Below are 55560 nucleotides of genomic sequence, written 5' to 3' on the forward strand. Positions count from 1 at the left end.
ACACGGCGTCGGAGGTGTACTGCTTGGAGTTGCGCATCTCGGTCGTGGACAGGTACTTGGCCTGGTCCTGCTGGAACACGGCGATGCCCATGCGGCTGCTCTGGGCGTTGTCGGCCGATCCGACGCGCATGTCGAAGGCCAGTCCGGTGGGGGCCGAGCCCTGCTGCGGCTGGGCGAACGGCTGGAACACCCGGCTGTTGCGCGCGTTGAACTGGAAGGCATCCCCCTCGCGCAGGCCGAGCGGCAGCAGCCTGAAGCCGGGCTGCAGTGTCTTCTGCTCGGCCATGGACAGCACCAGTGTGCCGTTGTCGATGTCCTGGTTGATGCGCCCGGCCGAATCGGCGCCGGCACTCACGCTGTTGGCCCAGTCCCAGCCGCGGGTCAGGTAGTGCTGGTAGACGCGGGTGATGATGTCCTGGCCCCGGTTCCCGAAGTGCGTGGCGTCGTGGTAGAGCGTGTCCACTGCCGAGCGGGAGGGGTTGGCCGTCGAGACGTTGGTGAAGCCAAACTTGGCTGGCTCGTTGAAGATGCGCTGGAACACGGTGTACATATCCACCGCGATCACATTGGGTGTGGCGTTGGCCACCGAGGCGATGTAGTTGTTCCAGCCGATCACCTGTTGGGATGCCAGCGACGACACGCCTGGGCCACGGCCCCAGTCGTGCAGTTGGGTGACAAACAGCCGGCGGTTGTCGGCTGCGGCACCGGCCGCGATCAGGCGGGCCACGCCGTCGGAGTAGCCCTTCTTGGCATTGGTCAGGTTGTTGTCCGGAGAGCCGTTGCGGCCCATGTCGTTGTGGCCCAGGTAGACCACGGTCAGGTCCCCGTCGCCAATGGCGCTGCCCCGGCTTTGCCAGTTGTCGATCTGTTTGTCGAAGGCGCGTGCCTCGCCGTAGCTGGCTCGGGCACCGCCCAGCGCGTAGATGTCGGATTTCGTGACCGTGCCGCGGCCCTGCATCTGCGTGGCCCAGTTGATGGTGCCGATGGAGTTCGTGAATCGCGGGTCGGAGTAGCTGTCGCCGAACACCCGCATGGTGTTCACGTGCACCTCGCCCAGCGAGCTGCCGCCGCTGCTGCTGTAGGGGTTGGCGACCGACGGTGTGGAGCCGCCGGAGCTGGCGCAGCCGGTGATGAGTGCGGTGACCGCCAGGGTCATGGCCGACAGGGCGTGATGGGACTTCATGAAGGTTCTCCCCGAAATGTGTCTGGTGGGTCAGTCGCTGCCGAACAGGTCGCGTGTGTAGACCTTGTCCTGCACATCGGCCAGTACTGGCGTGAGGCGGTTGGTGATGATCACGTCCGATTCCCTCTTGAAGGTTTCGAGGTCGTTGACCACCGGCGAGTGGAAGAACTCGTCTTCCTGCAGGGCGGGTTCGTAGATGATGACGCGGATGCCTTTGGCCTTGATCCGCTTCATGATGCCCTGGATGCTGGAGGACCTGAAGTTGTCTGAGCCCGCCTTCATGATCAGGCGGAACACGCCGACCGTCTTGGGCTTCTGCTTGAGGATGCTCTCGGCAATGAAGTCCTTGCGCGTCGTGTTGGACTGCACGATCGCCTGGATCAGGTTCTGCGGCACATGCTGGTAGTTGGCCAGCATCTGCTTGGTGTCTTTGGGCAAGCAGTAGCCACCGTAGCCGAAGGACGGGTTGTTGTAGTGGTTGCCGATGCGTGGATCGAGGCCGACGCCCTCAATGATCTGGCGCGAATCCAGGTTGTGCGCCGCAGCGTAAGTGTCCAGTTCGTTGAAATAGGCCACCCGCATGGCCAGGTAGGTGTTGGAAAACAGCTTGACCGCCTCGGCCTCGGTCGAATCGACAAACAGCACCGGAATGTCCTGCTTGCGAGCGCCTTCCTTGAGCAGCCCGGCGAAGGTTTCCGCCCGCTCCGAGCGCTCGCCCACGATGATGCGAGACGGGTACAGGTTGTCGTGCAGGGCCTTGCCTTCGCGCAGGAACTCCGGGGAAAAAAGCAGGTTCTGGCAACCGGTCTGCTCGCGCCCCTTGGCGGTGTAGCCCACAGGCACCGTGGACTTGATCACCATCACGGCCTGCGGGTTGATCTGCATCACATCGTGGATGACCGCCTCAACCGACCGGGTATTGAAGTAGTTGGTTTCGGGGTCGTAGTCGGTGGGCGTCGCAATGATGACGAAGCTGGCGCCTTCGTAGGCTTCGTGCTTGTCCAGCGTGGCGCGCAGGTTCAGCGGCTGGTGGGCCAGGAAGTCCTCGATGTCCGCGTCGACAATCGGACTCTTGCGCGCGTTGATCAGCGCCACCTTCTCGGGAACGATGTCCAGAGCGACGACTTCGTGGTGCTGGGACAGCAGCACGGCGTTGGACAGCCCGACATAGCCGGTGCCAGCAACCGCAATCTTCATGGGAAACCTTGTGTAAGAGCTAGGCCGAAAACCTTGGAATTTTGCCATAGGGGCCTCTGAGCCCCTTATGGATTCCTTAGGCCAGGATTCCTAGCGCGAACGGCAGGCTGGCCATGCCCAGCAGCGTGGACAGGGTCACCAGACCGGCCACGTAGGGCCCGTCGTAGCCCATCCGGGCTGCCAGCACGTAGCAGCTGGAGGCGGTTGGCACTGCGGAGAACATCAGCAAGATGGTGGTCTGCGCCGTGTCGAGGCGGAAGGCCATGGCCAGCCCGAGGGCGAGCAGCGGCATGCCCAGGTGCTTGACACACAGCACCATGACGCCGAGCTGCTTGGCCTTGGTCAGGCTGCCCAGCTGCATGCCCGCGCCAGCGGCCATCAGCCCCAGGGCGAGGGATGCCTGCCCGATGCGGTTGACGGTCGGTTCCAGCCAGGGCGGGACCGTGAAGCCGAGGAGGTTGGCGACGAGCCCGCTTGCGGTGGCGATGATCAGCGGGTTGCGCATCAGCTCGCGGGCGAAGCCCTTGTTGGCGTGGCGGGCCATCGGCCAGACCGCGCCCACGTTGAACAGCGGCACGCAGACCCCGATCAGCACCGCGATCATCAGCAGCCCCTGCGGACCGGCGATCTTGTCGGCCAGCGCCAGGGCGATGAAGGAGTTGAACCGGAACCCCACCTGCGCGCTGGCAGCGTGCAGCCGCGGGTCCAGCCGACGCCCCAGCCAGGGCCAGTGGGGCAGTGAGTAGGACAGTGCGATGCCACAGACGCCCAGTGCCAGGCCGGCGGCCATCAGGCTGGAAGCGGCGCCCAGGTCCAGCGGGCTCTTGACGATCGAGTGGAAGAGCAGGACCGGGAACAGGAAGAAATACACCAGGCTTTCCAGTGGCTCCCACACCGTGCGGTTCAGGGCGGTGAAGCGGCAGACCAGGTAGCCGCAGAGAATCAGAGAAAAGTCCGGAAAGAGCAGTTGGGCGAAGTTCACCGGGCGAGCATAGCGCCCGGGCGTGTCCGCCTCCCGGGGTTTGTACTTATGTAGTCTCCCGCATGGTCAACCGTGTGCAGGCTGACTACAGTCACGGGGAGCTAGCAGGGTTCGTGTGCCCGTTGCTATTGTTTTTGTACACAACTAAGGAGAGATCGCATGTTTGCTCGCCGTTCCCTGATGGGGCTGGGTTTGGTTGCCATGTCGCTGGGCGCGACCGGTGTGGTCTGGGCGCAGGCCTACCCAAACAAGATCATCCGCTTGCAGGTGCCGTTTGCCCCGGGTGGCACGACCGACATCGTCGCGCGCGTGATGTCCGAACCGCTGGGCAAATCGCTGGGCCAGAGTGTGGTGGTCGAGAACAAGGCCGGTGGCGGCGGTGTGATCGGGGCCACCGAGCTGGCACGTGCCCCCGCGGACGGGTACATCCTCGGCATGGCCACGGTGTCCACCACGGCTGCGAACCCGGCGATCAACCCCAAGATCCCGTACAACACGCTCACCGACTTCACCCCCATCACCAACATCGCCGCCACGCCCAACGTGATCGCGGTGCACCCCAGCTTCCCGGCCAAGGACTACAAGTCCTTCATCGCCGAGCTCAAGAAGAGCCCTGGCAAGTACAGCTACGCCAGCTCCGGCACCGGTGGCATCGGCCACCTGCAGACCGAGCTGTTCAAGAGCCTTGCGGGCGTGTTCATGACCCACATTCCCTACCGCGGGGCCGGACCGGCTCTGAACGACACCGTGGGCGGCCAGGTGCCCATCATTTTTGACAACCTGCCGTCGGCCCTGCCGCACATCAAGGCCGGTCGCCTGGTGCCCATCGTGGTGGCCGCGCCGCAGCGACTGCCCGTGCTGCCCGACGTCCCGACCTTCAAGGAGGTGGGCCTGGAGCCTGTGAACCGCATGGCCTTCTACGGCCTCATCGGCCCCAAGGGCATGCCCAAGGACGTGGTGGACAAGCTCTACAACGCCACCAAGACGGCCCTGGCAGACCCGGCGGTCCGCAAGCGCATCGAGGACACCGGTTCGCTGATCGTCGCCAACACGCCCGAGCAGTTCACGGCCCAGATCAAGGCCGAGTACGAGGTGTACAAGGAAGTGGTGGTCAAGCAGAAGCTCTCGCTGGACTGATGGACCTCACGGCGCTCGCGCGCAGCGAGGAGAGCGCGGGCGCCTTTGTCGACGCCCTCTGGCTGGAGGAGGGCCTCTCGCGCAACACGCTCGATGCCTACCGGCGCGACCTCGTGCTGTTCGGCCAGTGGCTGGCGGCCCATGGCGCGCGTTCCCTGCCGCAGGCGGGGGAAGCCGACATCCATGCCTACTTCGCCAGCCGACACGCCGAGACCCGGGCGACCACCGCCAACCGGCGTCTCACGGTGTTCAAGCGCTACTTCCGGTGGGCGTTGCGCGAACGCCTCATCGAGGCCGATCCCACCCTGCGGCTGATGGCGGCGCGGCAGCCGCTGCGCGTGCCCAAGACGCTGTCCGAAGCCCAGGTCGAGGCGCTGCTGAATGCGCCCGACACCGCCACACCGCTGGGCCTGCGCGACCGCGCCATGCTGGAGCTGATGTACGCCAGCGGCCTGCGGGTGAGCGAGCTGGTGACGCTGCGCACCTTTCAGGTGGGCCACCAGGACCATGTGCTGCGGGTCACGGGCAAAGGCAACAAGGAGCGGCTGGTGCCGTTCGGGCAGATCGCGGGCGAGTGGCTGCAGCGCTATCTGAAGGAGGGCCGCCCCGACATCCTCGGTGGGCAGGCCAGCGAAGACCTGTTCGTCACCGCGCGTGGCAGCAAGGCCGGCGAGGCGATGAGCCGTGTGATGTTCTGGAACCTGGTCAAGCGCTACGCACTCGCGGCCGGCATCACCTCGCCGCTGTCGCCGCACACCCTGCGCCACGCCTTCGCCACCCACCTGCTCAACCACGGCGCCGACCTGCGGGCGGTGCAGATGCTGCTGGGCCACGCCGACATTTCGACCACCACCATCTACACCCACGTCGCACGCGAACGGCTCAAATCGGTCGTGGCACAGCACCATCCGCGCGGCTGATTGGATGGTCCTGGGGGTATAACCCAGGGTATGGATGGCTTCATGCAAACCCCTGTGGCTCAGGCTGCGATGCTGGCGCTGGCCGGCGCGCTGGCGTTCTGGCTGAAAGACGTGCCCGGGCTGGTGGTGTCCTGGGGCAAACGCTTCTTCATCTCCACACTCACCATCGACTCGCGCGACGAGTTCCTGTTCTCGGCGCTGGTCGAGTACATGGACGCCCACCCCTCGCTGCGGCAGGTCAACCAGTTCACCGCCCGCAGCGTGCGCCAGGGCACGGAGTACCAGAGTCTGGCCGAAGACCTGCGGGCCGGCCAGGCGCCGCGGGCCTACCTGTCGCCTGGCGAAGGCCTGCACATTCTCTGGATCGACGGCCGGCTGGTCTGGATCCGCCGCGAACTCCAGGTGACGCAGAGTGTGTTCGAGCGCATCAGTCTGTCGCACTTTGGCCGCTCGGGCGACTGGCTGGCAGCTTTCCTGCAACGCGCCATCGACGCGCGCGCCAGCCGCGAGAGCGACACCCTCTCGGTCTACATCCCCAACCCGTTCCACGGCGGCGACTGGATGCGGGCGCGACTGGGCTCGCGCCGCCCGCTGTCGTCGGTGGTGCTCAAGGCGGGGCAGGTCGAGGCGCTGCTGGCCGACCTGCAATCGTTCTACGCCGCCCACGAGCGCTACGCCGAGCTGGGCATTCCCTGGCGGCGCGGCTACCTGCTCTATGGCCCCCCCGGCACCGGCAAGACCTCGCTGGTCACGGCGCTGGCGTCCGAGCTGCACCTGAACGTCTGCACGCTGAGTCTGGCCTCGCCCATCGTGACGGACGAGAAGATCCACACCCTGCTGGCGGCCGTGCCGCAGCGCTCGCTTCTGCTGATCGAGGACGTCGATGCCTTCTTCCACCAGCGCGACGCGGCGCACGCCCAGGTGCGGCTGTCGTTCTCCGGCTTCCTCGATGCGCTGGACGGTGTGGCGACGCAGGAGGGCAATGTGCTGTTCATGACTACCAACCACGCCGAGCGGCTGGACGAGGCGCTGATCCGCGCCGGGCGCATCGACGAGCGTGTGGAGCTTGGCGCGTGTGATGAGGAGCAGCTGCGGCGGCTCTACCTCAAGTTCGATCCGGACGAGGTGGCGGCGCTGGCGTTTGCTTCGGAGCACGCCCCACAGGGTCTGTCGCCAGCCCACGTGCAAGGGATGCTCATGCGGCGCTTCGGGACCTCTCGGCGACAGACCTGATGTCGCTCACTGCGGCGGTCGCTGCACCAGCTCCACCATCAGCCCCTGCTCGGTGACCGTGATCTGGCCAGGCCGCAGGCCCAGCAGGTCGGCCATCGCGGCTTCCTTCTGCGGCAGCTGGTAGAGCACCACTTCGCGCAGCGACTGCTCCGCCAGCGCGGGCGCATAGGTGTTCAGCAGGTCCACCGCCTCGGGCTGCAGGCCGGGAAAACGGAAGCGGTAGACCTTGAGCTGGTGCGCCCGCAGCGAGCGGTCGCTGTGTTCGTAGCGCAGCGCGAAGTCGACCGTGAAGCTGCCCTGCTGGGTGCGGGCCAGCGCCGCGCCGGCGGCGGTCACCGGCATCTCGGCGCGCAGCCGGTTCTGTGCGGGCAGCAGGCCCAGGCGCGGTGCGCCGAGGTCCAGGTTCACCAGGCCGGCGACCGGGTAGCGCACCGGGAAGCGTTTGGCCACCTCGGTCTGCAGCAGGTCCTGCGGCACCGTGATGCGGGGCAGGGCGGGGGGCGGTTCAGCTGCAGCAGCGCCGGCCGTCTGCGCCAGGCTGTGCCCGCACAGGCCCACCGTCACCAATAAAAGAAGCAGGCGGCGGCGCACGCGGGCTCCATTCAGCGGTAGAACACCTCGACCGGGCCCTTGAGCTGGATCAGCACGGGCTGGCCACGGCGGTCCACCGTCTTGCTCGACTGCACCTTGACCCAGCCTTCGCTGATGCAGTACTCGGCCACATCAAAGCGTTCCTTGCCGTTGAAGCGGATGCCGATGTCGTGCTTGAACACGGCGGCCACATGGTGGGGGCTGCGCGGGTCGATGCTCAGGTGGTCGGGGAGTTCGGGGCGGGCGGTGTCGGACATGGTGGCGGGGTGCGGAAATCAATAAAGCACGATTGTCCCGCATGACGGCCGTCGTTCAGTCCTCCAGCACGCGCACCTTCACGGCTTTGCCCTTGACCTTGGTGGTGGCCAGCCGGCTGGCCACCTGCTGCGCGATGGCGCGGTCCACCGCCACGTAGGTGGACCATTCGTTGACGTTGATCTTGCCCACCTGTTCGCGGGTGTAGCCCAGGTCGGCGGTGAGCGCGCCCAGCACGTCGCCGGGGCGGATCTTTTCCTTGCGCCCGCCCTGGATGTGCAGCGTGACCATGGGCGGTTGCAGCGGTTCTTTGCTTGTGGGCGTCAACTCGCTGACCGGGTGCCATTCGGACTCGCGTTTCTGCAGCTGTTCGATGCGGCCCACATAGCCCATTTCGTCCATGCTCGCCAGGTTCAGTGCCAGACCGCTTTCGCCTGCGCGGCCGGTGCGGCCGATGCGGTGGATGTGCACCTCGGGATCGGGTGTCACATCCACGTTGATGACAGCGGCCAGGCTGGCGATGTCCAGCCCGCGCGCGGCCACGTCGGTGGCCACCAGCACGCTGCAGCTGCGATTGGCAAAGCGCACCAGCACCTGGTCGCGCTCGCGCTGTTCGAGCTCACCGAACAGGGCCAGCGCGGAAAAGCCCTGGGCCTGCAGCACGGCCACCAGGTCGCGGCACTGGGCCTTGGTGTTGCAGAAGGCGATGGTGCTGGACGGCCGGAAATGCAACAGCAGCTGGCCGACCACGTGCAGGCGTTCCTTGTCGCTCACCTCGTACCAGCGCTGTTCGATCTGTGCGCTGCTGTGCTGCGCCTGCACGGCAATCGTCTGCGGATCGCGCATGAACTGCGCGGCCAGCTTGGCGATGCCCTCTGGGTAGGTCGCCGAGAACAGCAGGGTCTGGCGCTCCTTGGGGCACTGCTTGGCGACCTTGACGATATCGTCGAAGAAGCCCATGTCCAGCATGCGGTCGGCCTCGTCCAGCACCAGGGTGTTGAGGGCGTCCAGCTGCAGGCTGTCGCGCTCCAGGTGGTCCATCACGCGGCCGGGCGTGCCGACCACGATGTGGGCGCCGTGCTCCAGCGTGGCCAGTTGCCCGCGCAGCGGCACGCCTCCGCAGAGCGTGACGACCTTGATGTTGTCGTCCGCGCGCGCCAGGCGCCGGATTTCGGTGGTGACCTGGTCGGCCAGCTCGCGCGTGGGGCACAGCACCAGGGTTTGCACCGCGAAACGGCGCGGGTTGAGGTTGGCCAGCAGAGTCAGGGCGAAGGCGGCGGTCTTGCCGCTGCCGGTCTGTGCCTGGGCAATGAGGTCCTTGCCCAGCAGGGCGGGCGGCAGGCAGGCCGCCTGGATCGGCGTCATGCGCAGGTAGCCCAGCTGTTCCAGGTTGGCCAGGGTGGCCGGGGAGAGGGGGAGCTGGCTGAAGCCGGCGTCGGAGGATGCGGGGGAGGCGGAGGTCATCCGCGATTATCCGCACATGCCGGCTGCGGTGGAGTCAGGCGCTCAGGGTGAAGTGGAAGGCCGCCCCCGCCCCGGGCTCGGACAACGCCCACACGCGACCGCCGTGGCGCATGACGATGCGCTGCACGATGGTCAGCCCGATGCCGGTACCGGTGTATTCATCCTCCCGGTGCAGGCGCTGGAAGGGGCCGAACAGGCGGTCGGCGGAGGCCATGTCGAAGCCACAGCCGTTGTCGCGCACGAAATACACGGTCTCTCCGTCGACTGTCTTGGCGCCCACCTCGATGCGCGTGATCTTGCTGTGGGCGCAGAACTTCCAGGCGTTGCGCATCAGGTTGTCGAGCAGGCTGCGCACCAGCGTCGGGTCGGCCAGGGCTTCGAGCTTGGGCGAAATCCGGATCTCGGCCACACGTTGTGGCTCGGACTCCATCAGCTGGCTGGCGATCTCGCCCGCGATGCCGCTGATGTCCACCACCCGCAGCTGCATGGGCACCTGGTTCAGGCGGGCCATGTGCAGCAGGGCATCGATCAGCGCCCTCATGCGCTGGCCGGTGGCGGCAATCCGCTGGACCAGGTCGATCCCGTCCTGGTCGAAGCGGGTCGGCTGTGTCTGCAGCAGCATGTCGCTCAGGCCAATGATGGCGCGCACCGGCGCGCGCAGATCGTGCGCCACCGAGTAGCTGAACGCCTCAAGCTCCTTGAGGCTCTGGTTGAGCTGATCGGTGCGCGCAGTGACCAGATGCTCCAGGCTCTCGTTCAGGGTCTTGAGCCGCAGCTCGCTCTGCTTGCGCTCCGACACGTCCTGCACCACCCCGGTCACGCGTTGGTCGGAGACGTGACCGGCGTCGATCTTGATCCAACGCGGCGTGGGGTCCTCAGCGAGCACACGGAACTCCTCGCTGAAGTGCATGAGGTCGTTCAGGCATTGGTGGAGCTTGGCTGCGATGGCGTCCCGCTCGGTGGCGTCGACGCGCGAGAGCAGGTCGGGCAGTGTCAGCGGCTGGTCGTGTGGCCAGCCGATCAGGTCGGCGGTGCGGTGCGACGGGGTGATGGTGGTGGTGGTCTTGTCCAGCTCCATGACTCCCAGGCTGGCGGCATCGAGTGCCTGCTGCAGCAGGCGTCGGCTGTCGTTCAGCTCGTTCTCCAGCCGCTGGCGCTCGAACGCCATCTGGATGGTGGCGTGCAGCTCGCGCTCCGAAAAGGGCTTGAGCAGGTAGCCATAGGGCCGCGTCTTGCGGGCCCGCTCCAGGGTCGAGTCCTCGGAGTAGGCGGTCAGGTAGATGACTGGGACGGCGTGTGTTTCGCGCAGCTTGGCGGCCACTTCGATGCCGTCCATGTCGCCCTGGATGTGGATGTCCATCAGCACCAGATCGGGCTGCATCTGCGACACGAGATCGATGCTCTCCTGGCCCGAGACCGCGATGGCGGGCACGTCGTACCCCAGCATCGACAGGCGCTGCTGCAGGTTGAAAGCCACGATGCTCTCGTCCTCCACCACGAGGATGCGGGCGGGCTGGTTCATGGCTGGCCTCCGGGAGGGATGCGGACGGTGAACCGCGTGGGGTTGGCGCGCTGCACCTCCAGCGTGCCCTGCAACTGGCGCGTCAGCAGCCGCACAAGTTGCAGGCCCAGCGAACCGGTTCGCTCCAGATTCTGATCCTCCGGGATGGCGACACCGTCGTTGCTGATGGCAAGGTTGACACTGCCATCGTCTCCCTGCTCAAGCATCACCTGGATGGTGCCGCGCTGCTGGTCGGGAAATCCGTGCTTGAGCGCGTTGCTCACCAGCTCGTTGACGATCAGGCCACAGGGGATCGCCTCGTTGATCGGCAGCTTGACCTGGGTGGACTCGATGTTGATCGAGACATGGCCGCTCACCATGCCGTAGGAGTCCATCAGGCTGGGCAGCAGCTCGTCCAGAAACCGCTGGAAGTCGACCCGCGCAAAGTCGTGCGACTGGTACAGCGTCTGGTGGATCATCGACATTGATCGAATGCGGTTCTGGCTGTCGCGCAGCATGGCGACCAGATCCGGGTCGCCGATCTTGAGCATCTGCAGATCGAGCAGGCTGTGGATCACCTGCAGGTTGTTCTTGACCCGGTGGTGCACCTCTTCGAGCAGCAGTTCCTTCTCTCGAAGTGCGTCGCTGATGCGGCGCTCGTTCTGTTTGCGCTCGCTCAGGTCCAGGATCACCGACAGGATCATCGGGCCCTCACCGGTGTCCACCGGGTTGATGCCGATCTCCACCGGGAATTCGCTGCCGTCCTTGCGCAGCCCGCTGAGATCTCGGCCTGCACCCATCGGTCTTGCGGTGGCCTCGGTCTGGAAGCCACGTCGGTAGCCGGGATGCGCATGCCGGTAGCGTTCGGGCACCAGCATCTCCACCGGCTTCCCAAGCAACTCTTCGCCCGTGTAGCCGAAGGTGGCTTCGGCGAGCCGGTTCACGCGGGTGATCACGCCTTGCTGAGTGACCACGACCATGGCCACCGGTATGCGGTCAAATGCCTGCCCGAGGTATTCGTCCAGCTGGATGTTTGGTGCGCTCATGGCCAACGTGTGGGAGGGGTGCCGAGTGTTGGTCCAGCATATAGGGGAATGGACCACGCTGCGCGTGAAAAACACCGCGAGGGCGCGCGTCGCGCTTCCTGCTTGATACGAACGAATTCGTTTTTGGCTCAGGCGCTGAGCAGATAGTCGAGTTCGGCCTGGCTGAAGCCCGCCGCCCGGCGCGCCTCGTCGTTGAAGGGCGGGCGCAGTCGGGGTGCCGTGTGCACGCGCGCCAGGTGCCGGTAGTGCGACAGCGGCTCCAGGCCCTGGCGTTCGCACAGCCAGCCATACCAGCGGTTGCCAATCGCCACATGCCCGACCTCGTCGCGCAGGATGATGTCCAGGATGTCCACCGCGCGCAGCGCAGCCGGTGTGCCCACCTTGCGCAACCGGGCCTGTATCAGCGGCGTGGCGTCCAGTCCGCGCGCTTCCAGCGTGCGCGGCACCAGGGCCATGCGCGCGGTGATGTCGTGCTGCGTCTTCACGCACATCTCCCACAGGCCGTTGTGCGCCGGGAAGTCGCCGTAGTCGTGGCCCAGGCTCTGCAGGTGTTCGCGCAGCAGGCCAAAGTGGGTGGCCTCTTCATCGGCCACGCGAAGCCAGTCGCGGTAGAAGCTGGCGGGCATGCCCGCGAAGCGCCAGACCGCGTCGAGCGCCAGATTGATGGCGTTGAACTCGATGTGGCAGACCGCGTGCAGCAGGGCGGCCAGGCCCTCGGATGTGAACGGCGAGCGCTGCGCCACCGCCATGGGCGGCACCAGCACCGGCTGGGCCGGACGGCCGGGCAAGACCTTGTCCTCGGGCACCGGGATGGACTGTGCTGGCGCCAGCGCCTGCTCGCGCGCGGCCTCGTCGGGCAGTGCCAGCAGCCGCTGCCACAGCGCATGGGCGGCGTGCACCTTGGCCTGCGGGTCCGGCAGGCACAGGGCGTCGAGCGCGGCCTCGCGCAGGCTGGGTTCGGGGCTGGGGACGGTGGGCATCCCTACAATTCTAGGTTTGCCCCGCAGCCCACAGGAGACTCCCCGCATGGCGATCTATGAACTCGATGGCACCCGCCCGCAGGTGGCCGATTCGGCCTGGGTGGCCGAGAACGCGCAGGTGATCGGCGATGTCCAGCTCGCGCCCGGCAGCAGCGTGTGGTTCGGCGCCACGCTGCGGGGCGACACCGAGCCCATCGTGGTCGGCGAAGGCAGCAACATCCAGGATGGCTCGGTGCTGCACACCGACAAGAACCTGCCGCTGACCATCGGTCGCCACGTCACCGTGGGCCACCAGGTCATGCTGCACGGCTGCACCATCGGCGACGAGTCGCTGATCGGCATCGGTGCCATCGTGCTCAACGGCGCGAAGATCGGCAGGAACTGTCTGGTCGGTGCGGGTGCACTGGTCACCGAAGGCAAAGAGTTCCCCGACGGCTCCATGATCATCGGCAGCCCGGCCAAGGCCATGCGCCAGCTCACGCCCGAGCAGATCGAGGGCCTGCGCCGCAGCGCCTTGCACTACATGGAGAACGCCGAGCGCTACCGCCGGGGCTTGAAAAAAGTCGGCTGACCCCGATCTGCCAACGTTCTTTTTCTGAAAGCACAGAGTGTCCGAGCTCCACAAATTCCTGTTTGAAGGCCTGCCGGTGCGCGGCATGCTGGTGCGCCTGACCGACAGCTGGCAGGAAATCCTGCGCCGTCGCCAGCAGGCTGGTGGCTATCCGGCGGCGGTGACCGAGCTGCTGGGCGAAATGACGGCCGCGGCCACGCTGATGCAGGCCAACATCAAGTTCAACGGTGCGCTGATCCTGCAGGTGCAGGGCGATGGTCCGGTCAAGCTGGCCGTGGCCGAAGTGCAGCCCGACCTGGCGCTGCGCGCCACCGCTACCGTGACCGGCGAGGTGGCGGCCGATGCGCCGCTCTCGCACATGGTCAACGTCAACAACCAGGGGCGCTGCGCCATCACGCTCGACCCCAAGGACCGCCTGCCGGGCCAGCAGCCCTACCAGGGTGTGGTGCCGCTGTTCGGTGACCGTCGCGAGAAGCTGGAGAAGCTCAGCGAGGTGATCGAGCACTACATGCTGCAGAGCGAGCAGCTCGATACGCGCCTGGTGCTGGCCGCCAACGACCAGGCCGCGGCCGGGCTGCTGATCCAGCGCCTGCCGCTGCAGGGCGAGTCCAACCTGGCTGGTGCAGGGGCGATGGCGCGCGACGAAGACCAGATCGGCCGCAACGAGGACTACAACCGCATCGCCATCCTGGCCGCGAGCCTCAAGCGCGAAGAGCTGCTGACGCTGGATGCCGACACCATCTTGCACCGTCTGTTCTGGGAAGAGGATGTGCGCCGCTTCGAGCCGCAGACCGGCGCCGACGGCCCGCGTTTTGCCTGCACCTGCTCGCGCGAGCGTGTGAGCGGCATGCTCAAGTCGCTGGGTCGCGAGGAGGTCGAGTCCATCATCGCCGAGCAGGGGCAGGTGGAAGTGGGTTGCGACTTCTGCGGCGCGCAGTACCACTTCGATCCGGTCGATGCCGCGCAGGTGTTCCTGCAGGCGGCTTCACAGCCGCCCATAGCGGGCGGCACGCACTGAGCCCTTACTTCAAGACATCGAGCACATCGTGGGTGGCGCCCATGGTGTGGTAGTCGACTTTTCCGGCCGGGCTCTTCTCGTCTGAGTACTTTCGGTTGTCGGCGGTCAGGATGCGCCACCATGCACCGTATTCGTGGTCCACAAAGTGGCGCCATGAATAGGCCCAGAGGTGGTCGTAGGCCGCCCAGTAGCGCGGCTCGCCTGTGACGGTGGCCAGCCGCGCCGCGGCGGCCAGTGACTCGGCCTGGACCCAGAAGTACTTGTCGCTGTCGCAGATGCTGCCGTCGGGCGCGAAGCCGTAGTACAGGCCGCCGTGCTCGCCGTCCCAGGCCTTGTGCATCGCGGTGTCGAAGAAATGGCGCGCGCGGTCGATCAGGGCCGCATCTGGGCGGCGCTCGTGCAGTTGCAGCAGCAGCTTGGTCCACTCGGTCAGGTGGCCGGGCTGGAAGCCCCAGGGGCGGAAGATGTTGGTCTTGTCGTCCTTGTTGTAGTCCCAGTCCACCGACCAGTCGGCCTTGTAGTGCTCCCACACCAGCCCGTCGGCCAAGCCCGCCTGCCGGACGGTGATGTGTTCGGCCAGCAGCGCGGCGCGGTTCAGGTAGCGTGTTTCGCCGGTGGCGTCGTAGGCCGCCAGCAGCGCCTCGCACAGGTGCATGTTGGCGTTCTGCCCGCGGTAGGGCAGCAACTGCCAGTCGGCCGTGGCTTCGTCGGCGTACAGGCCGTGGGCCGGCTCCCAGAAGCGCTGCTCCAGCAGGTCGAAGGTCTGCGCGATGCCCGCGTGTGCGCCGGTCACGCCGGCCATGTGCGCGTGGGCGTGGGCCAGCAGCACGAAGGCCAGGCCATAGGCGTGGTTGGTGGCGTCCAGCACGCGGGCCTGGCCGTCCCGCCAGTCGAGCAGCCAGGCGTAGCCGCCGGTGTTGGGGTTGCGGTGCATCGGCAGGAAGTCGAAGGCCTGTTGCAGCGCGAGGCGCACCTTTTCTCCACCCAGTCCGCGGCGCGTGGCCATGGCCAGTGTGACCACGTAGCGCGTGCTGCTCACCAGGTGCCGGGTGTGGGCGTCGTAGACGCTGCCGTCGTCGCGCAGGAAGTGGAACAGACCACCGTGGGGATCGATCGCGCGCGGCAGGTAGAACGACAGCGTGTCTTCGATGTGGGCGCGCAGGAAGGCCGGCGAGCGGAAGTCGGGCAGGGGTGTTGCGGGAATCATGGGCGTGCGTCTCCAGTGTTGTTGCGTGCGAGCAGGCCACTGAACAGACGGTGTTCGCAGGCCGGGTCGCTGCATTTGTCGCAGCTCCAGGCGCGGCGGCCGTTGGTCAGGGACTGTTCGGTGGTGGTGAGGTCCAGCCGCAGGCATCGGCCGATGGCGCGCAGGGCTTGTTCGGTTCGGGCCTGTCCGTGGCCGTGGATGGTCTGGAAGGCCAGTCCCGCGGCCTGCAGTTCGCGCCGGATCGATGTGTCCACCGCATCGCGCACGGCGGGGCTGTCGCGGAAGAAACCATCGGCGACCCAGGGCAGGCCCAGACCCATGAGCAGGGTCAGGTCCGTGCGGCGCTGCCAGGCCAGGGCCTCGGGCCAGAGCGAGTGGTCATTGAAATAGAGCTCGCTGTAGGCCGCGATCACGAGGGGCGAGGTGTCGGCAACGACGATGTCCACGTTATGCCGGGACGCCGCCTCATCGGTGAGGCGTGCCTGCTCGCGGGCCAGCTCAGCCTGTTCGTGCACATGGGGCGCACGGCCCTGCTGTTCGCACCAGTTGCGCAGGTGCTCGGGCACCATCTCGGCGTTCTGACCCGTTTCCGCGAGGTGCCCGCACAAGGCACGGGCCAGGGAGGTCTTGCCGGTGGATTCGCCGCCGAGCAGCGTGACCACAAGTGCCACGATGCAGCTCAGGGCTTTTTGTGGGCGATCTGCACGAAGATCTCGTTGGGCCGGACCATGCCCAGATCGTTGCGGGCCAGTTCTTCGACCATGCCCAGGCCTTCTTCGAGGTCGCGCACCTCGTTGGCCAGACGCTCGTTGCGCTGCCGCGCTTCTTGGTTGACCGCTTCCAGCGCGGCCAGTTCGGTCTTCATGCGCGAAACCTGGGGCACGCTGCCCCGGCCGAACCACAGCTGCGCGTGCAGCACGAGCAGCAGCGTGATCAGCAGGCCGGGGACGATGCGATGTGCCATTGGGCTGGATGGGTTGGTCTGGCGACCCTGGAGCCGCCAGTCCTGATCACTTCAGGTTGTAGAAGGCCGCACGGCCGGGGTACACGGCCACATCGCCCAGGTCTTCTTCGATGCGCAGCAGCTGGTTGTACTTGGCCATGCGGTCCGAGCGAGACAGCGAGCCGGTCTTGATCTGGCCGGCGTTGGTGCCCACGGCGATGTCGGAGATGGTGCTGTCCTCGGTCTCGCCCGAGCGGTGGCTGATCACGGCGGTGTAGCCGGCGCGTTTGGCCATCTCGATGGCGGCGAAGGTCTCGGTCAGGGTGCCGATCTGGTTGATCTTGATCAGGATCGAGTTGGCGATGCCCTTGTCGATGCCTTCTTTCAGGATCTTGGTGTTGGTGACGTACAGGTCGTCGCCCACCAGCTGCACCTTCTTGCCCAGGCGCTCGGTCAGCACCTTCCAGCCGTCCCAGTCGCCTTCGGCCATGCCGTCTTCGATGGAGATGATGGGGTACTTGTCGGCCCAGGTGGCCAGCATGTCGGTCCACTGTTCGGCGGTAAGTTGGATGCCGCCTTCGCCTTCGAGCACGTACTTGCCGTCCTTGTAGAACTCGCTGGCGGCGCAGTCCAGGCCCAGGGCGATCTGCTCACCGGCGGTGTAGCCGGCCTTGTCGATGGCCTGCAGGATCAGCTGCAGCGCGGCTTCGTGGTTCTCGACCGACGGGGCAAAACCGCCTTCGTCACCCACGGCGGTGCTGATGTGCTTGTCGTGCAGGATGGCCTTGAGGGCGTGGAACACCTCGGCACCCCAGCGCAGGGCTTCGCGGAACGACGGCGCGCCCACGGGGATGATCATCAGCTCTTGCAGATCCAGCGAGTTGTTGGCGTGTGCGCCGCCGTTGATGATGTTCATCATCGGCACGGGCATCTGCACGGCGCTCATGCCACCGAAGTAGCGGTACAGCGGCAGGCCGGCTTCTTCGGCGGCGGCGCGGGCCACGGCCATCGACACAGCCAGCATGGCGTTGGCGCCCAGGCGGCCCTTGTTCTCGGTGCCGTCCAGGTCGATCAGGGTCTTGTCCAGGAAGGCCTGCTCGGAGGCGTCCAGGCCCAGCACGGCTTCGCTGATCTCGGTGTTGATGTTCTCGACGGCCTTGAGCACGCCCTTGCCGAGGTAGCGCTTCTTGTCGCCATCGCGCAGCTCGATGGCCTCGCGCGAACCGGTGGACGCGCCGGACGGCACGGCCGCACGGCCCATCACGCCCGACTCCAGCAGCACGTCGCATTCGACGGTGGGGTTGCCACGGCTGTCCAGGACTTCGCGGCCGACGATATCAACGATTGCACTCATGGTTTCTACCTTTGGAACAAGTCAAAAAAGAAATCGGAACGGGGCGCTCAGACGCCCTCTACGGCAAACATGCGGATCGAGCCCGCACCCTCGCGCAGCGTGCGCGCATGGGTGTAGGTCTCGGAGTGGTAGTAGGCCTGCGCGGTGGCGATGTCCTTGAACTTCAGCACCACGACCCGCTACGGATGCCAGCCACCTTCGAGCGGCTCGATACGGCCACCGCGCACCAGAACCTCGGCGCCAAACTCCTGCATGGCGCGGGTGCTCCACTCGCGGTAGACCTTCATCTGCGCTTCGTCGGTGACGGTCACATCCGCAATGATGTACGCGCTCATTGGAAATCGTTCTCCAGCAGCGGATTTGTTTTGGTTACGGAATCGAGCGCGACCAGGGTTTCCAGCAGCGCCTTCATGCGGCCCAGCGGAACCGCGTTCGGTCCGTCGGACCAGGCCTCGGCCGGTTTCGGATGCGTTTCCATGAACAGGCCGGCCACACCCACGGCGACACCCGCGCGGGCCAGCACCGGCACCATCTCGCGCGCACCGCCGCTGACGGCGCCCAGGCCACCCGGCTTCTGCACCGAGTGGGTCACGTCGAACACCACCGGCGCGCCGGATTTGCGCATCTCGGCCAGGCTGGTCATGTCGGCCACCAAGTTGTTATAGCCGAAGCACACGCCGCGCTCGCAGGCCAGGAAACGGTCTTCCGACAGGCTGGCGTCCTTCGCGGCAGCGCGGGCCTTGTCGATCACGTTCTTCATGTCCCAGGGCGCGAGGAACTGGCCCTTCTTGATGTTCACCGGCTTGCCCGACTGAGCCACGGCGCGGATGAAATCGGTCTGGCGACACAGGAAGGCCGGCGTCTGCAGCACGTCCACCACGGCGGCGACCTCGGCCACTTGCGACTCGTCGTGCACGTCGGTCAGCACGGGCAGGTGCAGCTGGCGGCGCACCTCGTCGAGGATCTTCAGGCCGGCATCCAGGCCCACGCCGCGCTGGCTGCTGCCAGACGAGCGGTTGGCCTTGTCGAACGAGCCCTTGTAGATCAGCGGAATGCCCAGCGCGCCGCAAATTTCCTTGAGCTGGCCAGCGACATCGAGCGACATCTGCAGACCTTCGATGGAACAGGTGCCTGCGATCAGGAAGAAGCGCTGGTCCAGGCCGACGTCGAATCCGCAGAGTTTCATGGGGGCTCCGGTCAGGCCTTGGCGGCCTTCTGGTGCTCGACCGCCGCCTTGACGAAGGCGTTGAACAGCGGGTGGCCGGCCCAGGGGGTGGACTTGAATTCGGGGTGGAACTGCACGCCGATGAACCAGGGGTGCACCGTCTGCGGCAGCTCGACGATCTCGGTCAGCTGCTCGCGCTGCGTCAGCGCAGAGATCACCAGACCGGACTGGCGCAGCCGATCGAGGTAGTTCACGTTGGCTTCGTAGCGGTGGCGGTGGCGCTCGGTCACCACGTCGCCGTAGATGCTGTGCGCCAGGGTGCCCTTGGCCACGTCGGAGCTCTGGGCGCCCAGCCGCATGGTGCCACCCAGGTCAGAGCTGGCGTCGCGCTTCTGGATGCTGCCATCGGCGTCTTTCCACTCTTCGATCAGTGCGATCACCGGGTGCGGCGTGGCGGCATCGAATTCGGTGCTGTTGGCGTTCTCGAGGCCAGCCACGTGGCGCGCGTACTCGATGGTCGCGACCTGCATACCGAGGCAGATGCCCAGATAGGGGACCTTGTGTTCGCGGGCGAAGCGGGCTGTGGCGATCTTGCCTTCCACGCCGCGCTGGCCGAAGCCTCCGGGCACCAGGATGGCGTCGTATTGCGCGAGCTTCTGGGCGGCGTCGGCGCCTTCCATGGTCTCGGAATCGACGTGGTCGATCTTCACTCGCACATGGTTGCGCATGCCGGCGTGGCGCAGGGCCTCGTTGACCGACTTGTAGCTGTCCGACAGGTCGACGTACTTGCCGACCATGGCGATCTTCACCTCGCCCTGCGGGTGCTCGGTTTCGTAAACCAGATCGTCCCAGCGCTTGAGGCTGGTGGGCGGCGTGTTCAGGCGCAGCTTGTCGCAGATCAGGCCGTCCAGGCCCTGCTCGTGCAGCATGCGCGGCACCTTGTAGATGGTGTCCACGTCCCACATGCTGATCACGCCCCATTCGGGCACGTTGGTGAACAGCGAAATCTTGGCGCGCTCGTCTTCCGGGATGCGGCGGTCGGCGCGGCAGAGCAGGGCGTCGGCCGAGATGCCGATCTCGCGCAGCTTCTGCACCGTGTGCTGGGTCGGCTTGGTCTTGAGCTCACCGGCCGCGGCGATCCACGGCAGGTAGGTCAGGTGCACGAAGGCCGAGTTGTTCGGGCCCATGCGCAGGCTCATCTGGCGCACGGCTTCGAGGAAGGGCAGGGACTCGATGTCACCCACCGTGCCGCCGATCTCGACAATGGCCACGTCCACGGCGTCAGGCGTGCCGATGCCCGCACCGCGCTTGATGAATTCCTGGATCTCGTTGGTGACGTGCGGGATGACCTGCACCGTCTTGCCGAGGTAGTCGCCCCGGCGTTCCTTCTCCAGCACAGACTGGTAGATCTTGCCGGTGGTGAAGTTGTTGGTCTTCTTCATGCGCGTTTCGATGAAACGCTCATAGTGACCAAGGTCCAGGTCTGTTTCGGCGCCGTCGTCGGTGACGAAGACTTCGCCGTGCTGGAAGGGCGACATGGTGCCCGGGTCCACGTTGATGTACGGGTCGAGCTTGATGAGGGTGACTTTGAGGCCGCGCGATTCAAGGATCGCAGCCAGGGAAGCAGAAGCAATGCCCTTGCCAAGGGAGGACACCACACCGCCGGTGACGAACACGAATTTGGTCATGACTCGGGCGAGCCGGGCGCTCGCAGGAGGTGGAAATGGCGATTATAGGCGCCACCCCCTTGCCCGCCGGACGCGCGGACCGGCCACGAGACGGTCGGTCCGCGGGCCGTGGTGATCAGCGGTTGCCGCGCACCCGCAGCAGGAAATTCCGCTCCAGCTTGCCGCCGCCGCTGGCTTGGGCCGTCACAGTGACCAGGAAATCCTCGTCCTGACCGGAGGTGTTGTCGTAGCACTCGGGGAAGCCCTTGCAGGTCTGGGTGATGAGGCCGGTGCTGCTGTTGATGCGCAGATTGGCCAGCAGTGCCGCCACAGCGCTGCCCGAGGCGCTGACGCCGTCGACCTTGAACGTGTAGCTCAGGGTTTCGCCCGCGGGCGGGGTGGCCGAGGTGTCGATGGCCCAGCGCGACTGGGTGGCGGTGCTGCCGGCATACGCGGGATTGACCGGGCCGAAGTCGGCTTCGTTGCCCGAGTAGAAGCTTCCATCGGGCCTGATCTTGTCCAGCGGGTGGTAGCTGTCGCTGTCGGCAAACCAGGCGTTGGCCAGGGCACCTCCCGTGGGTGCTTCGCCTTCCGGGCCATCGGAGCCTCCTCCACAGGCAGCAAGGGAGGCCAGGACAAGGCTGGCGCTGAGGAGGATGGGAAGGCGGGTCATGTGCATGGCCAAGGGTGTCCTGCTGTGGAAGATTGGTCAAAGCGCAGATTATGGATTCGCGCGGCTCAGGCCTGTTGGCAGGCGTTTCAAACTGCTACATTGCGGCCATGAGCGAACTCGCCGGCAAACACATTGTCCTGGGACTATCGGGCGGGATCGCCTGCTACAAGGCGGCCGAACTCTGCAGAGCGCTGGTCAAGGCCGGTGCCACTGTCCAGGTGGTCATGACCGAAGCAGCCACCCAGTTCATCACGCCGGTCACGATGCAGGCCCTGTCAGGTCGCACGGTGTTCAGCTCCCAGTGGGACGACCGCAACGCCGCGGGGGTGGACAACAACATGCCCCACATCAACCTGAGCCGGGAAGCCGACGCGATCATGGTGGCCCCCGCCAGCGCCGACTTCATGGCCAAGCTGCTGCACGGCCGGGCCGACGATCTGCTCAGCCTGATGTGCCTGGCGCGTCCCATCGACAAGGTGCCGCTCATCCTGGCGCCCGCCATGAACCGCGAGATGTGGGCCCACCCGGCCACGCAGCGCAACGTGGCCCAGCTCAAAGCCGATGGCGCCACGGTGCTGGACGTGGGCGTGGGCGACCAGGCTTGCGGCGAGATCGGCGACGGGCGCATGCTCGAACCGGATGAGCTGCTGTACGAGCTCGTCCGTTTCTTCACGCCCAAGCTGCTGGCCGGCCAGCAGGTGCTGGTCAGCGCTGGTCCGACCTTCGAGGCGATCGACCCGGTGAGGGGGCTGACCAACCTGTCCAGCGGCAAGATGGGCTTTGCGATTGCGAGGGCGGCGCACGAGGCCGGCGCCCATGTGACGCTGGTGGCCGGCCCGGTCAGTCTGCCGACGCCACGGGGCGTGGGGCGCATCAATGTCAAGTCTGCGCTGAACATGCAGAAGACCCTCAGCGTGCTGAGCCAGAACGCCACGGTGTTCATCTCTGCCGCCGCGGTGGCCGACTGGCGGCCGGCCGATATCGCCGTGCAGAAGATCAAGAAAGACGGTTCCGGGCAGGTGCCGACCTTGGGCTTCGTCGAGAACCCCGACATCCTGGCCGGCATTGCCAAAACCGCCCGTGCCCAGAGCCTGGCGCTGTACTGCGTCGGGTTCGCCGCCGAAAGCGAGGACCTGCTGGCCCACGCGCAGGCCAAGCGCGTGCGCAAGGGCGTGCCGCTGCTGGTGGGCAACATCGGTCCCGACACCTTCGGCCAGGACGACAACGCCCTGCTGCTGGTGGATGAGCAGGGCAGCTCGGAGCTCCCCCGGGCGTCCAAGCTGCAGCTGGCGCGGCAGCTCGTGGTGGAGATCGCGCGGCGTCTGCCCAACCCCTCGCCGCTGCCAGCCACGACCTGACCTGGTACCGCCGGTTGCCCGGTGAGGGCAAGCTCGCTATCATAGAATAAGCAATTGCTTATTCTATGATTTAGAGGAGACGCCCATGCCATCCCGAATTCCGACCCACCGGCCCCCGGTGCCAGGGGCCCCTTCCGTCGCTGTCAACGAATCCCGGCGCCACTGGGTGCGGACCGCCGCCGGCCTGGGGGCCGCCGGGCTGGGCCTGGCCCTGGTGCCCGAGGTCCGGGTGTTCGCCCAGCAGGTGCAGGAATTCATCGAAGGCCCGCCGGTGCCGGACGTGAAGCCCGAGCAGCTCTCGCCGCACGTCTGGATGGTCTATGCCAAGGAGGGCTTTCCGACGCAGGAAAACCAGGGGCTGATGGCGAGCGTCATCTTCGTGGTGACGCAGAAGGGCGTGGTGGTGCTGGACAGCGGCGCCTCGCTGCAGATCGGCCAGATGGCCATCCGCATGATCAGGACCGTGACCCCCAAGCCAGTGATCGCAGTGTTCAACAGCCACTACCACGGCGACCACTGGCTGGGCAACCACGCCTTCGCCGACGTCTACGGCAAGGACCTGCCGATCCATGCGCTGGCCTACACGCGCGAGCAGATCGCCGGCCACGAGGGCAACCTCTGGCGCAGCCTGATGGAGCGCTGGACCAACCAGGCCACCCTGGGCACCAAGGTGGTCGCGCCCAACCAGACCGTGGAGCACGGGCAGGTGTTCGACTACGGTGACGTGCAGATCCGGCTGCACCACTACGGCCGGGCCCACACGCCATCGGACCTGTGTTTCGAGATCGTGCAGGACAGGCTGACCTACGTCGGCGACATCGCGATGGAGAACCGCATCGCCAACATCGACGACGGCTCCTACCCCGGCACCTTCAGGTACTACGAGGCACTGAAGAAGGCCGCGGGAGACCAGCTCTGGCTGCCCGGTCACGGCCGTGGCAGCAAGAACCTCCTGGACACCTACGGCACGTTCATGCGCGGCATCTGGGAGCCCTGCGTGCAGGCGGTCAAGGACGGCATCCCGCTCGATGGCGCCAAGGCGCTCGTGATGAAAGACCCCCGTGTCGCCAGCCGCGCGAAGACCATGGCCGGCTTCGACAGCAACATCGGCAAATACACCAGCCTGGCCTATCTGGAGGCGGAGAAAGAGGCGTTCTGACGGGGGGCACTCCCGAGGTCAATCAAAAAAGCAAGGTCGGAATCGCTTTTTTTTTGACCCGATCGTCAAAGCCTGCACAAGCCGACTGAGATCAGTCAATGCCCTATAGCAATGTTTGTTCCATGCAAAGTGGTGAGTCGTATCTCGGAAAAATCGGTCGATGACCCGAGAGTCGATGAGAGATTGCGACAGTTTGTCGTTGTTGTCGCGACGTGTTGTCGTGCTGGCGTGCGGGTCTGGCGCGCGCCGAGCTCTGCTATCGATTTCATAAGGATTTGTGCTCGGATGAAACCTCGCGGTTCATGAGGACAATTTCCTTGCTCTGCCGTGTAGCAGGCGCCCACGAGGTCGGACCGCCATGGTCCGCAGGAGAAAGAAAGCATGGACATGAACCGGAGGCAGTTCTTCCGGGTCAGCGGTGCAGGACTGGCGGCTTCCAGCCTGGTGGCGTTGGGCTTCTCGCCCACCGCGGCCCTGGCCGAGACGCGCAGCTTCAAGCTCGCTCGAACCACGGAAACCCGCAGCACCTGCCCGTATTGCTCGGTCAGTTGCGGCCTGGTGATCTACACCCTGGGCGACAAGGCCAAGAACGTCAAGTCGTCGATCGTGCATATCGAGGGTGATCCGGACCACCCGGTCAACCGAGGCACGCTCTGCCCCAAGGGCGCGGGCGTAATGGACATGATCCAGTCGCCCAACCGGGTGACCTTCCCCCAGGTGCGTGAACCCGGCACCAACGAGTGGAAGCGCCTCTCCTGGGATGAGGCGCTGACCCGTGTGGCCAAGCACATGAAGGCCGACCGCGACGCCAATCTCGTCAAGACGGTCGAGAAAGACGGCCAGCAGATCACGGTCAACCGCTGGAACACCACCGGCTTCCTCATCAGTTCTGCTTCTTCCAACGAATCCGGTTATCTGAGCGTCAAGGTTGCTCGTGGCCTGGGGATTGTCGGTCTCGACACCCAAGCTCGCATCTGACACGCGCCGACGGTGTCCAGTCTGGGCCCGACTTTCGGTCGCGGAGCGATGACCAACTCGTGGACGGATATCAAGAACACGGATCTTGTCCTTGTCATGGGCGGCAATGCCGCCGAGGCCCACCCCTGCGGTTTCAAATGGGTGACCGAGGCGATGCAGCACCGCAAGGCCAAGCTGATCGTGGTCGATCCCCGTTTCACGCGCAGCGCGGCGGTGGCGGACTTCTACGCGCCTATCCGCGTGGGGACCGACATCGCCTTCCTGGCGGGCGTCATCAACTACTTGCTGAGCAACAACAAGATCCACCTGGAGTACGCCAAGCTCAACACCGACATCACCTTCCTGACCAAGCCGGACTTCAAGTTCGAGAACGGCATGTTCAGCGGGTATGACGAGGCCAAGCGCAGCTACAACAAAGCCAGCTGGGGCTATCAGCTGGGCGATGACGGCTTCGTCAAGGTCGACGAGACCTTGCAGGACCCGCTGTGTGTGTACCAGCAGATGAAGAAGCACTTCAGCCGCTACACGCCCGAGCAGGTCAGCAAGATCACGGGCACGCCCAAGGACAAGTTCCTCAAGATCTGCGAGATGCTGGGCGAGACCTCGGCGCCGGACAAGGTGGCGACGATCTGCTACGCACTGGGCTGGACACAGCACAGCGTGGGTTCGCAGAACATCCGCACCATGGCCATGATCCAGCTGTTGCTGGGCAACATGGGTCGTCCGGGCGGTGGCATCAACGCGCTGCGGGGCCATGCCAACGTGCAGGGCATCACCGACATGTGCGCCTACTCGGAAGTGCTCTCGGGCTACATGTCCTCGCCCACCGAGGCCGATGTCGACCGTGAGACCTACCTGAAGACGCGCACCGGCAAGCCGCTGCGTCCGAACCAGATGGCCTTCACGCAGAACTTCCCCAAGTGGCACACCAGCCTGATGAAGGCCTACTTCGGGAACGCCGCCACGGCGGACAACCAGTTCGCGTATGACTGGATTCCCAAGCGCGACGGCGCCTACGACATCCTGGCGATGTTCGAGCGCATGCACCAGGGCAAGATGAACGGCTTCATCTGCCGGGGCTTCAACCCCCTGGCGGCGGTGCCGAACAAGAAGAAGCTCTCGCAGGGCCTGGCCAAGCTGAAGTACCTGGTGGTGATGGATCCGCTGGAAACGGAGACGAGCGAGTTCTGGAAGAACTTCGGCCCGCTCAACGATGTGAAGCCGGAAGAGATCCAGACCGAGGTGTTCCGCTTCCCCACCAGTTGTTTCGCCGAGGAGACCGGCTCCTTCACCAACTCCAGCCGCGTCATCAGCTGGAAGGAGAAGGCTGTCGATCCGCCGGGCGAGGCCAAGGTGGACTCGGAAATCATGGCGCGCCTGTTCATGAAGCTGCGTGGCATGTACGCCAAGGATGGCGGCACGCTGCCCGAGCCGGTAGCCGCGCTGGCCTGGCCCTACATCAACAGCAACGTGCCCAGCTCGGCCGAGCTGCTGCGCGAGATCAGCGGCAAGGCGCTGGCGGACCTCATGCCGCCACCGCCCGCGCCCAAGCTCGACGCCGCCGGCAAGCCGATTCCGGTGCCTGCACCGGCTCCTGGCACGCCGGCCCCGGCGCCGCTGGTGAAAGCCGGCGAGCAGATTCCGGGGTTTGCCGTGCTGCGCGACGACGGCACCACCGCCTGCGGCAACTGGATCTACGCCGGTTGCTGGAGCCAGGCGGGCAACCTGACCGCGCGGCGCGACAACAGCGACCCGAGTGGCCTGGGCGTGTTCCAGAACTGGGGTTTCTCGTGGCCGGCCAACCGCCGCATCCTTTACAACCGCGCCAGCGCGGACAAGGATGGCAAACCCTGGGACTCGAGCCGCAAATACCTGGCCTGGAACGGCAGCAGCTGGGCCGGCGGTCCGGACATCCCGGACATGCGGCCCGACGCGGCGCCGGAGCAGGGCGTCGGTGCCTTCATCATGAACCCCGAGGGTGTGGCGCGCCTGCATGCCACGGGCATGAACGAAGGACCGTTTCCCGAGCACTACGAACCGTTCGAGACGCCGGTGGGCTTCAACCCCATGCACCCCGACAACCCCAAGGCCACGAGCAATCCGGCCGCACGGGTCTACAAGGGCGACCTGGAAGCCTTCGGCAAGAAGGACGAGTTCCCGTATGCCGCCACGACCTACCGCCTGACCGAGCACTTCCACTACTGGACCAAACACTCCACCAGCAATGCCGTGACCCAGCCCCAGGCCTTCGTCGAAATCGGCGAAGAACTGGCCAAGGAGAAAGGCATCAGCCACGGGGACAAGGTCCGGGTTCGCAGCAACCGCGGCGAGGTGGTTGCGGCCTGCGTGGTGACCAAGCGCATCAAGGCGCTCGATGTCAATGGCCAGAAGGTGCACCACGTGGGCATACCGATCCACTGGGGCTTCAAGGGCGTTACGCAGAACGGCTACCTGGCCAATGCGCTGACCCCGTTCGTGGGCGACGCGAACTCCCAGACACCGGAGTTCAAGGCGTTCCTGGTCAACATCGAGAAGGCCTGAGGAGATCACCATGGCAAGTCTGCAAAGCCTTGACGTGGTGGCCCGCTCGGCCACCACGACCCCCACACCCCAGATCCGCACCGCGGTCCCGGAGGTCGCCAAGCTCATCGACGAGTCCAAGTGCATTGGCTGCAAGGCCTGCCAGGTCGCGTGCATGAACTGGAACGACCTGCGCGACGACATCGGACACAACGTCGGTGTCTACGACAACCCCGCCGACCTCACACCCAACAGCTGGACGGTGATGAAGTTCTTCGAGGTCGAGCCCGAGCAGGGCAGCCTCGAATGGCTGATCCGCAAGGACGGCTGCATGCATTGCGAGGACCCGGGCTGCCTCAAGGCCTGCCCGTCACCCGGCGCGATCGTGAAGTACGCCAACGGCATCGTCGACTTCATCTCGGAAAACTGCATCGGCTGCGGCTACTGCGTCAAGGGCTGCCCGTTCGACGTGCCGCGCATCTCCCAGAAGGACAACAAGGCGTACAAGTGCACCCTGTGTTCCGACCGGGTGGGCGTGGGCCTGGAGCCTGCCTGCGTGAAGACCTGCCCGACGGGCGCCATCTCGTTCGGGACCAAGGACGACATGGTGGCCTACGGCGAGAAGCGCGCCGGCGAGCTGAAGGAACGCGGCTTCCAGCAGGCCGGCCTCTACAACCCGCAAGGGGTGGGCGGCACGCACGTCATGTACGTGATGAAGCACGCCGACAAGCCCGAGCTGGTGGACCTGCCCAGCAACCCCACGATCAGTCCGCTGGTCTCGGTGTGGAAGGGCATCGCCAAGCCGCTCGCAGTCGCCGGGATGATCGGCGCCGTGGTGGCCGGGTTCTTCCACTACATGAAGGTGGGTCCTATCGAGGACAAGTCCGAGAAGGAGGAGGCGTGATGGCTCAGAAACTGCTCCTGCGCTACAAGGACAACGAGCGCATGAACCACTGGTTCCTGGCGCTGATGTTCTTCCTCGCCGGCCTGTCCGGGCTGGCCTTCTTCCACCCCAGCTTCTACTTCTTCACCCACCTCTTTGGTGGGGGGGCGTGGGCGCGCATCCTGCATCCTTTCATGGGGGTGCTGATGGTGATCAGCTTCCTGGGCCTGTTCTTCAGGCTCTGGAAGCAGAACACCTTCACCGATGCTGACCGCGAGTGGAAGAAGCACATGGGCGACATGCTCAAGGGCAACAAGGCATCGCTGCCGCCTGTGGGCAAATACAACTACGGCCAGAAGATGGTGTTCTGGGCCATGACCTTGAGTCTGGTCGTGCTGCTGGTCACCGGGGTGATGTTCTGGAGGCCCTGGTTCGACGGGGTCTTCCCGATCCCGGTCCAGCGGGTAGCCGTGTTGCTGCACGCCGTATCGGCTGTGGTCCTGGTCATCAGCACCGTGGTGCACGTGTACGCGGCGATCTGGGTCAAGGGCACTGTGCGGGCCATGACGCGGGGTACTGTCACTGAGAGCTGGGCCAAGCTCAACCACCCGCTGTGGCACCAGGAGATGACGAAGAAGTGAAGCCGGCCCCGCCTGCTGCGCGGGCGGGGCACATTTGTTGAACAAAGGATTTCGATGACGACCAGCGCCACTGTGCGTGTGATGAGCGCGGAAGAGATTGCGGCCCGCGCGGGTGGGGAGACGCCGTTTCTGCACTGGCCTGAAAGAACCTCGGTGTTCGCCGAACGCGAGATGCGCCTGCGCCAGCTCGCGCGTGGTCACGCGATGGAGGACTACCTGGGTTTTCTCGCGCTGATCGCGCACGAGCAGCAGGCCGCGCTCAAGAGTTTCCCGTCGGTGCCACTGCCCGATGCGCAGGCCATCGACCGCGCGGCACGCGCCGGCCTGCCGCCGCTACCGGCAGCGGACTGGCCGCGCGACCCCGCCTGGCGAGATGCCGCGCGCGCCATGGCCCGTGCGCTGTCCGCCCAGGCGCCAACCGGTGCGCGTGCGGTGCTGGAGCGCCTGGCCGCCGAGGATGACGTGTATTTCGAACGCCAGGCCGACGCCCTGCTGCACGGCCTGGGCACCGGCCTGGACCTGGCCACCGCACCGGTGGTCGGTGCGGCCCTGCAGGTCTACTGGACGCACCTGCTGCTGGCCACGCGCGCCCTGCACCAGGAACAGGGCCAGCCCTTCGGCCGCATCGACGAAGAAACCGGCTGCCCCTGCTGCGGCAGCCGGCCTACCGCCAGCATCACACGCAGCGCGGGCGAATCGCTGGGTCAGCGCTACCTGCACTGCTCGCTGTGCAACCTGCAGTGGCACATGGTGCGCATCAAGTGCCCGCACTGCCTGTCCATCAAGTCGCTGGCTTACCAGTCGCTCACGGCGGCGGGGGGCGATGGCGACAGCGCGGCCGCCACCGCCAAGGTGCAGGCCGAAACCTGCGACGACTGTGGCAGCTACCTCAAGATCATGCACACCGACCGCGACCCCTTCGTGGACCCGGTGGCCGACGACGTAGCCTCGCTCACGCTGGACCTGCTCGTGGCCGAGACCGGCAAAGAGCGCCACGGCGTGAACTTCATGCTGCTGTTTGGTGACCCGGGCGGCGTGCCGCCGCCCGACCACCCACCGCCAGAAGGGAGGCCCTGATGGCCCGGTCCGAAGAATCCGTCGTCGACGGTTCCAGGGCCACCGGCAACACCAGCCCTCCCGCCCTCCCGAACGCTGCCCCCAAAGACCTGCCCTCGGTCGATCGCCTGCTGCGCGATCCGGTCGTGGCCCAGCTGGTGGCCGAACACGGCCACAGCTGTGTGGCGCAACAGGTGCGCACCCTGGTGGACGAGCTGCGCGCGCGCGCCGTGCGCGGCGAGCTGCCGCTGACCGAGGTTGCCAACGACGCGCTGACGGCCGCGGTGCAGCAGCGCGTGGCCGGCCGGCTGGCGCCGCGCATGCGCAACGTGCTCAACCTCACCGGTACGGTCATCCACACCAACCTCGGCCGCACCCTGCTGGCCGACGAGGCGCTGGCCCATCTGCTCAGGATGATGTCGGGGCCGAATAACCTCGAATACGACCTCGCCACCGGCGGCCGGGGCGACCGCGACAGCATTGTCGAAGAGCTGCTGTGCACGCTGACCGGTGCCGAGGCCGCGACCGTGGTGAACAACAACGCGGCGGCGGTGCTGCTCACCATCGCGGCACTGGCGCGCGACAAGGAGGTCATCGTCTCGCGCGGTGAGCTGGTGGAAATCGGTGGCGCCTTCCGCATGCCCGACGTGATGGCCAGCGCCGGCGCGCACATGGTCGAGGTCGGCACCACCAACCGCACGCACCCGCACGACTACGAACGCGCCATCACCGAGCGCACCGCGCTGCTGATGAAGGTGCACACCAGCAACTACGCGGTGCAGGGCTTCACCTCCGCTGTGAGCGAGGCCGAGCTCAGCGCCATCGCCCACGCGCGCGGCCTGCCCGTGGCTACCGACCTGGGCAGTGGCGCGCTGGTCGACCTGGCCGCCTGGGGGCTGCCGCGCGAACCGATGCCGCAGGAGATGCTGGCCGCCGGCTGCGACGTGGTGAGTTTCAGTGGCGACAAGCTGTTGGGTGGCCCGCAGGCCGGGCTGATCGTGGGAAGCAAGGCGGCGGTCGGCAAGATCCGCAAGTTCCCGATGAAGCGCGCGCTGCGCATGAGCAAGCTGCCGCTGGCCGCGCTGGAAGCGACGCTGATGCTCTACCTGCGGCCTGAGCGGGTGGCGCAGGACCTGCCCACGCTGCGCCTGCTTACACGCACAGAGTCCGACATCCGTCAGGTGGCCGAAGCGCTGCTGCCTGCGATGAGCGCTGCGGTGTCACCGCGTTTTGCCGTCAGCGTCGAGGCCATGCAAGGGCAGATCGGCTCCGGCTCGCTGCCGGTCGAGCGCCTGCCGTCGGCGGGCCTGGCCATCGCACCGGTGAACAAGAAGGGTACCGGCCGTGCGCTGGACGAACTGGCCACTGCGCTGCGGCGCCTGCCGCTGCCGGTGATCGGCCGCGTGTCCGAAGACCGGCTGCTGCTGGATCTGCGCTGCCTGGAGCAGCCCTCGGTGCTGAGGGATCAGTTGCCGCAGCTTCAGCAGGCACTGGCCTGACATCGAGGGAGCATCACCGACCGGAAGCCCTTGCGCGCAGCCAATCCCGCCGCCCACCTCTGTTTTCTTTCTTTGAATCACCGTCCTACTTATGGAACCGACAACCATCCTTGACACCATCATTGCCAACACCCTGGTGCCGCTGGCGCTTCGCACCGATCAGGAAGGCCGCTTTCCCCGCGAAGCGGTGCAGGCCCTCGCGGAGGCGGGATTCCTGGGCCTGATTTCGGCCACCTCGGTGGGCGGTCAGGGCAAAGGCCTGCGCGAAGCGGTGCAGGTCGTCAGCACGCTCGCCAAGACTTGCCCGTCCACGGCGATGGTGGTTTGCATGCACTACTGCGCAGCCAACGTGATCGAACAGTTCGGTGCCGAAGCCCAGCGGCGCGAGATCGCGGCCGGTCGCCATCTCACGACACTGGCGTTCTCCGAAGCCGAGTCCCGGAGCCACTTCTGGGCCCCCATGAGCACCGCAAAAGCGGAGGGCGACGGGTTTGTGCTCGACGCCCGCAAGAGCTGGGTCACATCGGCGGGGGAGGCCAACAGCTATGTCTGGTCCAGCAAACCGGTGGCCGGCGACGGTGCCAGCACCTTGTGGCTGGTCGATGCCAGCAGCCCGGGCCTGTCGATCGCCGGCCGCTTTGATGGACTGGGGCTGCGAGGCAATGCCTCCACGCCTATGACCGCCCAGGGCGTTCGGGTGAATGCCAGTGATCGCCTGGGCGAGGACGGCAAGGGTTTCGACGCCATGATGGGTGTGGTCCTGCCCTGGTTCGCGTGCATGAACGCGGCCTGCTCGGTGGGCCTCATGGAGGGCGCGCTGGAGCGCGCCGCCGGGCATGTGGGCGGCACCCGGCACCAGCACCTGGGAAGTTCCCTGGCCGACCTGCCGACCATTCGCGCCTATCTGGCCAAAGCCCGCATCAAGACCGACATGGCCGGTGCCTTGCTGCAGGACACCTTGTCGGCCATGGAGACCGGGCGGGCCGATACCATGCTGCGGGTCCTGGAAGTCAAGGCCGCCGCGGCGGAAACCGCGCTGGAAGTCACCGATATCGCGATGCGTGTGTGTGGCGGAGCGGCGTTCCGCAAGGAAGCGGGCATCGAGCGCCTGTTCCGGGACGCCCGTGCGGCCAGTGTGATGGCCCCCACATCTGATGTCCTGTACGACTTCATCGGCAAAGCCGTGACCGGCCAACCCCTGTTCTGAGGCTTGAGATGAACACCAAACACTCCCTCGTCATGGGTGCGGTGGCCTATGCACCCAAAGTGGTCACCATCTGGGAGGGCTTCAAAGCCTTCTTCCACGAGCGTGGCCTGGACTTCGACTTTGTCCTGTTCAGCAACTACGAGCGTCAGGTCGAGGCGCAGTTCGAAGGGCAGATCCAGGTGGCATGGAATTCGCCACTGGCCTGGGAGCGTGCGCGCCGCATGGCCCGGGCGCGGGGTCAGTCGGTGCAGGCGGTGGCCATGCGCGACACCGACTGTGACCTGCACTCTCTGGTGGTGGTGCGCGCCGACAGCCCGTTGCACAACCTGGCCGATCTGCGGGGCAAGACCCTGGGGGTGGGCGCCATCGACTCGCCGCAGGCGACATTGATTCCCCTCGATCACCTGCGCCAATGCGGACTGGTCGGGGGCCGCGATTTCCGGGTGCGCCGCTTCGATGTGCTCGGCGGAAAACACGGCGACCACATCGGTGGCGAACGGGAGGCGGCACAGGCCTTGCTGGCTGGCGAGGTGGACGCCTGCTGCATGATCGATGGCAACCACCTGGCGTTCGGGCTCGATGGCACGCTGCCCGCCGGAAGCACCCGCATTCTGGCCACCACTGGCGCCTACGACCACTGCAACTTCACCACCAGCCCGAACGCCCCGACCGAGGCCATTGCCCTTTTCACCGAACTGCTGTTTTCGATGCGCTGGGACGACCCCATGGTTCGGCCTTTGCTGGAGCTCGAAGGGCTGCGTGAGTGGCGCCCCGGGCGCATCAGCGGCTACGACATGCTCAGCCGTGCGGTCGACGACGAAGAGTTTTACAGCCAAGATGGTCACATCCTCCCCGCCGACTATCGATATTGAAGCCCTGGGTCTGGACGAAGGGGCCTTGCTGCTGGTGCGCAAGGCCCTGCTCCAGCTCGCGCCCGGTGCGGTGCTCGGTGTTACCGGGCGTGCGCCGGGCTGGTCCTCGCATCTGCTGGCCTGGTGCCGCAGTCAGGGGCATGGCTTCGAGCTGGAAGAGCGCCCGGACGGCCGTCTGATGGCCTGGGTCCGGCGGTCCGACCAGGCCGAAGGGCGCTGGCTCGGGGCCCAATCCACCGGACGCGCCGTTCTGGGTCAGGAGCAGCCCTGGCCCGCTGAACAGGCCCAGGCTTCCTGGGGCCTGGCCGCACGCGGTGCCAAGGTGGAAGCCGGCAGCCCGCCCATGGGCTTTGCGCTGAACCGGCGCGACGAGCTGTGGGCGGCGACCGCTGGCGAGCTCTACCGACAGGCCGCCGCGGCCCAGTGGGACCCCGAGGCCGCCATCGACTGGCAGGCCCCGTTTGAACTGCCCGACGCCGTCGAAACGGCGGTGGTGCAGGTCATGACCTATCTGATCGAAAACGAGAACGCTGCGCTGCTGGTACCGGCGCGACACCTGGGCCAGATTCACCCGCACTACCGCGAGGTCATGCAGTTGCTGGCCCTGCAGTGTGCCGACGAAGCCCGACATGTCGAGGTCTTCACCCGCCGCGCCACGCTCAAGGGCCGTGAGCCCGGACTGTCCACCGCCGGTGGCCAGACTTCCCTGCGCACACTCTTCGAGGCGAGCGACTTTTCTCAGGCCACCTTTCTGCTCTCGGTGCTGGGCGAGGGCACGTTCGTGAACCTGCTCAATTTCCTGCACGCGCACGCGCCCGATCCGGTGACGCGACAGATCGCGCGTCTGACGGCGCGTGACGAGGCGCGCCATGTGGCGTTCGGCATGGCCCACCTTGAACACCGGTTGTCCGTCCAGCCCGACTATCAGATCCGGCTGCGCAATGCGATGGAACAGCGCTACGACGAGCTCTCGACCTCTGCCGGCCTGAACGAAGAGGTGTTCGACGCGCTGGTGCTCCTGGCCGCGGGGTCGCTGACACCCGAGGCGGTGCGCCATGGCCACCAGGCGGTGCAGACCCTCAAGCAGGAGATGGCCGGCGGGCGCAAGGCGCGCCTGTCGCGCCTGGGTTTTGAGCGATCGGAGGCGCAGCGGCTGTCCGACATGCACACCCGGAACTTCATGTGAGGAAGACATGATCGTCGGCACCGCAGGCCACATCGACCACGGCAAGACCACGCTGGTGCGCGCGCTCACCGGCGTGGACACCGACCGCCTGCCGGAAGAGAAGAAGCGCGGCATCACCATCGAGCTCGGCTACGCCTTCATGGACGGTCCCGAGGGACTGCGCATCGGTTTCATCGACGTGCCCGGTCACGAGCGGCTGGTGCACACCATGGTTTCCGGCGCCACGGGCATCGACCTCGCGCTGCTGCTGGTGGCCGCCGACGACGGCGTGATGCCGCAGACCCGCGAGCACCTGTCCGTGCTGTCGCTGCTGGGCATCCGCCACGGGCTGGCGGTGGTGACCAAGTGCGACCGCGCCGATCCCGCACGCGTGGAGGCGGTGGTGCACGAGGTGCAGCAGTTGCTGGCCAGCAGCACGCTGGCCGGTGCCGACGTGCTGCCGGTGTCGGCACAGACCGGGCAGGGCATCGAGGCCCTGCGCGAACGCCTGTGGCAGACGGCCGCGCAGATCGGCGAGCACCCGCGGCGGCGCGAGGCCTTCCGGCTCGCGGTGGACCGCAGCTTCACGCTCGGCGGCATTGGTACCGTGGTCACGGGTACGGTGCATGCGGGGGCGGTGGCCATTGGTGACGAGCTGGTGGTGGCACCCGGCGAGCGCCGTGTGCGGGTGCGCAGCCTGCACGCGCAGAACCGTGAAGTGGCTCAGGCCGTGGCGGGCGAGCGCTGTGCGCTGGGCCTGGCTGGTGTGTCGCGTGACGAGGTGGCGCGCGGTGCCTGGCTGGTGGCCCCTGCCGCCGCGCTGGCCACCGACCGGCTCGACGCCTGGCTGGACCTCTGGCCCGAAGAAACCCGGCCGCTGCGTTCGGGCACGCCGGTGCACCTGCACCTGGGCTCGGCCTCGGTCATGGCCACGGTGGCGGTGCTCGAACCCGCAGTCATCGAACCCGGGCAGGGCGGGCTGGTGCAGCTGGTACTGCGCGAGCCGGTGGGCGCCTGGCACGGTGACCGCCTGGTGCTGCGCGATGCGTCGGCCATGCGCACCCTGGCCGGCGCCGTGGTGCTCGACCCGTTTGCGCCGGTGCGCTACCGCCGCACGCCGCAGCGCATTGCGGCCCTGCAGGCACTGCAGCTACCCACCGCCGACGAGCGCCTGGCCGCGGCGCTGGCGGCCTCGCCCCAGGGCCTGGACCTGCGGCGCTGGCAGGCAGCCCAGGGCGGGCAGTCGCCGGTGGTGGCGGCCGACGCCCTGCGCGCCCACGACGCCGCGCACGATCTGGCCCTGGCCGCCGATCACGCGGGGCGGGCCGAAGAACAGCTGCTGGCCGCGTTGGCGCAGTACCACCAGCAGCATCCCGAAGAGCTGGGGCCCGATGCCGCGCGGCTGCGCCGGCTGGCGCTGCCACGCCTGCCCGAACCGCTGTTCCGGGCCCTGCTGGCGCGCCTGCTGGCACAGGGCGGTGTGGCGCAGCGCGGCGCGCTGGTGCACCGGCTGGAACACGGCGTGCGCCTGTCGGCGGCCGAAGAGCGCATTGCGCAGAAGGTGGCGCCGGGTCTGGCGCAGGCGGGCTTTGAAGGCGCCTGGGTGCGCGACCTGGCCAAGGCCACCGCCGAACCCGAGGCCATCATGCGCGTCACGCTCTCGCGCCTGGCGCAGCGCGGCGAGCTCTACCAGGTGGTCAAGGACCTGTTCTACCCGCCCGCGACCATGGTCGAACTGGCGGCGCTGTGCCGTCGCGTGGCGGGCGAACACGACGGCGTGGTGCTGGCCGCCGACTACCGCGACGCGACCGGCCTGGGCCGCAAGCGCGCGATCCAGATCCTGGAGCACTTCGACCGCATCGGTCTGCTGCGGCGAGTGGGCGACACGCACAAGCTGCGCAGCGATTGCCAGCTGTTTCTGGAGGCCGTGGCATGATGCGCGGCCCCTATGTTTTTGCGGAAGGGAAACGATCCTGGTGGGTCGGCCGGGCTTCAAACCCGGTGGGTGGCGCCATGCGTCGCCGGGTGGGTTCGACTCCCATTCCCTTCCGCCCCTTTGCCCTCTGCCGGGCCCTTTGCGCATGACCGATCCGGCCGATCACCTCTACCTCATCGAACACCAGGTCTGGGCCCGCGTGGACGCCGACGGCCTGGTCACGCAGGGCATCACTGCGCTGGGCGTGCGGCTCTCGGGTGAGGTCTACATGTGCCGGCCCAAAGGCGTCGGTGTGGTGGTGGAGCAGGGCAAGTCCATGGGCGTGGTCGAGCTGGCCAAGTCCATTGTCTCGGTCAAGTCGCCGCTCGGTGGCGAGGTGGTCGCGGTCAACCCGCGGCTGCGCGACGAACCGGAGCTGGTGCACCGCGACCCCTACGGCGCCGGCTGGCTGCTGCGCCTGCGGCCCTCGAACCTCGCCAGCGAAACTGAAGCCCTGGTCACCGGCGACGCCATCGCACCCGCGATGGCCGCGCACGCGCGGCTGTTCCGCATCGACGAGTGAGACGCGCCACACACCATGGGTTTTGAAGCCAACTCCCTGCAGGGCATCGCCATCCTGCTCTGGGCCAGCGAGCCCGAGGCGCCGCACCGCCTCGTCACGCCGTTCCTGCACGCCGCGGCTGCGGCCGCGATGGACATGCCGGTGGAGCTGTATTTCACGGCGCGCAGCGTGCACCTGCTGGTGCCCGGTGTGGCGCAGGGGCTCAAGGCCAGCGCGCTGACCGAGCGCACGGTGTACGACGCGATGCGCGAAGCTGCTTCGCATGGCGCGGTGTTCTACGCCTGCACCGAGGCGCTGCGGGCACAGGGCCTGTCGGGCCAGCCGCTGATCGCCGAATGCGCCGGCCATGGTGGCGCGGTGCAGTTCATGGCGCGCGCGGCCGATCCGGCCTGGCGCACGCTGGTGTTCTGACCGCCGGTACTGACCATGTCCGACGTGTCTGCAGCTTCTGCCATCCATGGTTTGCTCGGCCGCTTTTCCGTGGGGGCCAAGCACCTGGCGGCCCCGGGTCCTGACGACGGCGCGATTGCGACCATGGTGGCCGCCGCGTTGCGCGCGCCCGATCACGGCGGCCTGGTGCCGTTCCGGTTTGTTGTGGTGCGTGGTGATGCAGGGCGGTCCCGCCTGGCCGCGCTGTTCGAGCAGGCCGCACTGGACGCCGGCAAGGACAGGGCTTCTGCCGCGCGCGACCGCGACCGTGCGCTGGAGCCACCGCTGCTGATGGCGGTGATCGCCCGCATCGACGCTGGCCACCCGGTGGCGACCGTGCACGAGCAGTGGATGACGGTGGGCGGTGCGCTGACCAACCTGCTCAATGCGGCGCACGCGCTGGGTTACGCGGGCAAGATGCTTTCGGGCAGCAAGGTGCGCTCGGCACCCGTGGTGGCCGCGTTCTGTGGGCCTGGGGAGATGCTGGTGGGCTGGGTGGTGCTGGGCACGCCGGTGCGCGTGGGCAAGCCGAAGTTCGACAAACCCGGACCCCTGGAGCTGCTCAGCGAGTTCTGAGCGCGTCGGTCGGGTTCCGGCTCAGTCCCACCAGGGCAGCAGCCGCTTCATGGCCGCCACCTCGCCGCAGTGGTCGGCCGCATAGCCCGACAAGCGGTTCAGCCGGTCCTGCCAGTCGCGGCTGCGCAGGTGCTGCAGCAGCGTCTTCATGGTGGGCTGTTCCAGCGAACTTTTCAGGCACACCAGCAGGTAGCGCTCTTCGGTCAGCGGCACAAAGCCCAGGCCCAGGCTGCGGGCCGCGTACTCGGTGCCCAGCCCCACGTCGGCCTGGCCGCCCGACACGGCCTGCGCCACGGCGGCGTGTGAACTCTCGACCCGCGCAAAGCCCTCGATGTCGCGGCTGGACAGCCCTTCCTGTGCCATCAACTCCTCCAGCAGCAGCCGGGTGCCGGTGCCGATGGCGCGGTTGACGAAGCGCGCCTTCTGGCGGGCCACGTCGTTCATGTCGCGCAGGCGCAGGGGATTGCCCGGCGCCACCATCAGCCCCTGAGAACGGCGCGCAAAGCCGATGATCTTGTGCGTGCCGGGCTTGAGCAACGGGCGGTAGGCGCGGGCGCTCAGGCTGCCGCTGGCGGCGAAGGGTTGCGTGTGAAAGCCCGCCAGTTCGCAGCGGCCCTCGTTGAGCGCGCGGATGGCGTCCACGCTGCCGCAGAAGCGGATGTCCAGGTGCAGGCGCTGGCTGGCTCCGTGGGCACCCGGTGGCTGGGCCATGTGGGCCTGCAGTTCCGTCAGGGCGTGGTCGTGACTGGCATAGAGGGTCAGCACATGCTGGGTGCCGTCGTTGTCCGATGGCTCGAACGCCAGGGCAAAGGCCCGCGCCAGTTCGGCACGAAGACTCTCGATCTGCGGCCCGAGCCGGGCCTGTGCCAGCCGCTCGGCCAGCAACAGCCGTTCGCCGAACGGGGTCAGCCGCGCCGCCTGACCCCGTTCCCAGAGAATCAGCGCCTGCCCCAGACTGGCTTCCCAGTCCTTGAGCTGTCCCCAGACATGGCGGTAGGACAGGCCCAGCTCGCGCGCCGCACCCGAGATCGACCCGCTGCTGCGCACCGCCTGCAGCACGTCCATCATGGGGTTTCTCAGCAGCGCGCCCTGTTGCGTGGGACCCTGTCCGGGGGAGGTCAGGGAGTAGGACAACTCGATCTTTCGCATGGCGGCCAAGTGTGCCCGAAACGCGCTTTGCATCCGGGCACATCTTATGAACTTCAGTTCATACGGCGTCAGTCCTTACTCTCGAAGTTGAAGCACACTTGTAAGCTTCCTTCGACATATGAACACTTTTTCCGATAGCCTGGTCACCGCCCTGTCGCTGGTGCTGGCCGGTGATGCCAGCCTCTGGACCATCGTGATGCGGTCTCTGTCCGTCAGCGCCACCGCGTGCCTGCTGGGCTGTGGCCTGGGGCTGCCGCTTGGCGCCTGGCTGGCGGTGGCGCGGTTCCCTGGCCGACCTATGGTGCTCACCCTGCTCAACACCTTCCTGGCCATTCCCTCGGTGGTGGTGGGCCTGGTGATCTACCTGCTGCTTTCGCGCTCCGGCCCGCTGGGCTTTCTGGGCTGGCTGTTCAGCTTCCAGGCCATGGTGCTGGCGCAGGCGATCCTGGTGCTGCCGCTGGTCACCGCGCTCACGCGCCAGGTGGTCGAAGACGCCGACCGCAGCCACGGCGAGCAGCTGTCCTCGCTGGGCGCGGGTCTGGGCCTGCGCAGCCTGCTGATGGCCTGGGACGAACGCTATGCGCTGCTCACAGTGCTGATCACGGCCTTTGGCCGCGCGGTGTCCGAGGTCGGTGCGGTGATGATCGTCGGCGGCAACATCGACGGCTTCACCCGCGTGATGACCACCGCCATCGCGCTGGAAACCAGCAAGGGCGACCTGCCGCTGGCGCTCGGCCTGGGCATCGTGCTGCTGGCGGTGGTGCTGCTGCTCAACAGCCTGGTGGCCGTGCTGCGCCGCTGGCGCGAACACCTGGACGGTGGCGATCTGCGGATGGCCACGACATGAAGGTGGAACTCTCCGCCACGGGCGAGGTGTTCGGCAGCGCGGGCCCAGCGCCGGCCGTGCTGACGCTGGCGTCGGTGCACGTGAGCCTCGGGCCTGCCGCGCAGGTGGAGGCGCTGCGGAACATCACGCTGAGCATCCACGCCGGCGAGCGTGTGGCCCTGGTCGGTCCCAACGGCTGCGGCAAGAGCACGCTGCTGCGCACGCTGCACGGCCTGCTGCCCATTGCGCAGGGCCGGCGCGAGGTGCCCCATGCCTCGCGCATTGCCATGCTGTTCCAGCGCCCGCACATGCTGCGCATGTCGGTGCGGCGCAACCTTCAGCTGGGACTGTGGCTCAGCGGCGTGCCCTGGAGGCAGACCAAGGAGCGCGCCCGGCAGGCGCTGGAGCGCGTGCAGCTCGCGTCGCTGGCTGAGCGCAATGGCCGCGCGCTGTCGGGTGGCCAGCAGCAGCGCGTGGCGCTGGCGCGGGCCTGGGCGCTGCGGCCCGATGTGTGGCTGCTGGACGAGCCCACCGCGAGCCTGGACCCGCACGCCAAGCGGGATGTCGAGGCGCTCATCGCCGACTTCGGCGACGAAGCGCCCGCGCCCGGCCACCTGCCGCCCACGCTCGTGTTCGCCAGCCACAACCTCGGCCAGGTGAAGCGCCTGGCCAGCCGCGTGATCTATCTGGAGCAGGGCCAGTTGCTGGCCGATCTGCCAGTGAACGACTTTTTCAACCACGCTTTCCTGGAGGCGCACTGCCCCCAGGCCCATCTGTTCGTCAAAGGAGAAACCACATGAAACCATCCATCGCATCCCGTCGCACCATCGTGCAACTGCTCGCCGCTGCCGGCCTCGTGTCGGCTGGTCTGCTGGGCGCCACTTCGGCGCTGGCCCAGAGCAGCATCGTCGTGGCCTCGACCACGTCCACCGAGCAGTCGGGCCTGTTCGGCCACATCCTGCCGGCCTTCAAGCAGGCCAGCGGCATCGACGTGAAGGTGGTGGCGCTGGGCACCGGCCAGGCCATCGACATGGCACGCCGCGGCGATGCCGACGTGCTCTTCGTGCACGACAAGATCGCCGAAGAGAAGTTCGTCGCCGACGGCTTCTCGGCCAAGCGCCAGGAGGTCATGTACAACGATTTCGTGCTGATCGGCCCCAAGGCAGATCCGGCCGGCACCAAGGGCAACGACATCGTGGCCGCGCTCAAGAAGATCGCCACCGCCAACGCGGCCTTCGTCTCGCGCGGCGACAAGAGCGGCACTCACGCGGCCGAGTTGCGCTTCTGGAAGATGACCGACACCGATGCCAACAAGGGCAGCGGCTACAAGGAATGCGGCTGCGGCATGGGCCCGGCGCTGAACATCGGTGCGAGCAGCGGCGCCTACGTGCTGGCCGACCGCGGCACCTGGCTCAACTTCAAGAACCGCGCCGACCTGGCGGTGCTGGTGGAAGGCGACAAGCGCCTGTTCAACCAGTACGGCGTGATGCTGGTGAGCGCCGCCAAGCACCCGCAGGTGAAGACGGCCGAGGGCCAGCAGTTCGTCGACTGGGTCACCGGCCCCGCCGGCCAGAAGGCCATCGCCGAGTACAAGATCGGCGGCGAGCAGCTGTTCTTCCCGAACGCCACGAAATGAGACTGCCCGCTCTGGCCTTGACGGCGGTGCTGGCGGGTTGTGCCGCGCAGACCACCACCTCCGAGCCGGTGGTGGTCTACGCCGCCGGCAGCCTGCGCGACGCGCTGACTGAAGTGGCGCGCGACCACGAGGCGCGCACCGGGCAGAAGGTCGCGCTGACCTTCGGGCCCTCAGGCCTGCTGCGCGAGCGGATCGAAAAGGGCGAGGCGGCCCAGGTGTTCGCCTCGGCCGACACGCAGCACCCGAAGCGGCTGGCCGACGCGGGCGGCTGGGCGGCGCAGACCGTCTTCGTGCGCAACAGCCTGTGTGCGCTGGTGCAGCCGGGGCTGGCGGTGGCGCCGGATAACATGCTGGACACGCTGTTGCGCGTCGACCTGAAGCTGGGCATGTCCACGCCAAAGGCCGACCCCTCGGGCGACTACGCGCTGGCGCTGTTCCAGAAAGCCGACGCGGTGCGCGCGGGCAGCCAGGCCACCCTCACCGCCAAGGCACTGCAGCTCACCGGCGGGCCATCGTCGCCCGCCGCGCCGGCCGGTCGCAACACCTACGCCTGGGTCATGGAGCAGGGCAAGGCCGACGTGTTCCTCACCTACTGCACCAATGCCGTGGCGGCCCGCCAGGAGCGCAACACGTTGCAGGTGGTGCAGATGCCGCCGGCCTTGCAGGTCGGTGCGGCCTACGGCCTGACGGTGCGCCAGGGGGCTGCGGCGCCCTCGGTGGCCTTTGCCAAAGCCCTGGTGGCCGATCCGGCGCAAGCCATCCTGGCCCGCCACGGCTTCGGCCGGCCCTGATTGGCAGCGGGTGCATCACCATGCTGCCGCGTCGAACCCTTCTTCTGTCCGCGCTGGCCGGGCTGGCAGTGCCACCTGCCGGCGCCCAGTCGGCCGCCGAAGCGCCTCCGGTCCTGCTGCGCGTGGAGGGGGCGGTCAAGGCGCCGCTGGCGCTCACGCGTGAGCAGTTGCTGGCACTGCGCTGGCGCGACTACGCCGAAGAGCGCGAGGTGCAGCAGGGCGGGCAGGCGGTGAAGCTGGCGGTGCGCTACCAGGGCGTGCCGCTGCGCGAGCTGCTGGACCAGGCCGTGCTCGCCCCCGATCGGCACGCGGTGCGTCGCGCCGTGGTGCTACTGACGGCGCGCGACGGCTACCGCGTGAGCTTTTCCTGGGGCGAGCTCTACAACAGTTCGCTGGGCGAGGGCGTGATCCTCGTTCGCTCGCAGGATGGCCGCGACCTGATCGAGGTCGACGGTCTGCCGGCGCTGCGCTCCCTGCACGACACCCGGTCGGGGCCGCGCCATGTGCGCTGGCTGGAGCGCGTGGAGGTGCTGGTGCCCGGCGGCTGAGCCGGCTCAGCGCACCATCGCCACGCCCTTGATCTGCGCATAGACCGGCTGACCCGGCGCCAGCGCCAGGCGCCGGGCCGACAGGCTGCTGATGCGCGAGAGCAGGGTGGCGCCCTGGCCGTCGGCACCCAGGCGCAGGCTCACCACCACCTGCGCCACGCCGTTGTCCGTCAGGCTGTCCACCACCGCCGGCAGCACATTGAGCACGCTGGTCTGCGAAGGCATTACCAGCGACAGGCTCACGTCCCGCGCCTGGATGTGCAGGCGCGCGTGCGTGCTGGGCTGCGGCACGCCCTGGCGCGACTGTGGCAACAGCAGCTGCCCGCCGTCGATGTCGTAGACCGCGAGCTGGTCGGCCGGGGAGTAGCCGCTGCAGTGGCCCTGCAGCACCGAGACCGCGCTGTCGCCGCGCGAGAGCGGCAGGTCGCTGCGCGTGAGCATCTGTGCCAGCGGGCCGTCGGCCTGCACACGGCCCTCTTCGAGCAGCACCACGTGGTCGGCCAGCCGCGCCACCTCGTCCAGCGAGTGCGTCACATAGACCACCGGCACGTCCAGCGCCTCGTGCAGCTGCTCCAGCCAGGGCAGGATCTCGGCCTTGCGCGCCGCGTCCAGGGCGGCCAGTGGCTCGTCCATCAGCAGCAGCTTCGGGCTCGTGGCCAATGCGCGGGTGATGGCCACGCGCTGGCGCTCGCCGCCCGAGAGCTCGTGCGGCCGGCGCTGCAGCAGGTGGCCGATGCCCAGCAGCTCCAGCCCATGGCGCCAGTCGTGCCGGCGCAGCGCGGGCGGTGTGCGGTCGAAGCCGAAGCGCAGGTTGCCTTCCACCGTGAGGTGGTCGAACAGGCTGGCCTCCTGGAACACATAGCCCAGCGCGCGCTGGTGCGTGGGCAGGAACACGCCGCGCGCGCTGTCTTGCCAGGTCTGGCCGTCCACCACCACCGCACCGGTGGCCTGGCGCTCCAGCCCGGCCAGCACGCGCAGGCAGCTGGTCTTGCCACTGCCCGATGGGCCGAACAGCGCCGTGATGCCATGGCCCGGCAGGGCCAGCCGCACGTCCAGCGCGAAGTCGCCCCGGTCTAGCCGGGCGTTCAGGGTCAGTGCGGCGTCGCTCATGTGCGCACCCGGCGCGCCTGCCGCGCGTTGTAGACCTGCAGCGTCATCAGTACCACGAATGCGAACACCAGCATCACCGCCGCCAGCCGGTGGGCGTCAGCGTATTCCAGTGCCTCGACGTGATCGAAGATCTGCACCGACACCACCCGCGTCACGCCCGGGATGTTGCCGCCCACCATCAGCACCACGCCGAACTCGCCCACCGTGTGCGCAAAGCTCATGATGCAGCCGGTCACGAGGCCCGGCCTGCACAGCGGCAGCACCACATGAAAGAAGCGGTCCAGTGGCGAGGCGCGCAGCGTGGCCGCCGCCTCCAGCGGCCGCTCGCCCAGGGCCTGCATGCTGTTCAGGATGGGCTGCACCATGAACGGCAGCGAATAGAACACCGAGGCCACCACCAGCCCGGTGAAGGTGAAGGGCAGGGTGGGCAGGCCCATGGACACCATCCATGCGCCGATGGGCCCGTTCGGCCCCAGCCCCACCAGCAGATAGAACCCGAGCACCGACGGCGGCAGCACCAGCGGCAGCGCCACCAGCGCGCCCACGGGCCTGGCCACCCAGCTGCGCGAGCGCGCCAGCCACCACGCCAGAGGCGTGCCCAGCAGCAACAGGATCAGCGTGGTCAGCGCGGCGACCTTGAAGGTCAGCCGGAGCGCCTGGAGGTTGTCGGGGGTCAGGAACACGTCACAGATCGTAGCCGTAGGAACGGATCAGGTCCTTGACGTTCGGGCTTTGGAGAAGCTGCAAAAGCGCCTTCGCGGCCTCGTTGTCGGCGCCCTTCTTCAGCAGCACCGCGTCCTGGCGGATTGGGTCGTAACTCGCCTGCGGAATCACCCACATCGAGCCTTCCTTGAGCTGGCCGCCTTCGAGCACCTGCGACATCGCCACAAAGCCGACGTCCGCGTTGCCGGTCTTCACGAAGTTGAAGGTCTGGCCGATGCTCTCGCCCTGCACCAGCTTCGGCGCTACCGCGTCCTTCAGCCCCAGCTTGTCCAGCACCTGCACCGCGGCGGCGCCATAAGGTGCGGTCTTGGGGTTGGCGAAGGCGACCTTGCCCAGGTCGGCCGCCTTGAGCACCGCGCCCTGGCCGTCCACACGGCCGGGCTTGACCGACCACGGCACCAGCTTGCCGGTGGCGTAGGTGAAGCGCGTGCCCGGCTGCGCCAGGCCGTCCTTCTCCAGCATCTCGGGGCGCTCGTTGTCGGCCGAGAGGAACACGTCGAACGGCGCGCCGTTCCTGATCTGCGTGTAGAACGCGCCCGACGCGCCGGTGGAGATCTTCAGCGTGTGGCCGGTGGTTTTCTGCAGCACGGCAGCAACGGCCTTGATCGGCTCGGCGAAGTTGGCCGCTACCGCCACCTGGGCTTCGGCGGCGAGGGTGTTGGTATGGGCCAACGCGGCGCACAGCAGAACGGAGACGGAAGAGAGCAGCAGACGCATGGGCACCTCGCAACACGGAGACCATCGGGATGGCTGTAGATTCGTTATTCCTGAATGGAATAGCGAGTGTAGCGCGCATCAGTGACGCGCTTTGGTTTGCTTCCTTGCTTGGCAATATGGGACGGAATGACCTTACTTTTTCCAGAATGTCCATCTCAAGTGCAGACGTACGCTGTCGATAACTTCCTCGAAACGCGGCTATTTGCGTCTCAGGGGGTAGTCTGTTCAACGAAAGTAGGTTCTTCAATGCAAGCTTTTTCCAAGGCGACGGTTGGTCGTCGTCTCGCAATGGCCTTCGGTGCCAGCGTTCTCGTCCTTGTCGGTGTTGCCTCCGTGTCGCTCTACAGCGCGTCGCGTCTGGCCGAGGCTGACCGCTGGAACGTCCACACGTACAAGGTGTTGGGGACCGCTTCTGAGCTGCTGGAGAACATGATCAACATGGAAACCGGCGCGCGCGGTTTCATCGTGTCCGGTCAGGAACAGTTTCTGGCCCCTTGGGAAGGAGGCCGCAAAGCCTTCGATGCAGCCTGGAAGGAGGTCAAGGAGCTCACCTCCGACAACCCGACACAGCAACGCAGGCTGGACGACATGAAGGCACGACGCGACGAGTTCGAGGCGGTGGTCAATGGCCTGTTCAAGTTGCGCCGCGACGCAGCGGCAGGAAGTGCAGACATGCAGGCCGTCGTGGCCGAGTTCTCTCAGGCCAAGGACAAGGCTGCCATGGACGCTTTCCGTGGGTTGCATGCCGAGTTTGAAAAAGCCGAGCGCGATCTGCTGGTGGCTCGCAGTGCGGATGCTGAAAACATGCGGTCCACCAACCAGGCCGCGGTCATCACAGGATCTTTGCTTGCTGTCCTGATGGGCATCGGTCTTGGACTCTGGATCACCCGCAGCATCACCCGTCAGCTGGGCGGTGAGCCGGACGAGGCGGCGCGCGTGGCGCAGGAGATTGCCAAGGGCAACCTGGGTGTGAATGTTCAGGTGCGCACGGGGGACGACACCAGTCTCATGGCTTCCATGAAAAACATGCGAGACAGTCTTGCGTCGATCGTCAGCCAGGTCCGCGCCGGCAGCGACAGCATCACCACCGGCAGCACCCAGATTGCTGCTGGCAACCAGGACCTCTCCAGCCGCACCGAGCAGCAGGCGTCGAACCTGCAGGAAACAGCGGCTTCGATGGAACAGCTCACCAGCACTGTGAAGCAGAGCTCTGACAACGCCCAGCAGGCCAACCAGCTGGCGCGCTCGGCGAGCGAAGCGGCCAGCCGTGGTGGCGAAGTGGTGGGCCAAGTGGTGGGCACCATGGATGAGATCACGGCCAGCAGCAAAAAAATTGCCGACATCATCGGCGTGATCGATGGCATTGCCTTCCAGACCAACATCCTCGCGCTCAACGCGGCAGTGGAAGCTGCTCGCGCCGGCGAGCAGGGACGTGGCTTCGCGGTGGTGGCTGGCGAGGTGCGCACACTGGCGCAGCGCAGCGCGGAAGCGGCCAAGGAGATCAAGACCTTGATCAGCAACTCCGTCGACAAGGTGGAAGTAGGCAGCCGCCAGGCCGCCGAGGCCGGGCAGGCCATGAGCGAGATCGTGTCCCAGGTCCTCAAGGTGACCGATCTCATCGGAGAGATCGCCAGTGCAGCCTCCGAGCAGAGCAATGGAATTGGCCAGGTCAATCAGGCGGTCACACAGATGGATCAGGTGACTCAGCAGAACGCCGCATTGGTTGAAGAAAGCGCTGCCGCAGCCAACAGCCTGTCCCATCAGGCACAGAAGCTGGCCGAAGCAGTGAGCGTTTTCAGACTGGCTTGACGCCCTACCACCCGGCAAAACTGTGCAGAAAGGGATGGCATGGAACAATCGGTCCATGCCTGATCCCAACGTCGAGAACCTCTCCGAAGCCCTCGGCCACGCCCCCGCCGACAAGCGCCTCGAAGTCCTGCGCCGCGTGGCCGAGACCGGCTCCATCTCGCAGGCGGCGCGTGATGCGGGCATCAGCTACAAGGCGGCCTGGCAGGCCATCGACACGCTGAGCAACCTCAGCGGGCAGTCGCTGGTGGAGCGCACGGTGGGCGGCTCGGGCGGGGGCGGGGCGCGCATCACGTCGCAGGGCCTGCAATTGCTCTCCCTGGCGGACGAGCTTTCGCGGGCGCGGGCGGCGGTGCTCTCGCGGTTCTCCGGCGCCGCCGCCTTGCCGATGGTGCTGGGCCTGCGCACCAGCATGCGCAACCAGCTGCCGTGCCGCGTGGAGGCGGTGGAGCCGCTGGGGCCTGACGACCCGGCGGTGCTGGTGCGGCTGCGCACGCCGGGGCAGGCGCTGCTGACGTCCAGCATCACGCGAGAGAGCGCCGACCTGCTGGCGTTGGCCGCGGGGCTGGAGGTGCTGGTGCTGTGCAAGGCGACAGCGGTGCGCGTCGGCCGTGGTGAGGTGGCGGAGGCGTCCGGCCAGTGTGTGCTGCAGGGTCGCATCGAGCGCCTTGCGCGCGGGCAAGTTCGCGATGAAGTGGTGTTGGCCCTGGACGGCGGTGGACAGTGGGTGGGCTTCGCAGAGCATCCGTTTGCCGCGCGCAAGGGGCAGCGGGCCTGGTCGGTGATGGGCGCGTCGGCGCTGGTGGTGGGGCTGGCGGGCTGAGGGCCTGGGCGCGTTGCCCACTTATGCACGGGCTTGCCGTACCTCGCTGGGGCAGTGTCACGCGTGACACACGGCGGTACACCGTGACACTGTCAATAAACGGAGCATTCGTCTCAGATTGAGTCGGTCCCTGCCCCTGGCACGGATGTTGTGGACAGAAGCGTCAGCCGATCCGGCTTTGTTCACAACCACCCCTTTCAGAGGACGACACATGATCTACGCAGCTCCCGGCGCCGCAGGCGCCAAGATCACCTACAAGCCCAAGTACGACAACTTCATCGGTGGCAAGTGGACGCCTCCGGTCAAGGGCGAGTACTTCGAGGTCATCACGCCCACCACGGGCAAGCCTTACACCATGGCGGCCCGCTCCACGGCGGAAGACATCGAACTGGCACTGGACGCGGCCCACGCCGCCGCCGACAAGTGGGGCAAGACCGACGCCGCCACGCGCAGCAACATCCTGCTGAAGATCGCCGACCGTCTGGAAGCCAACCTGGAACTGCTGGCCTACGCCGAGACCGTCGACAACGGCAAGCCGATCCGCGAGACGCTGAACGCCGACATTCCGCTGGCGGTGGACCACTTCCGCTATTTCGCCGGTGCCCTGCGTGCGCAGGAAGGCGGCATCAGCGAGATCGACGAGAACACCATGGCGTACCACATCCACGAGCCGCTGGGCGTGGTGGGTCAGATCATTCCCTGGAACTTCCCGATCCTGATGGCCGCCTGGAAGCTGGCCCCCGCCCTGGGCGCCGGCAACTGCGTGGTGCTCAAGCCGGCCGAGAACACCCCCATCTCCATCCTGGTGCTGGCCGAGCTGATCGCCGACCTGCTGCCCCCGGGCGTGCTGAACATCGTCAACGGCTACGGCCGTGAAGCCGGCATGCCGCTGGCCACGAGCAAGCGCATCGCCAAGATCGCCTTCACCGGCTCCACCACCACGGGCCGCGTGATCGCCCAGGCCGCCGCCAACAACCTGATTCCCGCCACGCTGGAACTGGGCGGCAAATCGCCCAACATCTTCTTCGCCGACGTGATGGACAAGGACGACTCGTTCCTGGACAAGGCGATCGAAGGCCTGGTGCTGTTCGCGTTCAACCAGGGCGAGGTCTGCACCTGCCCCAGCCGTGCGCTGATCCAGGAAAGCATCTACGACAAGTTCATGGAGCGCGTGCTCAAGCGTGTGGCCGCCATCCAGCAGGGCGACCCGCTGGACACCGACACCATGATGGGTGCGCAGGCTTCCAAGGAACAGCTGACAAAGATCCTGTCCTACCTGGACCTGGGCAAGCAGGAGGGCGCCGAGGTGCTGTGCGGTGGTTCGCAGGCCAAGCTGTCCGGTGAACTGGGCGGTGGCTACTACGTGCAGCCCACGCTGTTCAAGGGCCACAACAAGATGCGCATCTTCCAGGAAGAAATCTTCGGCCCCGTGCTGGCCGTGACCACCTTCAAGGACGAAGCTGAAGCCCTGGAAATCGCCAACGACACGCTGTACGGCCTGGGCGCTGGCGTGTGGAGCCGCAACGGCAACGTGGCCTACCGCATGGGCCGCGCCATCAAGGCTGGCCGCGTGTGGACCAACTGCTACCACGCCTACCCCGCGCACGCCGCCTTCGGTGGCTACAAGGAGTCGGGCATCGGCCGCGAGACCCACAAGATGATGCTGGACCACTACCAGCAGACCAAGAACCTGCTGGTCAGCTACAGCGAGAACAAGCTGGGCTTCTTCTGATCCCCACAAGGGTTTCGGAGTGCGAGGGGAGGCGGGCAACCGCTTCCCCTTTTTGGTTTTCAAAACAAGGAGACAGACATGGTTGAAAAAGTCGTGGCGACCCCTGCGGCGCTGGAGCTGATCGAGTTCCTCAAGACCAAGCACGGCCCCGGGCTGATGTTCCACCAGAGCGGCGGCTGCTGTGACAACAGCGCCGCCAACTGCTACCTGCTGGGCGAGATCACCATGGGCCAGGGCGACGTGTTCCTGGGCGTCATCGGTGGCTGCGAGTTCTACATGAGCAAGTCGCAGTACGCCACCTGGCGCCACACGCAACTGATCATCGACGTGATCGAAGGCCACGGCGGCACCTTCTCGCTTGAAGGGCCGGAAGGCAAGGCGTTTCACACGCGCTCGCGGGTGTTCACTGCGGAAGAGCTGGCGGAGCTGGATGCAGATGGGCCAGCCTGAGGGGCCTCTGTCTCTTCGTTGGTGCGGGGCGCACGTCGGTGCTAACCCTGATGTGCGCGCGTGGTCGATTCGGCTTGCGCTCACGGTCGGGCCGCACCAGGGTCGCGTGCCTAAGCTGGCGGCACCGCATCCCCCCACCCTCGAACCAGGAGACACCCATGAAGCCCAAGACCAGCGAAGCGTATGTGCAGATCGATGCCGTTGAATGGCAGCCCTTCCCCGACGCCTTCTCCACCGGCGGCATTCGCTGGAAGCTGCTGAACGTGGCGCCCGAGATGGGCTCGTGGACGGCGATCTTCGACTGCCCCGCGGGCTCGTCTTTCGCCGCCCACATCCACGCCGGGCCCGGCGAGTACTTCCTCACCTGCGGCCGCATGGACGTGCGCGGTGGCAAGGCGGCCGGCGGTGACACCGCGGTGGCGCCCGGCTACGGTTTCGAGTCCTCCGGCGCGCGCCACGACCGCACCAACTTCCCGGTGGACAGCGAGTTCTACATGACCTTCCTCGGGCCGCTGACGTTCATCAAGCCCGATGGATCGCCCATCGCCGTGATCGGCTGGGAAGAGGCGCAGGGCGCCTGGGGCTGAAGGAACGCCATGAAACAGCTGAACACATCCAATCGACGGCAGGCCCTTGCAGGAGGCGCGATGGCACTCACTCTTCCGATCCTCGCCCTGTCCAGTGAAGCGGCCGCAGGTGAGCAGGCATCGAGCGCGACCCAGAAGGTGCTGGATCACCACCTGGGCGCTTTTGCCAAAGGCCTCGACGAGCTCATGCGCGACTACTCGGCGGCGTCGGTCATCCTGACGCACGACAAGCAGTACCGGGGCGTGACGGAAATCAGGGGCTTCTTCGATGGCTTCCTGAAGTCGGTCCAACCCGGGTTCTGGGAGTCGTTCAAGATCAACGCGCAGGCCATTGACCGCGACGTGGCCTACCTGGTGTGGGAAGCCAGGCCGTTCGTGAACATCGCGACCGACACCCTGGTGATTCGCCGCGGGAAGATCGTGGTCCAGACGTTCACGGCAGCCTGACGACGTGACCGCAACCAAGCTCATCCACACCATGATCCGGGTGCGCGACCTGGACGCCTCGCTCCGGTTCTACCGCGAGGTGCTGGCGCTGACCCCGTCGCACCGGCTGGACTTTGCAGACTTTTCGCTGGTGTACCTGCGCAATGACGAGACCGACGCCGAGATCGAGCTGACCTGGAACAGGGGCCGGCAAGAGCCCTACACCCACGGCGACGGCTACGGTCATGTGGCGGTGGTGGTGGACGATGTGCCCGCCCGGCATGCCGAGTTGGTGCAGGCCGGCCATGCCCCGTTGCCGGTGAAGGAGTTCAAGGCGGGCGAGACGCTGCTGGCGCGCTTCTTCTTCATCCTCGACCCGGACGGCTACAAGATCGAGGTGCTGGAGAGGCACGGCCACTACCGCTGATGCCTTGGCGCCCGCAACGCGCAGGCCTATCATGCCGGCGGGGGCGTGGACGGTCCGGCAGAAGACCGCGGAACTATCGGAGACGCAGATGCTGATGAAGACCCATGCGACCAGTCCCGCGCCCATTCAGGAGTGGTCCACGGCGGGCCTGACCCTGTCCGACACCACCGACGCCTGGCAGGCCGCGCTCGCCGAGAACTACGGCGAGTGGCAGGTGGCCCAGGCGGTGGGCGACGGCTTCACGGCGAACATCCGCAACCGCGACTTCAATGGTGTGCGCCTGGTGGAATGTGTCTGCGACCCCTGCACCGGGCGGCGCCTGCCGCAGTTCATCGAACGCGCGCCCGAGCCCTACATCGGCGTGCAGATCACCAAGGCCGGCCGCGAACGGTTTCACTTCGGCGGCGAAGACATCAGCCTGGGCGCGGGGGACATGGTCATCTGGAGCGGCTCGATACCCACCGAGTTCACCGTGATGGAACGCCTGCACAAGGTCTCGCTGGTGTTGCCGTGGGCCGACGTGCAGGAACGCCTGCCCCGGGGCTCGGCGTTCACCGGCACGGTCATCGACAGCCGCGTGGGGATCGGGGCCGTGCTGTATTCCCACGTCGACAGCCTGGCCCGCCAGCTGGAGGTGTTCACCGAAAACGACCACGCGGCCGTGCGCCGCGCCACGCTGGAGCTGCTGGCCGCGGCCATGAGCCACCGGGTGGAGGTGCCCCAGCGCGCGCTGGCGCAGCGCTACCTGAAGCAGCTGCAGGACCACATCCTGAACAACCTGCAGGACGAGCACCTGCCCCCGACCAGCATCGCCGCCGCCAACCACATGTCGCCGCGCTACGTGCACCTGCTGTTTGCGCAGATCGGGGTGAGTGCGTCGGCCTGGATCAGGACGCAGCGGCTGGAGCGCTGCCGGGAGGACCTGCGCAAGCGGGCGTACCGCGACAGCAGCGTCGCGGAGATTGCCTACACCTGGGGGTTCACCGACCCCTCGCATTTCGCGCGCGTCTTCAAGCAGCAGTACGGCGTGGGGCCGCGGGAGTACCGGGAGGGCGGGGCCCGGCCCGCCGGCTGACTGTTCCATTTCCGAACACCTTCAGCCGCCATGGGCGTGGCACGGAACTTGTAGCCAGAATCGGGCGGAACACACACCGCCCGCACCACGCGCATCGGCGCGCCGGTGACTTGATGGAGACAAGACAATGACCCCACGCCCCACCTTCGCCCTGCGCCGCCTGAACGCCGCGCTCCTCATGGCCCTGGCCGGCACCGCCGACGCCCAGACCTTGCAGGAGGTTGTCGTCAGCGCCTCGCGGCAGGAGCAGCAGAGCTTTGACGCGCCCGCCTCGGTGCAGGCCGTGGGCCAGGACGCCATCGAGGCCGCCGGCCCGCGCGTCAACCTGTCCGAGGTCATGACCCGGGTGCCCGGCATCACGGTGCTGAACCGCCAGAACTACGCGCAGGACCTGCAGCTGTCCATCCGCGGCTCGGGCTCGCGCTCGCCCTTCGGCATCCGCGGCGCGCGGCTGATCGTGGATGGCATTCCCGCCACCATGCCCGACGGCCAGGGCCAGGCGTCGACCATCAGCCTGCCCTCGGCCCAGCGCATCGAGGTGCTGCGCGGACCACTGGCCCAGCTCTACGGCAACTCGACCGGCGGCGTACTGCAGGTGTTCACCGCCGATGGTCCGGCCAAGCCTGAGGTCCGCTTCAGCGTGGACGCCGGTTCCGAACAGCTGCGACGCTACGGCCTGCAGGCGGCAGGGCAGAGCGGTTCGCTGAACTACGTGGTCGACCACAGCGACTTTTCCACCGACGGCTGGCGCACCAACAGCGCGGCCCAGCGCAAACACACCAACGCCAAGCTGCGCTGGGCGGCCAGCGACGCCACGAAAGTCACCCTGGTGGCCAACGCGTTTGACCAGCCCGAGTCGGGCGACCCGCTGGGCCTGACGCGCGAGCAGTTCGAAGCCAATCCGCGCCAGGCGGTGGCGAACTCCACGCTCTACAAGGCCGGCAAGGACGTGTCGCAGAACCAGGTCGGCCTGGTGGCAGAACACCAGCTGGATGCCAAGAGCGAACTTTCGGCGCGGGTCTACGCGGGCCAGCGCGACCTGGACAACCGGCTCTCGATTCCGCTGGTGGCGCAGACCTCGCCCACGGCGGCCGGCGGCGTGGTGCAGCTGGACCGCAGCTACAGCGGCACGGGTCTGCGCTACGCACGGCGCATCGCGGCGGGCGAGGGTGAGGTGCGGCTGAGCGCGGGGCTGGACGTGGAGCGCATGAGCGAGCGCCGACGCGGCTTCATCAACAACTTCGGCGAGCAGGGCGAGCTCAAGCGCGACGAGGACGACAGCGTGGACAGCACGGGCGTCTACACCCAGGCCGACTGGGCGATCAACGAGGGCTGGAGCGCGGTGGCCGGCCTGCGCGCCAACCGGGTGAGCTTCAAGGTGCAGGACTTCTTCGTGCGCCCCGGCAACCCCGACGACAGCGGCCGCGCGCGCTTCAACGCCACCAACCCGGTGATCGGGCTCACGCGCCACCTCAGCCCCGACACCAATGTCTACGCCAACGTTGGCAAAGGCTTCGAGACGCCGACGCTCACCGAGATCGCCTATACCGCCGACGGCAGCGGCCCCAACCTGAACCTCAAGTCCGCGCGCAGCACCCACGTGGAACTGGGCCTGAAGACCAGGCTGGGCGAAGGCCAGCGGCTGGACGCGGCGCTGTTCCACATCGGCACCACCGACGAGATCGTGGTCGCGTCCAGCAGCGGCGGCCGCACGGTCTACACCAACGCCGGCAAGACCAGCCGTTCGGGCATCGAGCTGGCGCACAGCGCGCAGTGGAGCCCCGAATGGCGCACGCACCTGGCGTTCTCCACGCTCAACGCCCGCTTTGATGAGGCCTTTGCCAGCAGCAGCGGCGCCACCGTGGCCAAGGGCAACCGCATCCCCGGCACGATGAACCGCACGCTGTTCGGCGAGGTGGTCTGGCAGCCGCGCGCCTGGCCCGGCTTCACCGCCGCGCTGGAGGCGGTGCACCGTGGCTCGATGGTGGTGGACGACGTGAACAGCGACCGCACCGACGCGGCCACGCTGTTCAACCTGCGCCTGGGCTGGGAACAGAAGCTGGGCGCATGGAAGCTCAAAGAGTACGTGCGCGTCGACAACCTGGCCGACAAGGCCACCATCGGCTCGGTGATCGCCAACGACGGCAACCGGCGCTTCTTTGAACCTGCACCCGGACGCCAGTGGGGTCTGGGTGTGACGGTCTCTTACGCCTTCTGAAGCGCCCGAAGGACTTCCGTCTGGAAGTCCGGGCCTTCGGCGGCAGCCATGAAGCTGTCGATGCCGCCGTCGAAGCGCACCGTGCCCTGGTGCAGCAGCAGCAGCCGGTCGGCGGTCTTTACTTCTTCGATGAGGTGCGTGGCCCAGAGCACCGCCAGGCCCTGGTCGCGGCACAGGCCGCGCACCGTGTCCAGCAGCTGCTGGCGCGAGGCCGGGTCCAGGCCCACGGTGGCCTCGTCCATCAGCAGCAGGCGCGGGCGGTGCAGCAGCGCGCGCACCAGCTCCACCTTGCGCCGGGTGCCGCCCGAGAGGCTGCGCACCACGGCCTTCGCCTGGTCCTGCAGGCCGATGGCGGCGAGCTGCGCGTCGATGCGTTCGCGCGCCGTCTTGCGCGGGATGCCGTGCAGGTCGGTGTGGAACAGCAGGTTGGCCATCACCGTCAGGTCCAGGTCGAGCGCACTCTGCTGGAACACCACGCCCAGGCCCGCGAGCGCGCGCGCGGGGTGCTGGCGCATGTCCTGGCCGAGCACATGAATCGTGCCCTGGTCGGGCGTGAACAGGCCGGTGAGCAGCTGCAGCAGCGTGGAC

General features: G+C 67.0%; 54 protein-coding genes, 1 tRNA gene and 1 pseudogene (2 of these 56 running past the window's edge). 34 read left to right on the plus strand and 22 right to left on the minus strand.

What is annotated here, in order from left to right; all coding sequences use genetic code 11:
• The 3 genes from HFL01S_RS02260 to HFL01S_RS02270 form a co-directional block, all read right to left on the minus strand.
• On the minus strand, positions 1-1183 hold the 5' portion of the coding sequence (locus HFL01S_RS02260; RefSeq protein WP_066254068.1) for a GDSL-type esterase/lipase family protein. 614 nt of this gene lie to the left of the window's left edge; only the first 1183 of its 1797 coding nucleotides appear in the window; the start codon lies at positions 1181-1183; its stop codon lies beyond the left edge, outside the window.
• A gap of 30 nt (positions 1184-1213) precedes the next feature.
• The gene (locus HFL01S_RS02265) at positions 1214-2380 is read right to left on the minus strand and encodes a nucleotide sugar dehydrogenase (RefSeq protein ID WP_066254071.1); all 1167 of its coding nucleotides are present in this window, start codon (positions 2378-2380) and stop codon (positions 1214-1216) included.
• 76 nt (positions 2381-2456) lie between these two features.
• Positions 2457-3362, minus strand: a complete 906-nt coding sequence (locus tag HFL01S_RS02270) for an AEC family transporter (RefSeq protein WP_066254074.1) — start codon at positions 3360-3362, stop codon at positions 2457-2459.
• A 180-nt stretch (positions 3363-3542) separates the two neighbouring features.
• Here HFL01S_RS02270 and HFL01S_RS02275 point away from each other — a divergent pair, with 180 nt between their 5' ends.
• From HFL01S_RS02275 to HFL01S_RS02285, 3 genes are read left to right on the plus strand one after another with little or no spacing between them, the layout of a single operon-like run.
• Positions 3543-4499, plus strand: coding sequence for a tripartite tricarboxylate transporter substrate binding protein BugE (locus tag HFL01S_RS02275; protein WP_157538751.1), 957 nt, complete (start codon positions 3543-3545; stop codon positions 4497-4499).
• The gene (xerD, locus tag HFL01S_RS02280) at positions 4499-5419 is read left to right on the plus strand and encodes a site-specific tyrosine recombinase XerD (protein WP_066254082.1); all 921 of its coding nucleotides are present in this window, start codon (positions 4499-4501) and stop codon (positions 5417-5419) included. Before HFL01S_RS02275 ends, xerD begins: the two co-directional genes overlap by 1 nt.
• Before the next feature lie 42 nt (positions 5420-5461).
• Complete coding sequence (locus HFL01S_RS02285; RefSeq protein WP_169802302.1) at positions 5462-6652, plus strand: AAA family ATPase; 1191 nt, start codon at positions 5462-5464, stop codon at positions 6650-6652.
• A gap of 6 nt (positions 6653-6658) precedes the next feature.
• On the opposite strand, the gene HFL01S_RS02290 is transcribed toward HFL01S_RS02285, so the two are convergent.
• The 6 genes from HFL01S_RS02290 to HFL01S_RS02315 form a co-directional block, all read right to left on the minus strand.
• On the minus strand, positions 6659-7243 hold the full coding sequence (locus HFL01S_RS02290; RefSeq protein WP_066254088.1) for a hypothetical protein: 585 nt from the start codon (positions 7241-7243) through the stop codon (positions 6659-6661).
• 11 nt (positions 7244-7254) lie between these two features.
• Complete coding sequence (locus HFL01S_RS02295) at positions 7255-7500, minus strand: DUF3297 family protein (protein WP_066254090.1); 246 nt, start codon at positions 7498-7500, stop codon at positions 7255-7257.
• A gap of 55 nt (positions 7501-7555) precedes the next feature.
• On the minus strand, positions 7556-8962 hold the full coding sequence (dbpA, locus tag HFL01S_RS02300; RefSeq protein WP_066254093.1) for an ATP-dependent RNA helicase DbpA: 1407 nt from the start codon (positions 8960-8962) through the stop codon (positions 7556-7558).
• Between the two features lie 34 nt (positions 8963-8996).
• On the minus strand, positions 8997-10484 hold the full coding sequence (locus HFL01S_RS02305; RefSeq protein ID WP_066254095.1) for a sensor histidine kinase: 1488 nt from the start codon (positions 10482-10484) through the stop codon (positions 8997-8999).
• Complete coding sequence (locus HFL01S_RS02310; RefSeq protein WP_066254097.1) at positions 10481-11509, minus strand: sensor histidine kinase; 1029 nt, start codon at positions 11507-11509, stop codon at positions 10481-10483. Before HFL01S_RS02310 ends, HFL01S_RS02305 begins: the two co-directional genes overlap by 4 nt.
• Before the next feature lie 128 nt (positions 11510-11637).
• Entirely contained in the window at positions 11638-12489 is an 852-nt protein-coding gene (locus tag HFL01S_RS02315; RefSeq protein WP_066254101.1) for a ferritin-like domain-containing protein, read from the minus strand.
• A 46-nt stretch (positions 12490-12535) separates the two neighbouring features.
• Here HFL01S_RS02315 and HFL01S_RS02320 point away from each other — a divergent pair, with 46 nt between their 5' ends.
• Together HFL01S_RS02320 and hslO are read left to right on the plus strand one after the other, a co-directional pair.
• Entirely contained in the window at positions 12536-13060 is a 525-nt protein-coding gene (locus tag HFL01S_RS02320; RefSeq protein WP_066254103.1) for a gamma carbonic anhydrase family protein, read from the plus strand.
• A 37-nt stretch (positions 13061-13097) separates the two neighbouring features.
• A complete protein-coding gene (gene hslO / locus HFL01S_RS02325; protein ID WP_066254106.1) occupies positions 13098-14078 on the plus strand; it encodes an Hsp33 family molecular chaperone HslO in 981 nt (326 codons plus the stop codon).
• A gap of 4 nt (positions 14079-14082) precedes the next feature.
• Here the strand turns inward: hslO and HFL01S_RS02330 are convergent, their stop codons facing one another.
• The 8 genes and pseudogenes from HFL01S_RS02330 to HFL01S_RS02365 form a co-directional block, all read right to left on the minus strand.
• Positions 14083-15285 carry an AGE family epimerase/isomerase gene (locus HFL01S_RS02330; protein ID WP_066254110.1) on the minus strand — a complete coding sequence of 401 codons (1203 nt, stop codon included), beginning with the start codon at positions 15283-15285 and terminating at the stop codon, positions 14083-14085.
• Positions 15282-15956 carry an AAA family ATPase gene (locus tag HFL01S_RS02335; RefSeq protein WP_066254112.1) on the minus strand — a complete coding sequence of 225 codons (675 nt, stop codon included), beginning with the start codon at positions 15954-15956 and terminating at the stop codon, positions 15282-15284. Before HFL01S_RS02335 ends, HFL01S_RS02330 begins: the two co-directional genes overlap by 4 nt.
• 8 nt (positions 15957-15964) lie before the next feature.
• Entirely contained in the window at positions 15965-16249 is a 285-nt protein-coding gene (locus tag HFL01S_RS02340) for a septum formation initiator family protein (protein ID WP_066254115.1), read from the minus strand.
• Positions 16250-16295: 46 nt separating this feature from the next.
• Entirely contained in the window at positions 16296-17582 is a 1287-nt protein-coding gene (gene eno, locus HFL01S_RS02345) for a phosphopyruvate hydratase (RefSeq protein ID WP_066254118.1), read from the minus strand.
• 47 nt (positions 17583-17629) lie between these two features.
• Positions 17630-17917 (minus strand): annotated as a pseudogene (locus tag HFL01S_RS02350) (DUF1330 domain-containing protein).
• Positions 17914-18768, minus strand: coding sequence for a 3-deoxy-8-phosphooctulonate synthase (gene kdsA, locus HFL01S_RS02355; RefSeq protein WP_066254122.1), 855 nt, complete (start codon positions 18766-18768; stop codon positions 17914-17916). Before kdsA ends, HFL01S_RS02350 begins: the two are co-directional and overlap by 4 nt.
• A gap of 11 nt (positions 18769-18779) precedes the next feature.
• Positions 18780-20435, minus strand: coding sequence for a CTP synthase (gene pyrG / locus HFL01S_RS02360; RefSeq protein WP_066254125.1), 1656 nt, complete (start codon positions 20433-20435; stop codon positions 18780-18782).
• 115 nt (positions 20436-20550) lie between these two features.
• Positions 20551-21087, minus strand: coding sequence for a hypothetical protein (locus HFL01S_RS02365; RefSeq protein WP_157538738.1), 537 nt, complete (start codon positions 21085-21087; stop codon positions 20551-20553).
• 107 nt (positions 21088-21194) lie between these two features.
• Here HFL01S_RS02365 and coaBC point away from each other — a divergent pair, with 107 nt between their 5' ends.
• The 15 genes from coaBC (at position 21195) to HFL01S_RS02445 (ending at position 37928) form a co-directional block, all read left to right on the plus strand.
• Entirely contained in the window at positions 21195-22445 is a 1251-nt protein-coding gene (gene coaBC, locus HFL01S_RS02370; protein WP_066254130.1) for a bifunctional phosphopantothenoylcysteine decarboxylase/phosphopantothenate--cysteine ligase CoaBC, read from the plus strand.
• Between the two features lie 85 nt (positions 22446-22530).
• Complete coding sequence (locus tag HFL01S_RS02375; RefSeq protein WP_084383049.1) at positions 22531-23604, plus strand: MBL fold metallo-hydrolase; 1074 nt, start codon at positions 22531-22533, stop codon at positions 23602-23604.
• A gap of 381 nt (positions 23605-23985) precedes the next feature.
• Entirely contained in the window at positions 23986-27123 is a 3138-nt protein-coding gene (fdnG, locus tag HFL01S_RS02385; protein ID WP_157538739.1) for a formate dehydrogenase-N subunit alpha, read from the plus strand.
• A 10-nt stretch (positions 27124-27133) separates the two neighbouring features.
• Complete coding sequence (fdxH, locus tag HFL01S_RS02390; RefSeq protein WP_169802303.1) at positions 27134-28006, plus strand: formate dehydrogenase subunit beta; 873 nt, start codon at positions 27134-27136, stop codon at positions 28004-28006.
• Complete coding sequence (locus HFL01S_RS02395) at positions 28006-28626, plus strand: formate dehydrogenase subunit gamma (protein WP_066254139.1); 621 nt, start codon at positions 28006-28008, stop codon at positions 28624-28626. Before fdxH ends, HFL01S_RS02395 begins: the two co-directional genes overlap by 1 nt.
• A gap of 54 nt (positions 28627-28680) precedes the next feature.
• On the plus strand, positions 28681-29703 hold the full coding sequence (gene fdhE, locus HFL01S_RS02400) for a formate dehydrogenase accessory protein FdhE (protein ID WP_066254142.1): 1023 nt from the start codon (positions 28681-28683) through the stop codon (positions 29701-29703).
• Entirely contained in the window at positions 29703-31181 is a 1479-nt protein-coding gene (selA, locus tag HFL01S_RS02405; RefSeq protein ID WP_066254144.1) for an L-seryl-tRNA(Sec) selenium transferase, read from the plus strand. The genes fdhE and selA overlap by 1 nt, the downstream gene beginning before the upstream one ends.
• Positions 31182-31272: 91 nt before the next feature.
• Positions 31273-32388, plus strand: a complete 1116-nt coding sequence (locus tag HFL01S_RS02410) for an acyl-CoA dehydrogenase family protein (protein ID WP_157538740.1) — start codon at positions 31273-31275, stop codon at positions 32386-32388.
• Positions 32389-32396: 8 nt separating this feature from the next.
• Positions 32397-33260, plus strand: a complete 864-nt coding sequence (locus HFL01S_RS02415) for a phosphate/phosphite/phosphonate ABC transporter substrate-binding protein (RefSeq protein WP_066254145.1) — start codon at positions 32397-32399, stop codon at positions 33258-33260.
• On the plus strand, positions 33226-34446 hold the full coding sequence (locus HFL01S_RS02420; RefSeq protein ID WP_066254148.1) for a hypothetical protein: 1221 nt from the start codon (positions 33226-33228) through the stop codon (positions 34444-34446). The genes HFL01S_RS02415 and HFL01S_RS02420 overlap by 35 nt, the downstream gene beginning before the upstream one ends.
• 7 nt (positions 34447-34453) lie before the next feature.
• Positions 34454-36361 carry a selenocysteine-specific translation elongation factor gene (gene selB, locus HFL01S_RS02425; protein WP_066254151.1) on the plus strand — a complete coding sequence of 636 codons (1908 nt, stop codon included), beginning with the start codon at positions 34454-34456 and terminating at the stop codon, positions 36359-36361.
• A 22-nt stretch (positions 36362-36383) separates the two neighbouring features.
• Positions 36384-36476, plus strand: a tRNA-Sec gene (locus tag HFL01S_RS02430).
• A 30-nt stretch (positions 36477-36506) separates the two neighbouring features.
• Complete coding sequence (locus tag HFL01S_RS02435; RefSeq protein WP_066254154.1) at positions 36507-36923, plus strand: glycine cleavage system protein H; 417 nt, start codon at positions 36507-36509, stop codon at positions 36921-36923.
• Between the two features lie 15 nt (positions 36924-36938).
• Entirely contained in the window at positions 36939-37334 is a 396-nt protein-coding gene (locus HFL01S_RS02440; protein ID WP_066254156.1) for a DsrE family protein, read from the plus strand.
• A 15-nt stretch (positions 37335-37349) separates the two neighbouring features.
• Positions 37350-37928, plus strand: a complete 579-nt coding sequence (locus HFL01S_RS02445; protein WP_066254159.1) for a nitroreductase family protein — start codon at positions 37350-37352, stop codon at positions 37926-37928.
• A gap of 21 nt (positions 37929-37949) precedes the next feature.
• Here the strand turns inward: HFL01S_RS02445 and HFL01S_RS02450 are convergent, their stop codons facing one another.
• Entirely contained in the window at positions 37950-39077 is a 1128-nt protein-coding gene (locus tag HFL01S_RS02450; protein WP_066254164.1) for a substrate-binding domain-containing protein, read from the minus strand.
• 118 nt (positions 39078-39195) lie between these two features.
• Between HFL01S_RS02450 and HFL01S_RS02455 the strand changes: the two genes are divergently transcribed.
• The 5 genes from HFL01S_RS02455 to HFL01S_RS02475 are packed head-to-tail and all read left to right on the plus strand — an operon-like array spanning position 39196 to position 42878.
• Entirely contained in the window at positions 39196-39924 is a 729-nt protein-coding gene (locus HFL01S_RS02455; RefSeq protein ID WP_066254167.1) for an ABC transporter permease, read from the plus strand.
• Positions 39921-40703, plus strand: coding sequence for an ABC transporter ATP-binding protein (locus tag HFL01S_RS02460; RefSeq protein WP_084383050.1), 783 nt, complete (start codon positions 39921-39923; stop codon positions 40701-40703). The genes HFL01S_RS02455 and HFL01S_RS02460 overlap by 4 nt, the downstream gene beginning before the upstream one ends.
• On the plus strand, positions 40700-41539 hold the full coding sequence (locus tag HFL01S_RS02465; RefSeq protein ID WP_084383051.1) for an ABC transporter substrate-binding protein: 840 nt from the start codon (positions 40700-40702) through the stop codon (positions 41537-41539). Before HFL01S_RS02460 ends, HFL01S_RS02465 begins: the two co-directional genes overlap by 4 nt.
• A complete protein-coding gene (locus HFL01S_RS02470; protein WP_066254169.1) occupies positions 41536-42330 on the plus strand; it encodes a molybdate ABC transporter substrate-binding protein in 795 nt (264 codons plus the stop codon). Before HFL01S_RS02465 ends, HFL01S_RS02470 begins: the two co-directional genes overlap by 4 nt.
• Positions 42331-42350: 20 nt before the next feature.
• Entirely contained in the window at positions 42351-42878 is a 528-nt protein-coding gene (locus HFL01S_RS02475; RefSeq protein WP_066254171.1) for a molybdopterin-dependent oxidoreductase, read from the plus strand.
• Positions 42879-42884: 6 nt separating this feature from the next.
• On the opposite strand, the gene modC is transcribed toward HFL01S_RS02475, so the two are convergent.
• From modC to modA, 3 genes are read right to left on the minus strand one after another with little or no spacing between them, the layout of a single operon-like run.
• Complete coding sequence (gene modC, locus HFL01S_RS02480; RefSeq protein ID WP_066254175.1) at positions 42885-43988, minus strand: molybdenum ABC transporter ATP-binding protein; 1104 nt, start codon at positions 43986-43988, stop codon at positions 42885-42887.
• Positions 43985-44671, minus strand: coding sequence for a molybdate ABC transporter permease subunit (gene modB, locus HFL01S_RS02485; RefSeq protein ID WP_066254178.1), 687 nt, complete (start codon positions 44669-44671; stop codon positions 43985-43987). The genes modC and modB overlap by 4 nt, the downstream gene beginning before the upstream one ends.
• 1 nt (position 44672) lies before the next feature.
• Positions 44673-45428 carry a molybdate ABC transporter substrate-binding protein gene (gene modA, locus HFL01S_RS02490; protein ID WP_066254181.1) on the minus strand — a complete coding sequence of 252 codons (756 nt, stop codon included), beginning with the start codon at positions 45426-45428 and terminating at the stop codon, positions 44673-44675.
• A 246-nt stretch (positions 45429-45674) separates the two neighbouring features.
• On the opposite strand from modA, the gene HFL01S_RS25880 reads away from it, so the two are divergent.
• The 9 genes from HFL01S_RS25880 to HFL01S_RS02535 all read left to right on the plus strand — a co-directional run bounded on the left by HFL01S_RS25880 (position 45675) and on the right by HFL01S_RS02535 (position 54972).
• A complete protein-coding gene (locus tag HFL01S_RS25880; RefSeq protein ID WP_066254184.1) occupies positions 45675-47237 on the plus strand; it encodes a methyl-accepting chemotaxis protein in 1563 nt (520 codons plus the stop codon).
• A 55-nt stretch (positions 47238-47292) separates the two neighbouring features.
• Positions 47293-48057, plus strand: coding sequence for a TOBE domain-containing protein (locus tag HFL01S_RS02500; RefSeq protein WP_066254186.1), 765 nt, complete (start codon positions 47293-47295; stop codon positions 48055-48057).
• Positions 48058-48268: 211 nt separating this feature from the next.
• Positions 48269-49789, plus strand: coding sequence for an aldehyde dehydrogenase (adh, locus tag HFL01S_RS02505; RefSeq protein ID WP_066254191.1), 1521 nt, complete (start codon positions 48269-48271; stop codon positions 49787-49789).
• 78 nt (positions 49790-49867) lie between these two features.
• Complete coding sequence (locus HFL01S_RS02510; protein ID WP_066254193.1) at positions 49868-50239, plus strand: DUF779 domain-containing protein; 372 nt, start codon at positions 49868-49870, stop codon at positions 50237-50239.
• Positions 50240-50397: 158 nt separating this feature from the next.
• The gene (locus HFL01S_RS02515; RefSeq protein ID WP_066254197.1) at positions 50398-50826 is read left to right on the plus strand and encodes a cupin domain-containing protein; all 429 of its coding nucleotides are present in this window, start codon (positions 50398-50400) and stop codon (positions 50824-50826) included.
• A 9-nt stretch (positions 50827-50835) separates the two neighbouring features.
• Positions 50836-51273, plus strand: coding sequence for a nuclear transport factor 2 family protein (locus HFL01S_RS02520; protein ID WP_245644723.1), 438 nt, complete (start codon positions 50836-50838; stop codon positions 51271-51273).
• 31 nt (positions 51274-51304) lie between these two features.
• Positions 51305-51679: a VOC family protein gene (locus HFL01S_RS02525; RefSeq protein WP_066254657.1), complete on the plus strand. Its 375-nt coding sequence runs from the start codon at positions 51305-51307 to the stop codon at positions 51677-51679.
• A gap of 88 nt (positions 51680-51767) precedes the next feature.
• Positions 51768-52754: a helix-turn-helix domain-containing protein gene (locus tag HFL01S_RS02530; RefSeq protein WP_066254203.1), complete on the plus strand. Its 987-nt coding sequence runs from the start codon at positions 51768-51770 to the stop codon at positions 52752-52754.
• 127 nt (positions 52755-52881) lie between these two features.
• Positions 52882-54972: a TonB-dependent receptor family protein gene (locus tag HFL01S_RS02535; RefSeq protein ID WP_066254205.1), complete on the plus strand. Its 2091-nt coding sequence runs from the start codon at positions 52882-52884 to the stop codon at positions 54970-54972.
• Here the strand turns inward: HFL01S_RS02535 and HFL01S_RS02540 are convergent.
• Positions 54960-55560 carry the 3' portion of an ABC transporter ATP-binding protein gene (locus tag HFL01S_RS02540; protein WP_066254209.1) on the minus strand. 152 nt of this gene lie beyond the right edge of the window, so the window shows 601 of its 753 coding nt (coding positions 153-753); its start codon lies beyond the right edge, outside the window; the stop codon is at positions 54960-54962. The two genes, HFL01S_RS02535 and HFL01S_RS02540, sit on opposite strands and share 13 nt — an antisense overlap.

Origin of the sequence: Hydrogenophaga flava NBRC 102514 (assembly GCF_001571145.1) — a bacterium.
Lineage (GTDB): Bacteria > Pseudomonadota > Gammaproteobacteria > Burkholderiales > Burkholderiaceae_C > Hydrogenophaga > Hydrogenophaga flava.

Excerpts from the sequence above, each read along its gene's own strand:
- HFL01S_RS02265 (WP_066254071.1), bottom strand. The coding sequence starts at position 2,380 with ATGAAGATTGCGGTTGCTGGCACCGGCTATGTCGGGCTGTCCAACGCC.
- HFL01S_RS02275 (WP_157538751.1), top strand. The coding sequence starts at position 3,543 with ATGGGGCTGGGTTTGGTTGCCATGTCGCTGGGCGCGACCGGTGTGGTC.
- xerD (WP_066254082.1), top strand. The coding sequence starts at position 4,499 with ATGGACCTCACGGCGCTCGCGCGCAGCGAGGAGAGCGCGGGCGCCTTT.
- HFL01S_RS02285 (WP_169802302.1), top strand. The coding sequence starts at position 5,462 with ATGCAAACCCCTGTGGCTCAGGCTGCGATGCTGGCGCTGGCCGGCGCG.
- HFL01S_RS02295 (WP_066254090.1), bottom strand. The coding sequence starts at position 7,500 with ATGTCCGACACCGCCCGCCCCGAACTCCCCGACCACCTGAGCATCGAC.
- dbpA (WP_066254093.1), bottom strand. The coding sequence starts at position 8,962 with ATGACCTCCGCCTCCCCCGCATCCTCCGACGCCGGCTTCAGCCAGCTC.
- HFL01S_RS02305 (WP_066254095.1), bottom strand. The coding sequence starts at position 10,484 with ATGAACCAGCCCGCCCGCATCCTCGTGGTGGAGGACGAGAGCATCGTG.
- HFL01S_RS02310 (WP_066254097.1), bottom strand. The coding sequence starts at position 11,509 with ATGAGCGCACCAAACATCCAGCTGGACGAATACCTCGGGCAGGCATTT.
- HFL01S_RS02315 (WP_066254101.1), bottom strand. The coding sequence starts at position 12,489 with ATGCCCACCGTCCCCAGCCCCGAACCCAGCCTGCGCGAGGCCGCGCTC.
- HFL01S_RS02320 (WP_066254103.1), top strand. The coding sequence starts at position 12,536 with ATGGCGATCTATGAACTCGATGGCACCCGCCCGCAGGTGGCCGATTCG.
- HFL01S_RS02330 (WP_066254110.1), bottom strand. The coding sequence starts at position 15,285 with ATGATTCCCGCAACACCCCTGCCCGACTTCCGCTCGCCGGCCTTCCTG.
- HFL01S_RS02340 (WP_066254115.1), bottom strand. The coding sequence starts at position 16,249 with ATGGCACATCGCATCGTCCCCGGCCTGCTGATCACGCTGCTGCTCGTG.
- eno (WP_066254118.1), bottom strand. The coding sequence starts at position 17,582 with ATGAGTGCAATCGTTGATATCGTCGGCCGCGAAGTCCTGGACAGCCGT.
- kdsA (WP_066254122.1), bottom strand. The coding sequence starts at position 18,768 with ATGAAACTCTGCGGATTCGACGTCGGCCTGGACCAGCGCTTCTTCCTG.
- pyrG (WP_066254125.1), bottom strand. The coding sequence starts at position 20,435 with ATGACCAAATTCGTGTTCGTCACCGGCGGTGTGGTGTCCTCCCTTGGC.
- HFL01S_RS02365 (WP_157538738.1), bottom strand. The coding sequence starts at position 21,087 with ATGACCCGCCTTCCCATCCTCCTCAGCGCCAGCCTTGTCCTGGCCTCC.
- coaBC (WP_066254130.1), top strand. The coding sequence starts at position 21,195 with ATGAGCGAACTCGCCGGCAAACACATTGTCCTGGGACTATCGGGCGGG.
- HFL01S_RS02375 (WP_084383049.1), top strand. The coding sequence starts at position 22,531 with ATGCCATCCCGAATTCCGACCCACCGGCCCCCGGTGCCAGGGGCCCCT.
- fdxH (WP_169802303.1), top strand. The coding sequence starts at position 27,134 with ATGGCAAGTCTGCAAAGCCTTGACGTGGTGGCCCGCTCGGCCACCACG.
- HFL01S_RS02395 (WP_066254139.1), top strand. The coding sequence starts at position 28,006 with ATGGCTCAGAAACTGCTCCTGCGCTACAAGGACAACGAGCGCATGAAC.
- fdhE (WP_066254142.1), top strand. The coding sequence starts at position 28,681 with ATGACGACCAGCGCCACTGTGCGTGTGATGAGCGCGGAAGAGATTGCG.
- selA (WP_066254144.1), top strand. The coding sequence starts at position 29,703 with ATGGCCCGGTCCGAAGAATCCGTCGTCGACGGTTCCAGGGCCACCGGC.
- HFL01S_RS02410 (WP_157538740.1), top strand. The coding sequence starts at position 31,273 with ATGGAACCGACAACCATCCTTGACACCATCATTGCCAACACCCTGGTG.
- HFL01S_RS02415 (WP_066254145.1), top strand. The coding sequence starts at position 32,397 with ATGAACACCAAACACTCCCTCGTCATGGGTGCGGTGGCCTATGCACCC.
- HFL01S_RS02420 (WP_066254148.1), top strand. The coding sequence starts at position 33,226 with ATGGTCACATCCTCCCCGCCGACTATCGATATTGAAGCCCTGGGTCTG.
- selB (WP_066254151.1), top strand. The coding sequence starts at position 34,454 with ATGATCGTCGGCACCGCAGGCCACATCGACCACGGCAAGACCACGCTG.
- HFL01S_RS02435 (WP_066254154.1), top strand. The coding sequence starts at position 36,507 with ATGACCGATCCGGCCGATCACCTCTACCTCATCGAACACCAGGTCTGG.
- HFL01S_RS02440 (WP_066254156.1), top strand. The coding sequence starts at position 36,939 with ATGGGTTTTGAAGCCAACTCCCTGCAGGGCATCGCCATCCTGCTCTGG.
- HFL01S_RS02445 (WP_066254159.1), top strand. The coding sequence starts at position 37,350 with ATGTCCGACGTGTCTGCAGCTTCTGCCATCCATGGTTTGCTCGGCCGC.
- HFL01S_RS02450 (WP_066254164.1), bottom strand. The coding sequence starts at position 39,077 with ATGCGAAAGATCGAGTTGTCCTACTCCCTGACCTCCCCCGGACAGGGT.
- HFL01S_RS02455 (WP_066254167.1), top strand. The coding sequence starts at position 39,196 with ATGAACACTTTTTCCGATAGCCTGGTCACCGCCCTGTCGCTGGTGCTG.
- HFL01S_RS02460 (WP_084383050.1), top strand. The coding sequence starts at position 39,921 with ATGAAGGTGGAACTCTCCGCCACGGGCGAGGTGTTCGGCAGCGCGGGC.
- HFL01S_RS02465 (WP_084383051.1), top strand. The coding sequence starts at position 40,700 with ATGAAACCATCCATCGCATCCCGTCGCACCATCGTGCAACTGCTCGCC.
- HFL01S_RS02470 (WP_066254169.1), top strand. The coding sequence starts at position 41,536 with ATGAGACTGCCCGCTCTGGCCTTGACGGCGGTGCTGGCGGGTTGTGCC.
- HFL01S_RS02475 (WP_066254171.1), top strand. The coding sequence starts at position 42,351 with ATGCTGCCGCGTCGAACCCTTCTTCTGTCCGCGCTGGCCGGGCTGGCA.
- modC (WP_066254175.1), bottom strand. The coding sequence starts at position 43,988 with ATGAGCGACGCCGCACTGACCCTGAACGCCCGGCTAGACCGGGGCGAC.
- modA (WP_066254181.1), bottom strand. The coding sequence starts at position 45,428 with ATGCGTCTGCTGCTCTCTTCCGTCTCCGTTCTGCTGTGCGCCGCGTTG.
- HFL01S_RS25880 (WP_066254184.1), top strand. The coding sequence starts at position 45,675 with ATGCAAGCTTTTTCCAAGGCGACGGTTGGTCGTCGTCTCGCAATGGCC.
- HFL01S_RS02500 (WP_066254186.1), top strand. The coding sequence starts at position 47,293 with ATGCCTGATCCCAACGTCGAGAACCTCTCCGAAGCCCTCGGCCACGCC.
- adh (WP_066254191.1), top strand. The coding sequence starts at position 48,269 with ATGATCTACGCAGCTCCCGGCGCCGCAGGCGCCAAGATCACCTACAAG.
- HFL01S_RS02510 (WP_066254193.1), top strand. The coding sequence starts at position 49,868 with ATGGTTGAAAAAGTCGTGGCGACCCCTGCGGCGCTGGAGCTGATCGAG.
- HFL01S_RS02515 (WP_066254197.1), top strand. The coding sequence starts at position 50,398 with ATGAAGCCCAAGACCAGCGAAGCGTATGTGCAGATCGATGCCGTTGAA.
- HFL01S_RS02520 (WP_245644723.1), top strand. The coding sequence starts at position 50,836 with ATGAAACAGCTGAACACATCCAATCGACGGCAGGCCCTTGCAGGAGGC.
- HFL01S_RS02525 (WP_066254657.1), top strand. The coding sequence starts at position 51,305 with ATGATCCGGGTGCGCGACCTGGACGCCTCGCTCCGGTTCTACCGCGAG.
- HFL01S_RS02530 (WP_066254203.1), top strand. The coding sequence starts at position 51,768 with ATGCTGATGAAGACCCATGCGACCAGTCCCGCGCCCATTCAGGAGTGG.
- HFL01S_RS02535 (WP_066254205.1), top strand. The coding sequence starts at position 52,882 with ATGACCCCACGCCCCACCTTCGCCCTGCGCCGCCTGAACGCCGCGCTC.